Origin of the sequence: Tangfeifania diversioriginum, assembly GCF_900141875.1 — a bacterium.
In the GTDB taxonomy this organism is placed as follows: Bacteria; Bacteroidota; Bacteroidia; order Bacteroidales; family Prolixibacteraceae; genus Tangfeifania; species Tangfeifania diversioriginum.
This window is the reverse complement of sequence record NZ_FQZE01000019.1, coordinates 1-57671: the sequence shown is the minus strand read 5'-3', so window position 1 is coordinate 57671 and position 57671 is coordinate 1. Positions and strand designations below refer to the sequence as shown.

General features: G+C 41.8%; 42 protein-coding genes and 1 pseudogene (1 of these 43 running past the window's edge). 23 read left to right on the top strand and 20 right to left on the bottom strand.

From position 1 onward, the window contains the following. The 12 genes from BUC07_RS12660 to BUC07_RS12605 all read right to left on the bottom strand — a co-directional run. Nucleotides 1-389: the start of a glycoside hydrolase family 28 protein gene (locus BUC07_RS12660; RefSeq protein WP_073170028.1), read on the bottom strand. It extends 1081 nt beyond the left edge of the window; 389 of the gene's 1470 nt are visible here — the first part of the coding sequence; it begins with the start codon at nt 387-389; its stop codon lies beyond the left edge, outside the window. A 20-nt stretch (nt 390-409) separates the two neighbouring features. Beyond that, nucleotides 410-3268 carry a glycosyl hydrolase gene (locus BUC07_RS12655; protein ID WP_073170026.1) on the bottom strand — a complete coding sequence of 953 codons (2859 nt, stop codon included), beginning with the start codon at nt 3266-3268 and terminating at the stop codon, nt 410-412. Between the two features lie 182 nt (nt 3269-3450). Further along, a complete protein-coding gene (locus BUC07_RS12650; RefSeq protein ID WP_073170093.1) occupies nt 3451-5058 on the bottom strand; it encodes a RagB/SusD family nutrient uptake outer membrane protein in 1608 nt (535 codons plus the stop codon). A gap of 21 nt (nt 5059-5079) precedes the next feature. After that, on the bottom strand, nt 5080-8862 hold the full coding sequence (locus BUC07_RS12645) for a TonB-dependent receptor (protein ID WP_073170024.1): 3783 nt from the start codon (nt 8860-8862) through the stop codon (nt 5080-5082). Nucleotides 8863-9011: 149 nt separating this feature from the next. Then, a complete protein-coding gene (locus BUC07_RS12640; RefSeq protein WP_175552530.1) occupies nt 9012-10076 on the bottom strand; it encodes a FecR family protein in 1065 nt (354 codons plus the stop codon). Nucleotides 10077-10239: 163 nt separating this feature from the next. Continuing rightward, the gene (locus BUC07_RS12635; protein WP_073170020.1) at nt 10240-10827 is read right to left on the bottom strand and encodes an RNA polymerase sigma factor; all 588 of its coding nucleotides are present in this window, start codon (nt 10825-10827) and stop codon (nt 10240-10242) included. Nucleotides 10828-11226: 399 nt separating this feature from the next. Continuing rightward, on the bottom strand, nt 11227-12303 hold the full coding sequence (locus BUC07_RS12630; RefSeq protein WP_073170018.1) for a DUF5126 domain-containing protein: 1077 nt from the start codon (nt 12301-12303) through the stop codon (nt 11227-11229). A 30-nt stretch (nt 12304-12333) separates the two neighbouring features. After that, the gene (locus BUC07_RS12625; RefSeq protein ID WP_073170016.1) at nt 12334-14259 is read right to left on the bottom strand and encodes a RagB/SusD family nutrient uptake outer membrane protein; all 1926 of its coding nucleotides are present in this window, start codon (nt 14257-14259) and stop codon (nt 12334-12336) included. Between the two features lie 5 nt (nt 14260-14264). Further along, nucleotides 14265-17723: a TonB-dependent receptor gene (locus BUC07_RS12620; RefSeq protein WP_083578240.1), complete on the bottom strand. Its 3459-nt coding sequence runs from the start codon at nt 17721-17723 to the stop codon at nt 14265-14267. Nucleotides 17724-17859: 136 nt separating this feature from the next. After that, a complete protein-coding gene (locus BUC07_RS12615; RefSeq protein ID WP_073170012.1) occupies nt 17860-19092 on the bottom strand; it encodes a FecR family protein in 1233 nt (410 codons plus the stop codon). A gap of 426 nt (nt 19093-19518) precedes the next feature. Then, nucleotides 19519-20097, bottom strand: coding sequence for an RNA polymerase sigma factor (locus BUC07_RS12610; RefSeq protein WP_073170009.1), 579 nt, complete (start codon nt 20095-20097; stop codon nt 19519-19521). Nucleotides 20098-20302: 205 nt separating this feature from the next. Continuing rightward, a complete protein-coding gene (locus tag BUC07_RS12605) occupies nt 20303-22693 on the bottom strand; it encodes a glycoside hydrolase family 65 protein (protein WP_073170007.1) in 2391 nt (796 codons plus the stop codon). 243 nt (nt 22694-22936) lie between these two features. On the opposite strand from BUC07_RS12605, the gene BUC07_RS12600 reads away from it, so the two are divergent. Beyond that, nucleotides 22937-23296 (top strand): DUF3795 domain-containing protein, encoded by a 360-nt coding sequence (locus BUC07_RS12600; protein WP_073170005.1) that lies wholly within the window; start codon nt 22937-22939, stop codon nt 23294-23296. A gap of 3 nt (nt 23297-23299) precedes the next feature. On the opposite strand, the gene BUC07_RS12595 is transcribed toward BUC07_RS12600, so the two are convergent. The 7 genes and pseudogenes from BUC07_RS12595 to BUC07_RS12565 all read right to left on the bottom strand — a co-directional run bounded on the left by BUC07_RS12595 (nt 23300) and on the right by BUC07_RS12565 (nt 29220). Next, the gene (locus BUC07_RS12595; protein ID WP_073170003.1) at nt 23300-24010 is read right to left on the bottom strand and encodes a phosphoadenylyl-sulfate reductase; all 711 of its coding nucleotides are present in this window, start codon (nt 24008-24010) and stop codon (nt 23300-23302) included. Nucleotides 24011-24063: 53 nt separating this feature from the next. Continuing rightward, nucleotides 24064-24462, bottom strand: a complete 399-nt coding sequence (locus BUC07_RS12590) for a HEPN domain-containing protein (protein ID WP_073170001.1) — start codon at nt 24460-24462, stop codon at nt 24064-24066. Then, nucleotides 24446-24766 carry a nucleotidyltransferase domain-containing protein gene (locus tag BUC07_RS12585; protein ID WP_073169998.1) on the bottom strand — a complete coding sequence of 107 codons (321 nt, stop codon included), beginning with the start codon at nt 24764-24766 and terminating at the stop codon, nt 24446-24448. Before BUC07_RS12585 ends, BUC07_RS12590 begins: the two co-directional genes overlap by 17 nt. 65 nt (nt 24767-24831) lie before the next feature. Continuing rightward, a complete protein-coding gene (locus tag BUC07_RS12580) occupies nt 24832-26022 on the bottom strand; it encodes a class I SAM-dependent rRNA methyltransferase (protein WP_073169996.1) in 1191 nt (396 codons plus the stop codon). 4 nt (nt 26023-26026) lie between these two features. Beyond that, entirely contained in the window at nt 26027-26599 is a 573-nt protein-coding gene (locus tag BUC07_RS12575) for a 3'-5' exonuclease (protein ID WP_073169994.1), read from the bottom strand. Next, nucleotides 26592-27223, bottom strand: a pseudogene (locus BUC07_RS12570) (DUF5063 domain-containing protein). The gene BUC07_RS12575 and the pseudogene BUC07_RS12570 overlap by 8 nt, the downstream one beginning before the upstream one ends. Nucleotides 27224-27315: 92 nt before the next feature. Beyond that, nucleotides 27316-29220 (bottom strand): RecQ family ATP-dependent DNA helicase, encoded by a 1905-nt coding sequence (locus tag BUC07_RS12565; RefSeq protein WP_073169991.1) that lies wholly within the window; start codon nt 29218-29220, stop codon nt 27316-27318. A gap of 183 nt (nt 29221-29403) precedes the next feature. Here BUC07_RS12565 and guaB point away from each other — a divergent pair, with 183 nt between their 5' ends. The 22 genes from guaB (at nt 29404) to BUC07_RS12455 (ending at nt 56038) form a co-directional block, all read left to right on the top strand. Then, on the top strand, nt 29404-30876 hold the full coding sequence (guaB, locus tag BUC07_RS12560; protein ID WP_073169989.1) for an IMP dehydrogenase: 1473 nt from the start codon (nt 29404-29406) through the stop codon (nt 30874-30876). Nucleotides 30877-30966: 90 nt separating this feature from the next. Then, nucleotides 30967-32850: a peptidylprolyl isomerase gene (locus tag BUC07_RS12555; protein WP_073170092.1), complete on the top strand. Its 1884-nt coding sequence runs from the start codon at nt 30967-30969 to the stop codon at nt 32848-32850. A gap of 1 nt (nt 32851) precedes the next feature. Then, nucleotides 32852-33718, top strand: a complete 867-nt coding sequence (locus BUC07_RS12550) for a hypothetical protein (RefSeq protein WP_139279573.1) — start codon at nt 32852-32854, stop codon at nt 33716-33718. Then, on the top strand, nt 33708-35066 hold the full coding sequence (locus tag BUC07_RS12545) for a peptidylprolyl isomerase (protein WP_073169985.1): 1359 nt from the start codon (nt 33708-33710) through the stop codon (nt 35064-35066). Before BUC07_RS12550 ends, BUC07_RS12545 begins: the two co-directional genes overlap by 11 nt. Before the next feature lie 47 nt (nt 35067-35113). Beyond that, nucleotides 35114-36076 carry an AAA family ATPase gene (locus BUC07_RS12540; RefSeq protein ID WP_073169983.1) on the top strand — a complete coding sequence of 321 codons (963 nt, stop codon included), beginning with the start codon at nt 35114-35116 and terminating at the stop codon, nt 36074-36076. Beyond that, nucleotides 36077-37669: an OstA-like protein gene (locus tag BUC07_RS12535; RefSeq protein ID WP_073169981.1), complete on the top strand. Its 1593-nt coding sequence runs from the start codon at nt 36077-36079 to the stop codon at nt 37667-37669. It begins immediately after the preceding gene. Between the two features lie 395 nt (nt 37670-38064). Further along, complete coding sequence (locus BUC07_RS12530) at nt 38065-39570, top strand: 2-isopropylmalate synthase (RefSeq protein WP_073169979.1); 1506 nt, start codon at nt 38065-38067, stop codon at nt 39568-39570. Between the two features lie 22 nt (nt 39571-39592). Beyond that, nucleotides 39593-41035 carry a 3-isopropylmalate dehydratase large subunit gene (leuC, locus tag BUC07_RS12525; RefSeq protein ID WP_073169977.1) on the top strand — a complete coding sequence of 481 codons (1443 nt, stop codon included), beginning with the start codon at nt 39593-39595 and terminating at the stop codon, nt 41033-41035. A 33-nt stretch (nt 41036-41068) separates the two neighbouring features. Beyond that, complete coding sequence (gene leuD, locus BUC07_RS12520; protein ID WP_073169975.1) at nt 41069-41662, top strand: 3-isopropylmalate dehydratase small subunit; 594 nt, start codon at nt 41069-41071, stop codon at nt 41660-41662. 15 nt (nt 41663-41677) lie between these two features. Further along, the gene (locus BUC07_RS12515) at nt 41678-43261 is read left to right on the top strand and encodes an alpha-isopropylmalate synthase regulatory domain-containing protein (protein WP_073169973.1); all 1584 of its coding nucleotides are present in this window, start codon (nt 41678-41680) and stop codon (nt 43259-43261) included. Nucleotides 43262-43336: 75 nt separating this feature from the next. Further along, complete coding sequence (locus BUC07_RS12510) at nt 43337-43564, top strand: DUF433 domain-containing protein (RefSeq protein WP_073169971.1); 228 nt, start codon at nt 43337-43339, stop codon at nt 43562-43564. Continuing rightward, nucleotides 43564-43929, top strand: a complete 366-nt coding sequence (locus BUC07_RS12505; RefSeq protein WP_073169969.1) for a DUF5615 family PIN-like protein — start codon at nt 43564-43566, stop codon at nt 43927-43929. The genes BUC07_RS12510 and BUC07_RS12505 overlap by 1 nt, the downstream gene beginning before the upstream one ends. A gap of 12 nt (nt 43930-43941) precedes the next feature. Further along, nucleotides 43942-45006: a 3-isopropylmalate dehydrogenase gene (leuB, locus tag BUC07_RS12500; protein ID WP_073169967.1), complete on the top strand. Its 1065-nt coding sequence runs from the start codon at nt 43942-43944 to the stop codon at nt 45004-45006. A 190-nt stretch (nt 45007-45196) separates the two neighbouring features. Next, on the top strand, nt 45197-46762 hold the full coding sequence (locus BUC07_RS12495) for a carboxyl transferase domain-containing protein (RefSeq protein ID WP_073169965.1): 1566 nt from the start codon (nt 45197-45199) through the stop codon (nt 46760-46762). Between the two features lie 4 nt (nt 46763-46766). Beyond that, nucleotides 46767-47573 (top strand): enoyl-CoA hydratase-related protein, encoded by an 807-nt coding sequence (locus tag BUC07_RS12490; protein WP_083578235.1) that lies wholly within the window; start codon nt 46767-46769, stop codon nt 47571-47573. Continuing rightward, a complete protein-coding gene (locus BUC07_RS12485; protein WP_073169963.1) occupies nt 47573-49537 on the top strand; it encodes an acetyl/propionyl/methylcrotonyl-CoA carboxylase subunit alpha in 1965 nt (654 codons plus the stop codon). Before BUC07_RS12490 ends, BUC07_RS12485 begins: the two co-directional genes overlap by 1 nt. A 10-nt stretch (nt 49538-49547) precedes the next feature. Then, nucleotides 49548-50705: an acyl-CoA dehydrogenase family protein gene (locus BUC07_RS12480; protein WP_073169961.1), complete on the top strand. Its 1158-nt coding sequence runs from the start codon at nt 49548-49550 to the stop codon at nt 50703-50705. Nucleotides 50706-50716: 11 nt separating this feature from the next. Then, complete coding sequence (locus BUC07_RS12475; RefSeq protein WP_073169959.1) at nt 50717-51730, top strand: beta/alpha barrel domain-containing protein; 1014 nt, start codon at nt 50717-50719, stop codon at nt 51728-51730. Further along, the gene (locus BUC07_RS12470) at nt 51717-53030 is read left to right on the top strand and encodes a hydroxymethylglutaryl-CoA reductase, degradative (protein ID WP_073169957.1); all 1314 of its coding nucleotides are present in this window, start codon (nt 51717-51719) and stop codon (nt 53028-53030) included. Before BUC07_RS12475 ends, BUC07_RS12470 begins: the two co-directional genes overlap by 14 nt. Beyond that, a complete protein-coding gene (locus BUC07_RS12465; protein ID WP_073169951.1) occupies nt 53023-53943 on the top strand; it encodes a GYDIA family GHMP kinase in 921 nt (306 codons plus the stop codon). The genes BUC07_RS12470 and BUC07_RS12465 overlap by 8 nt, the downstream gene beginning before the upstream one ends. Before the next feature lie 146 nt (nt 53944-54089). Beyond that, nucleotides 54090-55133 (top strand): diphosphomevalonate decarboxylase, encoded by a 1044-nt coding sequence (gene mvaD, locus BUC07_RS12460; protein WP_073169949.1) that lies wholly within the window; start codon nt 54090-54092, stop codon nt 55131-55133. Beyond that, nucleotides 55130-56038 (top strand): mevalonate kinase family protein, encoded by a 909-nt coding sequence (locus tag BUC07_RS12455; RefSeq protein ID WP_073169947.1) that lies wholly within the window; start codon nt 55130-55132, stop codon nt 56036-56038. Before mvaD ends, BUC07_RS12455 begins: the two co-directional genes overlap by 4 nt. A gap of 186 nt (nt 56039-56224) precedes the next feature. On the opposite strand, the gene BUC07_RS12450 is transcribed toward BUC07_RS12455, so the two are convergent. Next, a complete protein-coding gene (locus BUC07_RS12450) occupies nt 56225-57169 on the bottom strand; it encodes a CPBP family intramembrane glutamic endopeptidase (protein WP_073169945.1) in 945 nt (314 codons plus the stop codon). Nucleotides 57170-57671 lie beyond the last annotated feature (502 nt).

The window sequence follows — 57671 nt, the reverse complement described above, 5'->3', positions numbered from 1 at the left end:
CTGTATGCTACATCGCGTCCCTGCCCGTCGATAACCCCAAGACCGGTAATGGAGATATTATCAGCATTTTTTGCATACACCAGGGCCGTATTCGGAGTTTCAATATTATAGTCGTAAATATTGGTTGAACCCACCAGGATGGCGCCTTCATGCAGAATAATATGCACATCCGATTTTAGTTCAATGGTTCCGGTCAGGTATCGTCCCACATAAAAATTGAGATGTCCGCCACCTTCTTCGTGAATAAGGTCGATAGCTTTTTGAATAGAAGTTGTATTAAGCGTTGTTCCGTTTGACTTTATTCCAAATATGGAGGCATTGTAGTCTTTGGCAAAAACCCCGGTGAAACAAAGCAGGGCCAGCGATAAAATAATGGATTTTAATTTCATATTGTTCGATTTTTAATAGTTTAATACAATGTTACAGGACCAATTAATCCCATTGATTGGATGGGTTGATCCTTACTTCCTTTTACTGTAAATTTTTGCGCAGTTTCATTGTCGGTAAGGTTTTTCATGTAATTCCCCATTGAAGTGGTTACATGCAGCTCTATTTCATTCACCCCTTCTTTCAAAATATCATTTAAATTATAGATTCGGTTGCCATACCATTTTACACCAAGCGATTGTCCATTCACAAAAAGCTCAGCCACACCCCAAACTTTTCCAAGATTTAAGTAAGTGCTGTTTCTGATATTCACATTCAGGCTTTTTTTATAAATAGCAGTACCCGTAAAATTCACATAATCGGTATCTTTTAAATCGGTAAGTTCGTTCATCCGGAATGTTTTTACCCACTTCTCGCGGCTGTGATGAAGTTCAACATCCCAATGCTTGTTCAATGTTTCAGCATTTTCCCCGGTTACAGGAACTGGGTTCCATTTGGGGCCTCTTTTTTCTTTATTAAAAACAAGAATACGTGTTTCGGCCGGACCAAGATCTATCTCAAAACTGTCTCCCGCTAACTCAATGCGGAAACTTTCTCCGGTTTCAGGATTCCAAATCCAGGGATAACGCCCTTTGGTAATTTCTTTTGAGAATGAAACAGTCGTTTTATAACTGTTGTGTTTATGCACATTCTGGAAAAAGAAAATTTCATTTTTTTCATCGTCCTGAAAACGGGTTTGCATAAAAAACCGGTTGGGCTTTTCGATGGAAAGGTATTTTGGTAAATCGTATTTTGGAATCAGTTCAGCATACCATTCCAGAAAACGGTTGTCTTCCGGCTTTTTAATAAGAATGAACCTGTCGGGATAGCTTTTGAGTTTTTCTACCCATTCGCGAACCTCTCTATCGTTTTGTTTCCAGTTACTTAATCCAAGCGATTTTTCAGGATATTTTTCGATACAAAAAATACGTCCGCCAGTAGAAACAAATTCAAGCAGTTTTTTCAATGTAGAAGGGAACATACTGCTCACTTCAGGCAAGAAAAGCGTTCCGTACTCTTTTTCCCCGTAACAAAGCTTTCCTTTTTTTATTTCTGCGTCGTTAATTATTATTTCAGTAACATAATCGGCAGCGCCACCGGTTTTATTAATCGATTCCCAAATAATGGACGTATAAGGCACATTTAATTTTTCGGGAAAAGGGTCGGTTTGAACGCCCATTTCGCCCCACATGTCGTAATTGGGTGGCAAAATGGCCATGTCGGTGTACATATCCACATTTTGCAACAAGGCTGAAAGACGTGCTTTGTATTCATTCAGATATTTAAAATAGGGCCACCAGTTGTTTTTTTCGCTGTAATACGAACCGTACTGCACCCATCCGGGGAACGGAGCATCGGGTGGTGAATAGTTAAATCCGTGCCAGATGGAGTGAGTGATACCCGACATAATACTCATGTCGGAGCCTATTTTAAGTTGCTCCAGAGTAATGTTGAACACATTATACGTGTTGGTCATTTCCTCGCAGCTTACCATGCGCTTACCGGTTAAGTGGGCAGCGGAAGAAACATATTTGTTAATCATCGTGTATCCGCGGCCGCGGCGGTAATCATCGTCCGACATTTCTTCGCCCGGCCGGTGTTTAAGCCAGTTGGTTGTCCACGATTCTCCTTCGGGGATATCGTAACCTAAGCTTGTTTCTAATGGAAAGAAACCACGACCATAAGCCTGCGCCCTTGATTTTACGTTCTGGTCTTTACACCACTGTAAATAGGTTTGGGTGAAACGTTCGTATAACAACTCGGCTTTCGTAAGTTCAAAATCGAACCGTACCCGCTTTATAATCTCGTTAAACTCCGACGTTTTTTCTGCACCATATTTATCGTCGATAACACCGCCCAAACGCCCAACCTTGAACATGGTAAACGGAAGGTAGGGCATCATATTGTAGCCCCGGCGTTTTTCAAATTCTTCGATGATGTCTTTCGACCAGTTGCAACCTTCCAGCTCCATTGAATCAGTAAAAAATGCCCTAAGGTGATTTGATAAGGGCCCTGTTCTTTTTTCAATGGTATCCGACATGTGGTCGAGGTATTTCCGAACAGCCTTTTTATCCATGTGATCGAGAATAGGACCGGCAGCGCCCGGGGCACCATTGATTACACTGGCAAACGAATCGACTTTTACAAGTGCATAAAAAACATGTTTCCCTTCAGGAATTTTGACCCTGATAATTTCATCGTTTCGCTTTTCAGAAAGGTCAATTACCTGCTCCAGTCCCGACATCGGATCGGGAACCAGTTTCAGCGAAAGAATTTCAAGTGTACGGCTTGGAGACGGCACGCTAACACCGGGATCTACCGTATCAAAAATATTGAATTGTGATGTTTCAAAAACGGTAGGTCCCTCCAGTGTTTCGGCATAAATAATAGCCACCTGTGCCCGTTCATCACGTGGCAGGGTTTCGGCTCCAAAGGGCCAGCCCGAGCCTACGATTAAATCGCAGGTCATGTCGAGTTTTTTGGCTTCGGCAAAGGTAACCTGCAACATATCCAGCCATTCGTCGCTCAGCCACGTCAGCGACTTTTTGCCCAAATCGTCACCTGTAGATGGAAATTCGATGGGATTAATTTCAACACCGCCAATGCCGGCCTCCTTCAATAATCGTAACTCCCGGATTAATTCATCTTTTTCAATTTTATCGCCATTCCACCACCAGCGAACAAACGGGTGATATTTTGAATCGGGCTCTTTAAACGATTGAAACAAATTTATTTTTCCCTTTTTGCTACCTGTTGTCATTCCAAGTGCAGGAACAGAATTAACAGCAAACAAACCTGCTGAAAAAACGGTTGTTTGAATCAGAAAAGTTCTTCGCTTCATAAAAAAAGTTCTTCTATTTTATTGATCGTCTTTATTTAAAATGAGGATGTTTCGCTGCTATTATTTTATAAGAGAAGCTACGTTTCTCTCATTTATCAATAACAAACTTTTCAGCAATTTCAAAAAGCGGGCGGGGCACAAGGCTCCGCCCTTACTTGATCTACGACCTATGAAAAATCAGGCTAATTTTGTTCGCACAAAGGATTATACAGCATTTCCACATCAGGAATATCACAAGTCATCTCAGAAACGTCATATGCAGCTTTAACTGTGTGAATGTCAGAACCACTACGATCAACTGAAACATTCCAACGTTTGTTGTTATAATATTCAAGACCTTTTTCTCCCCACATTTCAATGCGTGTCTGTAATTGAACCATTTCCAATGCTGACATTCCGGTCATACTCGGATAATTATCGCATGTTAATGGAGTTGCACCTGCTCTTGTGCGGGCAGCCAAAAGTACATCTAATGTATTTTTAGCATCGGTAGCATTTCCATTCCGGGCATGTGCTTCAGCTTTCATGAGTAATACCTCCGACGAACGCATATAATTACATTCGGAACTTCCAACTTGTGTCTTATCATCAGAACCAATACCATAGGTTGCAGCAAATTTAAGATTGGTATAGGTAGGGATGTTATCCTGCGTACCATTGGTTGGATAGGTATAATCAACAATCATGGTATCCAAAAAACAATCCTGGCGATAATCAGCAGCAGCAATTTTTTCAAACAACCGGTTGTCGATACGGGCATAGCCTCCGCTTTCTCCACCAGAGCTTTCACCAAACGGGTTGGTCCATGAAGTATGGGTTGTAAGTGCTGTTCCATTCGGGAAACCAAGGATAACTTCAGGATTTACTTCATTATACAAGAAAGCATTCTCTTCCGGGCGTATTTCAAATCCTTTATTGGCTCCACCGTAATATTCCTCAGCGATAAAATCAGAATAATTAGCTAAAATAGCATCACAAAGACCAACGACATCATCCCATTCTCCAATAACTAATTTCACCCTGGCCAAAATAAACTGGGCAACTCCCAGATCGATGTCCGTAATGTCTGCAGTGTATCCAGATTCTCCGGAATTGTTATAATATTCATTTAATAAATTAATGGCATCTTCTAAATCAGAAACTATAAATTCATATGTTTCAGTTGATGAGGAACGTGCTTTATAGTCCTGGGTGGGATCATAAGTATCATAAATCATCAAACCTAATTTATCTTTTCCCCCTTGCAGGTAAGATTCCTGGTAATTTTCCATCAGATAGTTGTATGCGTATGCACGTACTACCAAGCCATATGCTTTGTACTTTTTCAGGGTCAGATTACTTTCGATGGTTTCGTCATCCAGGTAATACAACATTTTGTTTGCATTGGTAACCAGTTGCCACATGTGTATCCAATAATACTCATTTTTGTCAACCGACTGCGAGATAAAATCTGCAAATTTATACTCATCGGCACCAAAAATTGAAATAGATGCGATATCTCCAAAAACAATATCATTTGCTTCCAAACAACGCATATAATCCAATCCCTGGCAGCTACGATAACGTCCGTCCGCTCCACCAGCCCCCGTTAAACCACTGGCATTAAAATAGTTAGGCATTGCATTTGCCATGCTCCCCAATATCAAATCTATCGTCTCATCATCACCGGATGCAAGCAATTCCTGAACCTCTTCATCTGTTGTAGCACTCAAAGGTTCATAGCCTAAATCACAAGACCACATAAATAGCGTCCCTGTCAAGAATAGAATTCCAATTATATATTTTTTCATAATATTATTCATTTTTACGATTTATAAATCAAGGTTAACTCCAAACGAGATCGTACGCATAGATGGATAAGAATAAGCCCCTACTCCAAACCCACCAACTAACGACATGCGTGGATCAATACCTGATTGAGCACTTAGCATCATTAAGTTATCAGCCGAAACATAAATTCTCATATTACTCAACCTGTACTTTCTTAAAAATGATTCGGGCAAATTATATCCTAAGGTTATATTTTTCAGGTTCATATACGAAGCACTAAATAATGCCATGTCAGTATAAGCCCAACTTCCGATTTCTGATCCACTGGTGTATTTACTTGCACCATAGAATACCATTGGGAATTTGGCATCCGGATTATCTTCAGTAAAGGTATTATCAATTACATCTCCAGAAATAGCACTACCCATCACACTATGGTGATATAAGTTATAGGCATATTCGTTGCTAAAAAATTTCCCACCTAACTGATAGGCAATCACACCTGAAAAATCAAAGTTTTTGTATTTGAGAGTAGTACTGAAACCGCCAATCCAGTCAGGAATAGCAGAACCTTTTTCGAACTTATCGGCTTGAGAATAATCAGTTGTTGCCACTCTATCGCCTACGTTATAATTTGAATATAAACCATCCGCATGATCATCGCTGCTAACCCTATGGTTAAACAAAGGAAGTCCTGTGTTTTTATCAACACCCGCATACTCGTAAATGTAAATATTGTAATAGGGTTTATCTACACCTCTCAGAAACTCGCCGCCGGAAGAACCACCAGCTCCTGCCATACTCCATGCATCAGCACTTTGAATAAAGTTTCCATCCAACTCATCTGAAGCCACACCGTCAGGAATATCTTTTAAAATAGTAGTATAATGGGTGCCGTTTAAAGTTACTGACCAGAACCAGTCTCTGTTTTTAATTAAATCCAATGTCAATTCCATCTCAAACCCTTTATTGCTCAATTCAGCATCATTGGTTTGTATTGAAGACTGGCCTAAAGAAGTAGCAATTGGTTTAGCCCAAAGTCCATCGTAGGTATATTTATCAAAATAATCGAATGTACCATGAATAAAATTCAACAATCCATATTCAAGACCAATGTCAATTACTCTTGATTTTTCCCAGGTTATGTTTGGTTTTACACCTCCCTGTGTTAATCTGTAACTGGCAGGAACCCCTGTTCCGCTTGTTGATTCTGTATAAGTAGCGCCATAAGACCATGTCCGGTAATTCGCATAATTGGATACCCCATTTTGGTTACCAATAACACCTGCACTTGCACGAAGTTTTAAATTATCTAACCACGATTGTGTTGATTCCATAAAACCTTCGCGGGAGATTCTCCAACCTACACCCAAAGAACCAAAGGTTCCCCAGCGATCTTCAACATTTTTAAATTTTGAAGAGCCATCGTGACGAAGTGATGCCTGGAGATAATATTTGTTATCATACTCATAGTTTGCACGTGCCAGGAAACTTTGCATCGCATTTGCATATTCCGTTCCACCGGGATTTGAAAAGGTTCCCCCCACGTAACGTCCAACAAAGTTTGCATACGAATCATCATCACCTATTAAACCATAAGCTGTTTTGTACCTCAGCTGTTCATAATTATATTTATTAAATTCATGCCCCAATAAGGCATCAACATGATTTTTTCCCCAATCATGATTGTACTTCACCAACTGCTGAGTATTAATAACAGAGGTATTCGTAAAATATTTGCCTAAAGCGCCATTCGTACCAGTTGCCTGACCTGAAATACCATTCCAGTAACGTGAACGCACGCTGTGATATTTTTCTAATCCTAAATTAGAGGTAAAGGTCAGATCTTTTGTTAATTGAACGTCGAAATACGAACGGGTAATGATGTCGCTTGATTCGGTAATATCTTTATCGTTATCCAACATATAAATAAGATCGGTTGTAGCAAGTGCAGCTGCTGTATTCCCCAGGGGAGAATATGAATCACCTGCATTTACATGCCTGACTTTTTCACCGTCTTCATAAATGTAATTACCGCTTTCATCACGAGCATACAACTGCTTCAACTGGTTCTGCCCGTTTATAAACCGAAAAGGATTGGCTACCGCTGATCCGGGATTACGGCCATAACGGGTTGCTGGTGACTGTGTTTCACGCCATGAATAAGCCACATTGGTTCCGGCCTTTAACCAGTCGAACAATTGGGCATCAACTTTGGCGCGTCCGTTGTAACGGTGGAATTGAGAACCACGGATATAAGACGGGTCTTCCAAATAACCTAACGAAAGGTAATAATCCATTTTGTCAGAACCTCCGCTGGCCGACAAGTTATACTCTTGACGAAGAGCATTTTGCAATAAATATTTGTCATAATTATCGTTGTACAGCAATCTTGCATCAGGATTAAGCTTGCCATCAGGATTTATCAGGTATGCCCCCGACATGGTAGCACTGGAAGAGGAGCCAGTTCCTGAACTTGTATAAATTGCTCCCGGCACGTCGTATAGTAGCCAATTACCTAATTGGTTACGTTCAAATTCAGAGGTTGAACCAATATAGTCAAACAGGTGTTGACTGGCAAAAGTAGCAGCTTCATCATGTGTTGTGCTGGGATTCTGAAAACCTGTTGTATGATTTGATTCATCCACCCCATACCGGACATCATTATAAATACCCATCCATGCATATTCATAAATATCGGCAGGATTATCCATTTTGTCATACTTATATGGGCCAATCTGGTTGACACCCCAACGTCCCTGGAAAGAAATATTTGTTTTTCCTTTTTTACCACTTTTGGTAGTAACCAAAACAACACCGTTAGATCCCCGAGAACCATACAATGCAGTTGAGGCAGCATCTTTTAATACAGTAACACTGGCAATATCCTTCGGGTTAATGGTTGACAAAGGATTATCGCCTTGGGCCGGAACCCCATCAATTACAATCAAAGCATTTGAATTATTCTGTGTGGTTGATCCTAAACCACGAACACGGATGCCCATATCCAAACCGGGTTGTCCGTCAATTGCAGACACCTGGATACCGGGAACAGCTCCCTCCAGGGCTCTTGTTACAGTAGAATTGGCCTGAGTTTCAATAAGGTCGTTGCTAATGGTAGAAATAGATCCTGTCAGGTCTTTCTTTTTCATTGTACCATAGGCAACGGCCACCACCTCTTCAATACCAATTGCTTCGTAACTCATTGTTACATTAATTATACTCCTATCTCCAACTTCAATTTCCTGTGTTCGCATTCCTACAAACGAAAATTGCAAGGTAACATCGTCGGGGATATCGGACAGTGAATAGTTCCCATCGGCATTGGTCACAGTTCCCTGCGTAGTTCCTTTTACAATCACAGTTACCCCTGGTAACGGTTGTCCTGTATCGTCTGTAACGGTTCCGGAAACAGCTTTTTGCTGAAAGGCTGCACGCGTTTCCGGATGGAAGACTTCGGGGGTGGTTAATACAATAATGCGGTCGCGGATGGTATAATCCACATCAGTTCCGGCAAACAATTGCTTCAGCGCAACATCGATTTTCTGGTCTTCGATATCGACGGATACTTCTCTGTCAGCATTAATTACTTTACTGCTGTACATAAAATAAAATTCGCTTTGGTCCTCAATTTTTGCAAGGACATCTTTCACCGTGGCATTATCGGCTCTAAGGTTAAGTAATTTTGTCTGTGAGTAGCTTTTACTGGCAAAAACACTAACCACAGATAGCATAAGTAAAAGGCCAGTGATTTTCATAACTCGAATAATTTTTTTACTTCCGGGTATTTTTAAATACCCATCCAATTCAGTAACTTTTTTCATACTTTTGTATTGATTAGTTTAACATTGTCCTGTACCATAAACTACAGGATGAATAATTCAAATCAGTCAGGGAGATGTTGGCGCATTTCCCTGTTGTTTTAATTCTCGTTTATCTTACATAGGCAAAGTTTTTTTAATTAAATTATCCTTTATTCATCTTTTCTTTTGATAATTATTTTTTGCTTTGAAAAAGTTCCGTCCGGTAGTTTTTTGCGGGGCAGTACTTTGTAATTCACCGGTGTAGCTATGGTCATTAAATCAAGGATTTGCATGAGCGGTTCATCCAAGAATGTTACTGTATAAGTATAGTCTTTAATATCATCCTTTACCTGTATGTCAACGTTGTATTTTCTTTTTAACTGCTGTGCAACTTCGGTAATGGGTGTCTCATCAAATACCATTTTACCCTCTTTCCAGGCAATATATTTTTCAACATTTCCTTTGGTACTTTTAATATTACCGGTTTGTGTATTGTAACTAACATGTTGGCCGGGAACCAGTGTGCCTAAGGTTTTATTCTGCCCCTCCGGTAATTTTTTTTCCAACACTACTTTGCCCTTAACGAGTGTGGTTTGAACAACATCAACATCGGTGTAACCCAGCACATTGAATTCTGTACCCAATACCTTAATATTTAATTTTTTGGTTTTTACAATAAAAGGTTTATCCGGGTTATGGGCTACATCAAAATAACCTTCGCCTACCAATGTAACTTCCCTTGTATCTCCTGTAAAAGTTTGAGGATATTTCAGTTTACTACCATAATTCAAATGCACTTCAGTACCATCTGATAATTGTAAAACAGTTCTGGACCCCACAGGAGAAATTACCTCCATGGAATCGACCGAAAGCTGTGTATATTCAGTTGATAAAAAATCTTTTTGGGACACCGTGTATAAAAAAAATGATAACAACGGGACAAACAGGATGGCTGCTGCCCGCGTCATCCAGGTAAACCAACCTGATTTTCTGTTTTGAAATTTTCTTTCTTTGTCAGATTCTTTGTCAATTTTATTTTGAATTTTATCAAACAGTTCTATGAACTTTTTGTCGTTGCCGGGAATGTTTCCTTCATCGAAAGATTTCCAGTTTTCAAATCCCCATTTTTTGCTTTCTTCACCTAAAGCCTCGGATTTAATCCATTGAATAATAAGTTTCAACTCTTCCGTTGTGCACTCATTATTTAAAAATTTTATATATAAATCTTCTGTCATTTTCAAATTCAATATGCCTCCCGAAAATCCGGGAGGCATAATTACTAATTAACCTAACTAAACCAAAACTATCTAATCTATGAAATTAGATAAGTGTTCTATTCTTTTACATAAGTTATACGCGTAAACTATTTCCAGGGAGTATAAAAAAAACAAATACTTTTTATAAAACGAAAAGATAAATGAATAACACACTGATAAACAAACCGTTATTCAGGTGCAATTTTAAGAAAGAAACTGTATTTGACATGTGCTTTTTTACCGTATTGACTGAAACATTCAACTTTTTTGAAATTTGTTCATGCGTGAGCCCTTCTTCCCTGCTCAGTAAATATATTTCTTTTTGCCGGGGGCTTAATTCATTTAGCAATGATTTCAGTTTATCATTTAATTCATTGAAATAAAGCTCATCAGTAGAATCGGTAGTTTGGGTGGCCTTCTGGATAGATTGAAGATGATCCAGGTATTTATTTTCGGTGACTCTTTTTCGTAAAAGACTAATTGTTGCATTGTAGGCAACAGTAAAGAGGAATGATTTAAAGGATGAAAATACATCAATTGTTTTCCTCTTTTCCCATATTTTAAGGAAGACCTCCTGAACAATTTCCTCTGCATCCGCATCAAGTTTCACATATTGTAAAACAAACCAATACAACCTTTTGCTGTACCGCTCATAAATATTATAAAAAGCAACTCTGTCGTCTTTTTGCAATAGTAGGAGCAGTTCTTTGTCTGATTTCGTTACTTTCAAAGAAATAAATTATTGTTTAGTCCAATTTTATCATGCTCAAAAGTATAAATTTATGAGATATAAAAGAAGACGAACAAAAAGATAACTACAAAATCAATCTTAGATAAGTTATATTATATATAGTTACAGAAATTATTTATTTTTATTCCTCCTTTTAAATCATTCATATTTTGTGCTTTTGTGTTTTAGTGGCAATATTTTTTAGCCACCCACGGAGCGCAATGCCAATGGCAAAAACACGAAAGTTCACAAAAAGAGAAAAAGGCAACTCCGCAAAACGTACTCAACCATGTTAATAAAAAAAGCCGGTTTGCATTTAAAAAAAATGAAACCGGCTTTCAAGATAATAAGTTGTCAATTAACAACTCTATTATTTAACTAACTAAACTAAACTCATAGCTATTCGAGTGAACCGTAAACGGTTATTTCCCCCAGGAATGCAAAGAAATTGGGACCTTCGGTGGCCACGTATTTGAAATACCTGGCTTTTGGATTCGAGGTCAACCGGTAACTTTGCGGATCGTCAGTTGAGCTGTCAACTTCAAGTAATCCAAAGTCTTCCCAGGTTTCGCCATCGAGGCTGGTAAGGAACTGGATTTGCGTTTGTCCCCTGTCGTCACCCTGTCGGCGGACTGTTTCAAAACGACTGATAGTAACTTCCTGCCCCATGTCAATCACGAAATAGTGCGGGTAACCCGGCGAGCCGCCTGCCCACTGGGTATGCCAGAAAGTGGAATAGTCACCATCGAAAGCGGCCCTGACCAGTCCGTTTGGATTTCCGCCTTCGTTGGGCTCTTCGGTACTGAAATCAACAACCGACCATTGGGATTTATCGATCATCTGTTCAGCCAAAGGAGTAATAACAAAACTTTGCGGTTCCGAACTGTTGTCTGCCTCATCGGTTACCACCACTTCAAAAGTACGTTCGTTTGCATTGAGTCCGGAAATGTATCCCTGCGCGTCTTCGTCAGACGAAAATGTGGAAGAAACCTTTTCTCCCTCGTTTCCTTTATAAGTTACGTTTACCGATACAGGTTTTCCGGTTTCGTTTTCCCATGAAACAATGGCACCGCCAAAATCGGGAACCATGTCGATGGTACTGCTTACAATTGAAAACGGAGGCTGGAGCGGATTTACCGAAACACTTACCGGATCAGAAGGCTGACCGGAATAATTGTAAGCAGTTAAGGTAAAATCATAGGTATCAGTATTCGCAAACCCGGGAATGGTATCGCCACTTGCATAATGACTTACCTTTTCGCTGCGTTCCGTCCCTTTTGAGTCGGTGAAATTAATATCCACGTAGTAGAACCCTTCGGTTGAAGGATTGGTCCAAGTTAGCATTACCTCGCCGTAGCCCGCGTTAACTTCCACATCAGAAACCGGATCGGGCGGAATGCCGGTACTGTCATCTTTTTCGCAGGCAGCTAAAAATAATATTAGTACAATTCCTGTAAAATATACTAGTCTATTCATTGTATAAAATCTTTAAATTCAAAAAAATAATTATTCAGCCCCCCATAAAGCATTCTGGGTTAACCTTGGGTTTTTGTCAATTTCAGCTTGCGGAATTGGCATAAAGTACATTTTATCGTCCCACACGCGGGTTTCAAAAACGTAGTCTTCATTCCAGAATCCTTCACCTTCGTTTTTATAAATATCGAAACCGTGCTTGTCGCCGCCTTCCTTTTCAGCAACGAGCCACCTGCGGTTATCGAAATAACGGTGTCCTTCGAAAGCAAGTTCCACATAGCGTTCGCGGTGAATCAATTCCCTGAGTTTTTCAGTAGTGAGCGGAATTCCGGCTTCAGCATAAGCTGAACGTACATCAGGAACCTGAACGCGTTCGCGCAGTTCATCCCAGTAAGTAAACACTTCTTCCTGGTTTAATGGATTCGAGCCTGAATTGGCATAATACTCAAATGCAGCTTCAGTATAATTCAAGAGCAACTCAGCGTACCTGAAAATATTCACCGCATAATCGCCTTTACTGGTTTTATTATCGGTTTTACCAACAAATTTAATAGCCAGCATTCCGGTGGTTGAAAAGTCGCGGCCGGTTTTGCTTGCATACCCATCGGGGCCCTCAAAGAAGGGACGGAACCAGATATAATCGGTCCAGTTTGAAGTAGTATTGAATGCCCAGCGGGTATCAAAACTCTCCACTTCATTACCCAGTACGGCGTAGGAGTATTGTCCCGGGAACAGGATATTGGTATAAAACCGCGGATCACGTTTCATATACTTTTTGTACAGGCGGATGGTGTTACCGCTTTTCTCATACGTTTCAAAACCTTCGGCTTCCTGGTATCCTTCATCATCTTCGGGCATTAACCCATTGGCCATGAAATATTCGTTCACGTGCTCAATTGTAGGACAAACGCCGGTGTATCCGCTCCATGAAATGGGCAGTGAGTGCATTCTGATATCACCAGTTGAAAAGTTTTGTTTGTAAAACACATTTTCAGTACTTGGATGCCCGCCACGTGCATAGTTAAATACATTCCAGTAGGCTTCGTAACCATTTTCCACACTGCTTGTAACGCCGGGTTTGTAAAGTCCCCGATCAGCTGAGTTATTCACCTGAATAGCCTCTGCGGTAATTTCCATCGCTTTTTTCCACTTTTCATTACTGAAAGTGGTACTTATCAGGTTGTTTCCTTCGTCATCCTGAGGCATAAGGTGCTGGTAGCTTTGGCCATCGGGAGCAGTCATTCCGTTATAGAGCGGACTGGCAGCATAAAGCCACAGCCTTGAGCGCAGAAACCATGCCGAAGCCTTGCTTGCGCGTGCGGCACGTTCGGTTGATGAAGTGGTGTAAAAGAGGTCGAGATGCTCAATAGCTTTTACAAGTAAGCTATCAATATATTCCACATTTTCATCGAAACTTGAGCGCGGAACACCTTCATCCATAAGTTCGGTCAGGGCATTACCGTCGTAAACCTGATCTATAATTGGCACCGGGCCATATTCCTGCAGAAGTAAAAAATAGTAATACGCTTCCAGGAAATAAGCCTCTCCTCTCCACCAGCTGCGTTCATCGTCGGTCAGTTTTTCATCCTGGCATTCGTCGAGCCTGGCCAAAAAGTACTGGATGGTACGAATTTGTTTGTAAAAATTTCCCCAGTGGTTATAAATTGGATCAGACTGGCTGTACTGCCCGTTGTCTTTATCGTGAGGGGCATAGTTACTCCAGTTAAAATCGGCTTCGTCGGCAGCCAAACCCGGGTTATCTCTAAATTCAATTGTTGAATAATGATATGAATAGGCCTGCGTGAGTACTTTAATCACATCGTCTTTCGACTCAAACAGGTTGGCCTCGCTCAGTTTTTCTTCCGGTACCTGATCCAAATAGTCGGAACAGCTTCCCCAAACAAATAGCAGGGTAAACAGAGCGGTAATTTTTGTGATATTCTTTCTAAATAACTTCATAGTCCTTAAAATTTAATTTCAACACCTGCATTAATAACTTTTTGGATGGGGTAATACATTCCGGTTGAACTTTTTGATTCGGGATCCCACCATTTAAAAGGTGAATAGGTAAACAGATTTAACCCATTCACATAAATACGTGCATTGTCGATATTGTATTTTCCCAGCGCCAGTTTTGGCAGGGAGTAACCTAATTCGATTTGTTTCAGGCGCAGGTAACTTCCGTTACGCAGCCACCAGCTGGAATTGGTATAGTTTTTTGTTTGCTGACCGATTCCCAAGCGTGGGAATTCAGCATCCAAATCCTGCGTTTCTTCGCTCCAGTAGCTGTCGGCAATAACCGTAAGCACATTACCACGGTCCTCTTCAGGAAATGCTTTCGGGTTGGCAAAAAACGAAACCCTTGCTGCTCCCTGGAACAGTAAAGAGAAGTCGAAATCTTTAAAGAAAATATTTGAACCAAAACCGTAGGTCATTTCCGGGATGGTAGGATGCCCCATGTAAACACGGTCAAACTGGTCAACAATGCCATCGTCGTTCACATCTTTATATTTGATGTCGCCGGGTTTACTTTCGCCACCTATACTCACCTGGCTCGGACTGTTGTTAATTTCAGCCTGGTCCACAAAAAGGCCTTCGGCAATGTAACCCATCTCGCGTCCAAACGGCTGGCCAATTGCCGACTGGTATTCGTATTTTTTCTTTTCTTCGCCGTTGGCCAGAATATTATTCTGCGAGAAGGTAAACGTTCCTTTAAAGTTTATACTTAAATCGTCGTTTATAGGTTTAGAATATTCCAGGAAGGCATCTACCCCCATATTTTCCATTTCACCGGCATTGGCATAAGGTTTTGTGCTAAATCCAAAGATATCGGGGACACGTGAAAGCTGAACCCAAATGTTGTCTCTTTTTTCGTAAAAACCATCTGCCTGAAGCACAAAGTTATCGAGGAAATGAACCTCGAGGCCGAGGTCGGTTTTTGCAGCCCGCTCCCAGGTAGCATCGGGGTTACCATAATAGGTAATATTGATACCCGAACCTGCTCCGTAACCGTAACCGTTGTTGGTACCAAAGCCAACATTGGTGCTGGTTCCTTCAACTCTTGTAAGGTAAACAAAACGCGAATTCAGCCCGTCGTTACCCACATAACCATGCGAGAGCCTGATTTTCATGTAGTCGATTACCGGTTTCATGAAGTCGGTAAATGATTCTTCGGTTGGAACCCATCCCACAGCAGCTGAAGGAAAGAAACCGTAACGTTTCCCTGGGGCGAAGTTTTCGGAACCGTTGTATCCGAAGTTGAATTCACCAAAATATTTTTGGTTAAATGCATAGTTCACCCTTCCGGTTAACCCCTGGTGGCGTTGTGGAACCGATTCGTAGATTCCACCCAGTGAGGGGAAGGTCTTGTCGCTTTGGTTATAAAGCAGCAGCCCTCCAACATCGTGCTGGCCAAACCGGCGGTTATAGTTGAGTGTAGCCTCAATGTACAACGAACGGTCGGTGTATGGTGCTTCAACGTCACGGGTAAGATAATTGTGATAGCTGGTACTGTTTGGCTCCTGATCCTGGTAATTATATTCCCCTTCTTCGTTTTGCAAAATAGGATTCCCTTCCTCGTCAAAGCCATAAGGAATAATCAGATATGGCCTTGGCTGCATCGAGCGGGTAATATTGGCCCTAGTATAGGAGTCAAAAGCAAATAATCCTCTTGCCGACAAGCCTTCGGTAATAAAATCGAGCTCCTGTGAAATATTAAAATTGGACTGAACAGTTGAGTGATTTTCGGTTGAAAATCCTGAACGTGCCAGCAACTGGTATGGGTTGCGTGCCATTCCGTAGGGGTATCCCGGAACTTTTGATTCGTCAGGATAAGTCATCGGAAACCAGGTTGGCGGGGTTTGAAGCACCCAGCTAAAAATTGTACCTGATGATTCCCCGGGATAATTACGGTCTTCGAGAATAGCTGCAAGATTAACTCCCAGGATGGTAGTTGAGGTGATGTTCATATCCACGTTTGCGCGGAAGTTATAACGCTTCACATTCACATTGTTGTTATAGCTGGTTCCTCCAAAACTTTTCCACATACCACTCTGGTTTAAGAACGCCCCTGAAACAAAGTAACGTACTTTTTCGCTACCGCCCGACACGTTAAGTGTAACGCGCTGGGTTGGTGTCCAGTGGTCGATTAACTCGTCGAGCCAGTTTACATCGGGGTAGTAATTGGGGTCGAACCCACTCTCGGTACGTTGAATTGTTTCCTGGGAATAAAGCGGGTTTTTCCCGTTATTTCCAAGGGCTTCATTTTGCATGGTCATGTATGTGGTGCCGTCAACAAAATCGGGTAATTCCAACGGGTCGGAAAAGCTGTTTTCCATACGCAGGTTAATATCCGGTTCGCCAATCGATCCTTTTTTGGTGGTAATAAGTACCACACCGTTTGCACCGCGCACACCGTAAACAGCAGTAGCGGTTGCATCTTTCAAAATGGTAAAGTCGGTAATTTCTTCCGGGTCCACGTTATCGAGGTCACGTTCCACACCGTCAACCAAAATCAGCGGGCTGGTATTTCCGGTAAAAGTGTTCACCCCCCTAATCCAGAAATCGGCACCATCGTAACCCGGCTCGCCTGAGCCCTGTACCGAAACAACACCTGCCAAACGTCCGGCCAGCGAAGTACTGATGGTACGTGTGGGTTGTTTCAACTGCTGGGTTTCAATGCGGTCAACCGAACCAATAACACTTCCTTTACGCTGTGTACCGTAACCAATTACAACAACTTCTTCCAACCCTTCGGTTTCCTGCTGCATTACAATATTGATAACTGTTCGGTCATCTACCGGTACAATCATGGTTTGCATACCAATAAACGAGAACTGCAGTGTATCTGAGCTTGCAGAAATATTCAATGAATATTCACCGTCGGTATTGGTTACTGTTCCGTTGGTAGTTCCTTTTTCAAGCACGGTCACTCCCGGAAGCGGATGCCCCGATTCATCGGTAATTACACCAGCCACAGCTTTTTGCTGCTGCGCTGCTCCTGAATTTAAGTTCCGGCTTTCATTAATTTGGTTTCGAACATCAACCGGTACTTCAGTTTTATCATCTTTTAAAACAACAATCTGCCTGTCATAAATTTTATAGACATTTTGGGTTCCTTTAAAAGTCTGGTCTAAAACTTCCTTAACCGTTTCGTTTTTTACCTGGACATCAACGCGGCGGTTCACATCCACCCACTTTTCGTTATACAACAAAATAAATTCACTGTTTTCCTCAATTTGCTGAAATACCTCCAGCACAGTCGCATTGTGCATTTTCAGGTTGAATTTTGCCGCCTGCGAATAGCTGTCGGCAGCAGATCCAACCAATCCCAGCAACACCAGGAAAGTCATTAGTTTCATTTTCAGTAAGATTTTTGATAAACTTCCCCTCGAGAAGTACCACAATTTTCGCTTTTTCTTCATACTTTTAAAGAGTTTAGATTAAACATTTATTGTTTTTATTTAAATGAAAACCGGCAGGTTGGTCCTGTAAGGCGACGCCAATCAATCTTACAGGGCAATCAGAACCTTCCGGTTTTCTATGTTATTATATTCTATTCTATCGTGTTGGTAATTTTTCAAGTCGTTCATCAATTAATACTTTATTGCCTGTTATGCGATAATTAAATCCCGATGCATCAGACAAAAATCCCATAACTGTTGGCAGCGAATTTTCCAAATCGAGTTTTCCTGAAATTTTATCGTCGCTCGGGTAAGCTGCCGGTAATTCAATCTCCACATTATAGTATCGTTCCACTTTTCGCAAAACCGACTCCAGGCTTTCTCTTTCGTACCTGAGCCAGCCATAGGTCCAGGCAATATACAAATCCACATCGGTTTCATCGGTTAAAGTCATTTCATTGTTTTCTTTGTGGAAACTTGCTTTTTGGTTCGGTTTCAGTATCGTTTCCTTATTGCCCAGCTTAATAACTTTCGAGCGGCTGACTGCCACACTTCCTTCAACAAGCACTGTTTCAACCGTTTTTTCTGTGGGGTAAGCCGACACATTAAAATTTGTACCCAGCACTTTAATATCGAGGCCGCCCGCATTAACTATAAATGGCTTTTCGTTGTTGTGTGCCACCTGAAAACAGGCTTCACCTTCCAAAAATATTTCGCGTTTTTTACCTGTGAATTTTGTTGGGAAAGCCAGGCGACTGCCGGCATTGAGCCATACTTTAGTGCCATCGGCCAGCAGCAATTCCGATTTTTTTCCGTATGGAATAACCACTTCGTTCATTTTGGCCTCAGACTTACCGGCATCCATTTTTTGGGATAAATCGATAATGCTGTCGTTTACAATTACCTGCTCTGCAACCTCGTCCATTGCAATGGTAGAATTGTCTTCTTTAAGGGAAATTTCTTCCCCGTTGGAAAGTACCATGCGTGATTCATCACTTTCGGTAATTTCAGACGAGGCAAAACGGTAATTTTGCCAGGAATCATTAAAATACAGGAAACCAAATGTTCCGAGGGAAACGATTAACAAAACTGAAGCAGCCCAGCTTAGCCTTCGCCTGATGGTAAGTTTTTTAATTTTTTGTTTGTGAATATTGTCGAAACTGTCAATACTTTTCCATAATTGCAGAACAGAAACTTCATCCAGAATTTCATATTTATCCTGAAGTAAATGTATGATTTCGCGTGCGGCTTTTTCATGGGGGCGAATTTCGGGATGATCGTCAAAAAAATTTTCCCATTCACTGTTGTGCATGCCCAGCAACACCCATTCAATAAAGGATTTTTCTTCGAGGAGTTGTTCGGTGCTGTATTCAGCAAATTTTGATTTCATTTAGTTTATCGGTTCTTAACTATTATTTAAAAGACACCCAACTAAAAAATGTGGACAGATAAATTCACATTTTTTAATAGAAAATTAAAAAAGCGCCCCAGTCGCTTTACGGAACGCTTTTTTTCAAACTAAACTAATCCTATGAAAAACCGGTTGATTATCGTCGGTTATTTTTAATAAGTCGAAATAAATGATATTGTGGACAAATATTTTGTGCTTTTTAGCCTGTTAAATTCATGAAAAATATTTTGAATTTGTAAAATACTGCTTATAAATGATTTGTAAAACCGGTGAAAAAAAATATTTTTCACAAGTGCGTTTATTTTAATGCATCTGCTTCGTTGCGAAACCCTTGAAATAGATAATTATGCCTGCGGGTTCCGACGCCTCGCACCTACATCAAACTAAACGCATGAATTAAACAGGTTAGAAAAATAACGCTGACAAGAACAGAAATACCCCGGAATCCAGCAACGCTTTCTTCATTACTTTGAGCGCACGTGAAACCTGTTTCCGGGCCGAGTCGTATTGCAATTCCATAATTTCGCAAATCTGCTCATAGTCAAGCTCGCAGGAAAATTTATAGTATAGGATCTCACGCTGTTTAGGCGTAATCCCGGCCAAAGCTTTTCGTACTTTTTCTTCTCTTTGGGTGAGGCTTTCTTTTTTAATTAACTCCTCTTCGACTGAATATACAATTTCTGTGGTCAACTCATCTTCCTCCACCGGATCGGAATTGAGTTTCACCTTTTTCAAGTTTTTAACCAGTTTGCGGCGGAATGAAACCATCAGGTAAAAAGTAATATTATCGGTTTCGCCAAGGTTGTTTCGTGTGCGAATAAGGTCGATAAACAAATCCTGAATCGTATCTTTTATCAAATCATCGTCCTGGGTAAATTTTTTTCCGTAGCGAAAGAGCATTTGAATATGCTGATGATAAATTTGGGAAAGAGCGGATTTCTCGCCCTTCCTAAAATCATCCCAAATTTTTTTATCAGAAACCATAGTAAAAACCCAAAACCGGCAGGCTTATAAAAACCAAATCAGCCTGCAAAACTGCAACTAAATTTTTTCAATTCCCCGCGCAAAAATAACAATTGTTTTGCCATTCTATTCAATGAGAAAAATTTACATTGTTGCAAACCTTTTAGATTCGGGAATAGTTTAATTTTTTACTGCGGTGATTAGGTGAATTGCATAAATAAATCAGTTACAGCGAAAAAGTTTTCCGATCGCCCTCGCCAAAGGTGTACACTTTTTCCCGGAAGCCGATTTCCACCTTGGGCGACCAGCCGGCTTCGAATGTAACCTCAACTATTTTATGGTTGAAAAGGAAATGAATCCAATGCCCCCGGTAACGAATGCGCATTTTCAGCGACTGAAGCTCACGCGGCAGCCGCGGGTTGATCCAGAGCACCCCGTCGCGAATTTCGAGGCCGGTGTAACACCGCTGTACAATATCTACCGTACCGGCCATGGCACCCAGGTGAATTCCTTCGGATGTGGTGCCGCCCTGAACATCTTCAAAATCGCTTAATAGTGCTTTTTGAAAAGCTTTCCACGAGCGTTCGCGATCAGACCGCGACATTACCCACGAATAAACCAGCCGGCTGAGTGTTGATCCGTGCGAACTTCTTTTCAGATAATAATCCACATTTTCAGGAATTGAAGATGGTTCGAATTCGTAGCCCAGCCGGTTAAAAATTTCTTTCAGCTGCTCCACCGAGAAAAGATAGAACAACATCAGCACATCGGCCTGTTTTCCAACTTTATAACGATTTGGGGTATCGCCTTCCGCTTTCAGAATGCGATCCATGCGTTGTACATCGTCGTATTTTTTGCGGTACTTGTCCCAGTCCATTTCTTGCAAATCGTCGTATCTCTCAAACTGACTGATAATACCTTTTTTAATGAAGGGCACGTACATTTTGCGGGTAATTTTCTCCCAGCGTTCGAGCTCGCTTTCATCAATATCCAACTCTTCAAAAAGTTCCACCTTGCGGGTTTCAGAAAGCTGCTCCACCATATTCAGCGCTTTTTGAAGCACCCATACAGCCATCACATTGGTGTAGGCGTTGTTATTGAGGCCAGGCTTGTCGGAATCGGGATATTGTGTATGGAATTCATCGGGGCCAACCACTCCCCTGATTTCAAAACGCTCGCGGTCGGGGTTCCATTCAGCAATGCTCGACCAAAAACGGGCAATTTCAAGCAGCATCTCGGCCCCATAAAACGACATAAACTCAAGGTCGCGTGTGGCTTCAAAATACTGGTGAATGTTGTAGGCAATGGCGGCCCCCACATGCCGCTGCAAATAGGTGTCGTCACGGTCCCACTCGCCCGATTTCGGATTAAGGTGCAATTCCTGGCTTTCTTCGCGCCCGTTGCTTCCGCTTTGCCACGGGAACATTGCCCCTTTGAAACCGGCATTTCGCGCCGCACGCCGTGCCTCGGGTAACCGGCGGTAGCGATACATCAGCAGCGACCGGGCCAGTTCAGGAAGCTGAAAATTGAGGAAAGGAAAAACAAAAAGTTCATCCCAGAAAATGTGGCCGCGATAAGCTTCGCCGTGCCAACCGCGGGCGGGAATGCCCACATCCAAATCGATGGTATTGGCAGATGCCGTTTGCAAAATGTGAAAAATGTGTAACCGGAGAATCATCTGCGTGTATTCTCCCTCTTCGAGTTCCAGATCGCACCGGTACCAAAGCTGTTTCCATTCACGTGTGTGAGAAGTCAGCAAATCTTCGAAATTACCTGCGCGCTGCACAGCGTTACAGGCTTCAAGTGCCGGTTCGCTAATTGCATTATCACGCGATGTATGCAGTCCGACTATTTTTTCAACCCTGACTGTTTTATTTTGCTCTGCATTAAAAGTTAAATACTGGGCAATGTATCCTTCTTTTTCAGTTATTTCAGAATCTGCAGAAATGGGTTCATCATCAGAGAAGACGGTTGTACGGGCCGATTGTGCCATCCGAATCTTCGATTGCTTTGTTTTCACTACAAGCATGATGCATTTATCGTCCACTTGTTTGGTGAACAGTGGTTTGAGGTGATCACCACGCAAATCGCTGTAACGATCGACTCCCGAATTAGTAACAGTGCCGTCGATGGCTGACTGAACTTCAATTTTACCCGACCAGTTTTGTGGGGTAATTTTCCATTCAATAGCAGCAAGGTGCGAAAATTTCATGTGCACCAATCTCCTGCTAATCAGCAATGATTCACGTCCTTCCTGATCGACAAAACCAACGGTGCGCTTCAAAATACCGCTTTTCAAATCCAGTTCATTCCGGTATTTTATAATCTCAACCTTTTCCAAATCAAACCAGTCGCCATCTTCAATCCTGAATTTCAAACTCAACCAGTTGGCCCAATTTACCAAATCCTCATTTTCAACTTCGCGTCCCGAAACTTTTGATGTCATCCGGTTGTAACCACAAGCCAGGTAAGTACCCGGGTAATGAGGCCCTCCGGCATCGGATTCTTCAGCAGCACCGCGTGCGGCAAAATAGCCGTTGCCTAAAGTCGTTAATGCTTCTCTTGTTGGTTGTTTTTCGGGTATCCAATCGTTATAAATTACTTTCCAGGCTTTCATCTCATGGTTTTTTAATTATTCACAAATGGCAGCACCGTTTTGCAATTCACTTAAAATTGCTTTCCGTTTTTCAATTTCAAAACATGGTGGTACCAAAAACCTGAAAATACAGAATATTGTACAGATTCTCAAATATGATTAATCATAAAATTGAAATACATTACAAAAACACTAATCTGTTTTGTTTAAGCTCTTTTTTGTAATTTGCAGTACTTTTAAAACTGCTAACAAAAAATTACGAATATGAATATACCAATTTCATATTGCGGATTGCTTTGCGAGGGATGTCCCATTTTTTGGGCTACCCACGAAACAGATGAATTGCAAAAGAAAAAAATGAAGGATGAAATTGCCCATTTAAGCAATGAAATTTATGCAACCAACTTAACTGCAAATGACATTACCGGTTGCGAAGGGTGTAAAGCTGAGGATGCCAAAATATTTGAAGGTTGCCTGAATTGTAAAATCAGAAATTGCTGCATCAAAAAACAGTTTTCAAATTGTGCTTATTGCGACAATTATCCTTGTGAATATCTTCAGGTGCTATTTAAGGAGAGCAACGATTCGAAAAGGCGGCTCGATTTTATCCGCTCTGTTTTGTAAAATTCAGCTCTCGTGCAAACCACATTCTTTTCCCGAACTTTGCTCCCACCACCAGCGGCCGGCACGGAAATCCTCGCCGGGTTTAATGGCGCGGGTGCAGGGCTCGCAACCAATGCTTACAAAACCTTTGTCGTGAAGCACATTGTAAGGAACATTATTCTTATTCACGTAATCTTTCACCTCATCGAGGCTCCAGTTAATCAACGGGTTGAACTTTACTTTTTGGTTGCCTTCGTCCCATTCAAATTCATGCAAATTGCTGCGGTTTTCCGATTGTGATGCACGGAGCCCGGTAATCCAGATTTCGTTTCCTTTCAGCGCTCGTTTTAGCGGAATGACTTTGCGAATGTAGCAACATTCCTTTCGGTTTTCAATGGATTCATAAAAACTGAAGGGGCCTTTTTCATTCAACAATTTTTCTACTTTTTCGGCTGGCGGGAAGTAAACTTCTATGGGTTTTTCGTAACGCTCAAGTGTACTCCGAAAAACCTTGTAGGTTTCTTCAAACATGCGACCTGTATCGAGGGTGATGACTTTTACCGGTAAATCATTTTTGAAAATCATGTCGGTAATCACCTGATCTTCATACCCAAAACTGGTGGTAAAAATCACTTTACCCGGGTGATTTACAGTGAGTTGTTTTATTTTTTGAATAATATTCTGGTCAGTAAATTCGGAATTATATTTATCAGCAAGTCTCTGGTCCGTTGTCATTATCACAATTTTTAATACACTTCAAAAATAGTTTTTTGATTGGAAAAAGAGAACTACTGCGTTTTTATTTGTTGTTCAGTGAAAATTCTGAAATACTCAGCTATTTCAATGGCCTCATGTAATTCCTCCTTTGAAAGTTTAATCGTTAAATTTGGATAACGAATTTCAACTGCAAATCCATTCAGGACTATTGCTTTATCAAACTGATTCGAATCAACATCCATTTTTCGGGACAGCAACTCAAGCAAAAAAGGTAAATCGTGGGTTCTTGGAAATTCAATTTCATGAAAAATCAATAAAGCCTTCAGGTATTTTTCAACTGCTTGCTGACAATGAAAAGCAACAGTATCAAAATACTCAGGAATGTATTGAAAAATTACTTTGGCAGATCCCAAATCATGATCTCCCTTTTCAATCCAGGCTGCTACAATTTGGTTATTTGCTCTGGTCATACAAAAGCCGTGAATTTTTTAATGCCGAATTAATAAATGAATACTTTTCATTTTTTTCTGATTCAAACTCATCGGGAGTATAAACTAAAATATCCATTGGAATTCTATTTCCAATTAAAGATTTACGGATATTGAATGCCCTGCGTTGACGAGGTAAATCCGAATCTTTCACAATTAAGAGGTCTAAATCACTGTCATTATTCTGAGTACCGGAGGCATACGAACCAATCAGCAAAATTTGTTTTGGATTGAAATTATTTACAATCTTTTGCTTAATTTCTTCTATTTTATCTTGAGATATCATCAATTATTTTTATACAAATATAGGAAATGTGTACTTGAAGTAAAAGGAAAAAACAATTACAACTCTTACTCCACATACAAAACCAGCCCTTTTAAATACTCGCCTTCAGGATGGTAAATATTCACCGGATGATCGGATGGCTGTGTTAACTGATGAAGAATTCGAACGGTGCGGCCTGAAATGGCTGCGGCTGAAAAAACGGCCTCACGAAAACGGTCTTTCGAGATCACTTGTGAGCATGAAAAAGTAAACAAAATACCCCCGCTGCGAATCTGCTCAAACGCCCTTGTATTTATCCGTTTGTAGCCCTGCAAGGCTTGGTGCATTGAGCTGCGGTGCTTGGCAAATGCAGGTGGATCGAGAATGATTAAATCGTATTTGTCCTGAATATCTTTCAAATATTCAAATGCGTCGGCTGTAAAAGCTTCATGGCGCGGATCATCGGGGAAATTGAGTGCCACATTTCCGTTGGTTAAATCAATGGCTTTTGCCGATGCATCAACCGAATGCACTGTTTTTGCCTCGCCCTGCATCGCATAAATGGAAAACCCGCCGGTGTAACCAAACATATTCAGTACATCGCGGTTTTCGGCATATTTCTGAACCAGCCATCTGTTCTCGCGCTGGTCAATAAAAAATCCGGTTTTCTGTCCGGTTACCCAATCGATATTAAATTTGAGCCCATACTCCAACACTTCGTTTTCAGCTTTTTCACCAACTAAATAACCGTCTTCCGGTTCGATGGCAGCTTTGTTGGGGAGTGTTTTGGCGCTTTTATCGTAAACTGCTTTTAACCGGTCGCCCAAAACTTCTTTCAGGGCTTTTGCCAGTTCTTCGCGAATCAAAAACATTCCCACCGAGTGCATTTGCATTACGGCAGTTCCGTTGTAAAAATCTACAATTAATCCGGGAAGTCCGTCACCTTCAGCATGAATGAGCCGGAAAACATTTGTTTTTTCATTTTGGTCAAACCCAAGTGTTTTCCGGTAATCCCAGGCCTTTTGAATTTTAGTTTTCCAGAAATCGAAGTCGGGTTCAGTTTTTTCAAAGGAAACAATCCGCACAGTGATGGAACCAATCTGGTAGTGGCCCAGTCCAAGAAATTCATCTTTATTGGAAAAAACCTCCACCAAATCGCCTTCGTTGAGCGGACCGTATGTTTTCTTAATAGCCCCCGAAAACACCCATGGGTGGAAACGTTTCAGCGATTGATCCTTGCCGGATTTCAGCACAATTTTGGTAAATCCTTCAGCCATGAAATTAATTATTTGCAAAGTTCTCGTAAATTCTCAGCGAAACCCATGCATCGGTAGCGGCATAAACCTGCTGTGCATCGGTAAGCGAATCTGCTTCCCAGTTAGAAAGTTGCTGCGATTTTGAAATGCGAAAATTGCAGGTTATGGCCGCCAGCTTTTTCAGGCTGAAATTCTGAATTCCCAGCTCTTTAGCAAAGTCTTGCAATTCAATAAAACCACCGGGTTCAAAGGGGTTAATTTCTTTCAATCCCTTAATATCATCGCGGATTGCAACGCCGGGTTTAATGATTTCCGGATTGGCCAGAATTTTTCGTATTTCTTTGGGCAGGCCTATTTTATTTACCCTGAACAAGAATGCCTGATCGGGCGTGGAAAGCTGCAACAGTGCCACTTTATTTGTTTTGCCTTTTTTAAACGACGGCCGGGTTTCGGTGTCGAATCCAATTACCGGATACGAAGCCAGCAAACGGGCAATTCCTTTTACCTGTTCAGGCTTGTCAACCACTACAATTTTTCCTTCGAACCAACGCAGTGGCAAATCGGTCAGCTCTTCTTTTGTTATACTTTCTTTAAACATTGTTATCTTCCTCAGTATTGTTACCCCAAAACTTGTCGAGCCACTCGGGGCTGCCGGTTCCGGGTTGTACCTCATCATCATTGTGTGCTTTTGCAAAATCCACATTGCTGTAAACCAGCATGTGAACAGCACGTAATACATTAACCAGCCGCTGGCCCCAGGAATCTTCGAAATGATAAACACAATCGGCCAGGGCATCGTTCATAATCATTTCATCGCCAAGACTGTATGCCGTTAAAAAATCTTTCAAATCCTGGTAAATATCGAGCAAGCTTTCAGAAATACTGGCTGTTACTGTTTCGTCGCCAAACTGAATATTCGGATCGAACACTTCGTAAAAGCTGTCGTATTCGCCCAGCGCCTGCAACCACTTCTGATGCAACAAATTGTAATCGAGTTCGGTTACATATTTTTCCAGCTCGTCCTCCAGCATTTTTTCGGTCTGGGGGAGCATGGTCCCTTTAAATAAAGTAACGGCAACATCTTTTGCAATTTTTGCAGGCCTTCCTCCACCGGCAGTTCATTTACTTTTTCAACTGTTCCGCAATATTCATTTGCCACAGTAACAAACTCCACCACGTTTTTCGAATAAACTACCGGATTTAATTCTCCTTTATCACTCATAATAAATGCCAATGAAAAAACGCTGCAAAAGTAACAAAGATTTTTAAGAGTAAATGATAATTACATACCAGACATACCTGAAGTATAACTTCCTACTTTTCTTTCCATTCCAATTTTTTGTCCACCCGCAAAACAATTTTCCCGTTGTCGGTAAGCCATTTTACCACTTCCATCATTTTATCACGGTTGCCTTTTAGTTTCAGCAGAAGTGTTTCGTAAGCACAGGGCGTTTCCAGCAATTTCCTCACCTGGTTGCTGATTTCAGAAAATTCGAACGAACTCAGCTCCATGTTTGTCAACGACCGGCAAACATCGCAGGTACCACAGTCGCTGGAGTCGGTTTCGCCAAAATATTCGAGCAATAACCGGCTACGGCAGGTGGTGTTAGAGGTGGCGTAATGAATAACTGCTTCCACGCGGTTCAAAAAATCTTTCTTCCGGTAATCGTAGTTTTCCTTTGTTATTTTTAGCCGGTCAATCGAAATCCGCTCTTTGCTGAAATAGATAAAAGGCGTTTGGCTGCGCGGCACATAATCCAGGATTTTCGATTTGCGCAGATGTTTTAAAAACATATAAACTTTCTCCTGACTTAAGCCTGCCCGCCGGGCCAGCAAATCTTCATCAACAGCAACATATCCGCTAAAAAGCCCGGTATAAGAACGCAGGACTAATTTAATGAAGCCATCGAGCGAGGCGTTTTCAACCTGAAATTTATACAAATCATCGCGTGACACCGTAAAATACAAACGTGAGGGACTGTCGATTTCCTCGGTAAATTCGAGGTAGCCTTCACGCTGCAAAATTTTCAGGCTGTTATAAACCTGTGCCTGCTGAAATTTATAAGCCTGCGCAAATCCCTGCAGGCTGAATTCGTAAACCTGTCCTTTGCCAAACCCAACGGCAATCTGGAAATAATTACACAGCGCATTGTAAATTTTCTTTATGGCGCCGGGCTCAGGGAAAGCAGTTGTTACATGCTTTTTCAGCCTGGTTTTATCCGCATTGTTGAACAACAACACAGCAGCCGCTTTTTTCCCGTCGCGCCCTGCCCTGCCTGCCTCCTGAAAGTAGGCCTCCAGCGAATCGGGCGGCTCGTAATGTACCACAAAACGCACATCGGGTTTGTCGATGCCCATCCCAAAAGCATTGGTAGAAACAATTACCCTGGTTTTTCCCGAAAGCCATTCATCCTGTTTTTCACTGCGAACGGCGTTGCTCAAGCCTGCATGATAGTAATCGGCCGAAATACCATATTTTTTCAGTTCAGCAGCCAACTCGCGGGTTCCCTTCCGGCTGCGTGAATACACAATGCCCGAGCCTTTTACCTTTTTTAAAGTTTCGAGTAAATAGGCCGGTTTGTTTTCGCGTAACCGCACCAGGTAACTCAGGTTTTCGCGGCTGAACGACATCTTCAGCACATTAGGTTTGCTGAAACCAAGCTTTTCCTGAATATCTTTGGTTACTTTTGGTGTGGCAGTGGCTGTGAGGGCCAGAAATTTTACACCGGGCAAAATTTCCCTCAGCCCGATAATGTTCATGTAACTCGGTCTGAAATCGTACCCCCATTGCGAAATACAATGTGCTTCGTCGATTGTGACCAGATTCACCTTCATTTTTTGGAGCCGATCGCGGAACAGCTCTGAACTTAGTCGTTCCGGCGAAACATAAAGAAATTTGTAATCGCCCCAAACTGCATTGTCAAGCGTAACTTTAATTTCAAAAGGCGACATTCCGCTGTGTATTTTCAGTGCCTTAATCTCTTTTTTCTGAAGATTCTGGACCTGGTCCTTCATAAGGGCGATGAGCGGGGTAATAACAATACAAATACCTTCTTCCGACAGCGAATACACCTGGAAAGTAATTGATTTACCACCGCCTGTTGGCATCAACCCAAGTGTATCTTTTCCCGAGGCCACCGATTCAATGATATCAAGCTGCAAAGGCCTGAATTCAGAATAGCCCCAGTATTGTGCCAGTATCTGCCTGAATTTATTCATGAGTTACAAAATAAGAAATCATTTGCGAGCTTTTACATTTCTTCAACAAAAATAAACGCTTTCGCACATATGGCTTTAACAATTTTTATCAATCAAATCGAAATCGATCACAATTTTTACCAATAGTACTAACCTAATTTTTTGTAGTTTTGCGCTTTAATAAAAATATAAAAAGAGTAGCACATGTCGTTTTTTTCTGAAAAAGTAGCATATGAAGGATTAACTTTCGATGACGTTTTGTTATTGCCCTCATACTCAGAAGTTATGCCACGCAACGTGGATCTCACCTCTCACTTCTCCCGAAACATAATTATAAATGCCCCCATTGTAACGGCTGCCATGGATACGGTCACCGAACATAAAATGGCCATTGCCATTGCCCGTGAAGGGGGTATCGGGGTCATTCACAAAAACATGGATATTGAAGATCAAGCGCACCAGGTAACCACAGTAAAACGGGCAGAAAACGGGATGATTTATGATCCCATTACCATTACCCGCGAGAAAAAGGTGGCAGATGCGCTGGATATTATGTCCAAATTTAAAATTGGCGGCATACCGGTTGTTGATTCCAAAGGCCACCTCGTTGGCATTGTCACCAACCGCGACCTCAGGTTTGAAAAGGACATGAACCGTCCGATTGAGGAGGTGATGACTAAGGAAAAGCTTATTTCAACTACCGAATCGACCGACCTGGAAAAAGCAGCGGAAATCCTGCAACGGTATAAAATTGAAAAACTGCCGGTGGTGGATAAAAACAACAAACTGATTGGACTGGTTACTTATAAAGACATTACCAAGGCAAAAGACAAACCGCTGGCCTGCAAAGATGAAAAAGGCCGATTGCGGGTAGCTGCAGGAATTGGAGTGGCCTCGGACACAATGGAGCGTGCTGACGAACTGGTAAAAGCACAGGTAGATGCCCTTGTTATCGACACTGCCCACGGGCATTCGAAAGGGGTGCTTGAGTTTTTGAAAAAGATAAAAGCTAAATATCCTGAAAAAGATATAATAGCCGGAAATATTGGCACGGAAGAAGGCGCAATTGCACTCATGAAAGCAGGTGCCGATGCCGTAAAAGTAGGAATAGGTCCCGGCTCCATTTGTACCACACGTGTAATTGCAGGTGTTGGAATCCCGCAGCTTTCGGCCATTTATAGTGTGGCAAAAGCCATAAAAGGAAGCAACATTCCGGTAATTGCCGATGGCGGAATTCGTTATTCAGGCGATATTGTGAAAGCCATTGCAGCAGGTGCCAACTCGGTAATGGCGGGCGGCCTTTTTGCCGGTGTGGAAGAATCTCCGGGCGAAACCATTCTTTACCAGGGACGAAAATTTAAATCGTACCGCGGAATGGGTTCTATTGAAGCCATGCAAAAAGGTTCCAAAGACCGCTATTTCCAGGATATGGAAGAAGACATTAAAAAACTGGTTCCTGAAGGTATTGCTGCCCGCGTTCCCTACAAAGGCACACTGTACGAAGTGCTGTACCAGCTAATTGGCGGGCTGCGGGCCGGAATGGGCTACTGCGGGGCAGGTAATATTGAACTGCTGCAAAATGCCAGGTTCACAAAAATTACAAATGCCGGCGTTCAGGAAAGTCATCCGCACGATGTTTCTATAACGCGTGAAGCGCCAAATTACAGTAGCCGATAAAATAATGAGTACCGGGTTTTCTCTGTTAAATTCACATCAACCGGATATAAAAATTGAGTTTGAAGCGTTGTTTCTAAAATGAATACAAAAATGAAACACACTGTTTTCCTGATAGCAGGATTAATCTTGTTTTCCGGCCTTGTTTGGGGTCAGAACGAAGAGATTCTGCTTACTATAGACGACATTGAAATCAGCAAAGCAGAATTCGAACGGATTTACAGGAAAAACAACCAGAACCTGTACGATGAAACCGAGGCAAAATCGCCTAAAGAATACCTCGATATGTTCATCGATTATAAACTAAAGGTTATTGAGGCTCAAAACCTGAAAATGGATACCAGCACTGCATTTAAAACAGAACTGGCCGGCTACAGGAAAGAACTTGCAGCGCCTTATTTAACCGACATGAAATATGATGAGAAGCTGATAAAAGAGTTGTATAACCGCATGACCAAAGAGATAAATGCCAGCCATATTTTATTGCAGGTACCGGAAAACGCAACCTACCAAAAGGAGCAGGAAGTGTTGAAAAAAGCAAATGAAATCAGGGCAGAGATCCTTGCAGGAAAACCTTTTAGCGAAGCTGCAGTTGAATATTCAGAAGACCCGAATGCGGCAAACAACGGCGGACAACTGGGCTACTTTACGGCATTCCAAATGGTGGCTCCATTCGAAAATGCAGCATTCAACACCCCTGTTGGCGAAATTTCGGAACCGGTTCGTTCATCATTTGGCTATCACCTCATAAAAGTGCACGATTTACGTCCCAACAAGGGCGAGATAAAAGTGGCACACATCATGAAAATGTTCCCGCAGGGCGTTGAGAACTTCGACAAAAATGAGCTAAAAAAAGAGATCGATTCAATTTATACGGAATTGCAAAACGGTGCCGATTTTGCCGACATGGCCCGCAAGCTCTCCGATGACAAACGATCGGCAATGCAGGGCGGCGAAATGCCCTGGTTTTCTGCAGGACGGATGATACCCGAATTTTCAACTCCGGCATTCGCTCTCGAAAACACCGGAGATATGACACCGCCTGTTGAAACCCCTTTTGGCTTTCATATCATAAAAAAGTTGGATCACCGGCCTGTCCCATCTTTTGAAGAAGCACGCGAGCAAATTGAAGAAAGGGTTAGAAGAGACCCTGAGCGGTCCAATTCCAGCCAGAAAGCTTTTGTTGAAAAACTAAAAAAAGAGTACAATTTTGAGGCAAACAGTGCCAATCTGGAAAAGCTGAAAACAAACGAAAATCCCAGTGAAGAACTCCTGCTTTTTTCAATCGACAATAAAGACTTCCACCTGAACGACTTTAATGCTTTTCTGAAAAAAAACGGCATTGAAAACAGCAACTCTTTAGGCCATTACAACGACTGGGTTGCTCATGAAATTATACAACTGGAAGATTCGAAACTGGAGGAGAAACATCCTGAATTCCGGTACCTGATGAAAGAGTATCACGACGGAATTTTGCTTTTCAATATTATGGAAGAGAAAATCTGGGGCTTTGCATCGAAGGACACTGCCGGGCTTCAAAAATTTTATAAAAAAAATAAAGGAATACATCAATGGGGGGAGCGTTTTAAAGGCCTCATAATAACATGTAAAAGCCAGGAAACAAGGCAGGAGGCCGAAAAATATTTTGCTGCCGGAATGACTGCCGCCGAAGTGGAAGATTTGCTAAATGAATCAGGGAAAAAGGTGGAAATAGAGGAAGGAGCGTGGGAAGAAGGAGCCAATGATGTGGTTGATTATTACGTTTGGAACGGCAAAAAAACCACCAGCTTTAATCCGGAACTTACTTTTATTCGCGGTGACAAAATTCCTCCCGAGCCCAAAACCCTTGAAGAAGCTCGCGGATTGTATATTTCCGATTATCAAAATCACCTGGAAAAAGAGTGGCTAAAAAAGCTGCGAAAAAAATATAAAATAAAAGTGAATAAAAAAGTGTTGAGATCTGTTCCGCATGTTTAAAATGCTGTTGAAATATGGCTTCCCGGTTTTTATCATCCTGCTCTCAGTGGGGTGTAATCCTGGTGACGAGCAACTGAAAAAAGTTGTTGCCGAAGTGGGAGACAATAAATTGTACCTCTCCGAAATTTCATCGGTGGTGCCTCCGGAAATTGAACGCGAAGACAGTATTTTAATGGCTGATGACTATATAAACAAATGGGTTAAGCGTGAACTGCTGCTCCAAAAAGCGGAGGAAAACCTGACAGCTGCTCAAAAAGATGTTTCGGAACAATTGGAAGAGTACCGGAAGTCGCTCATGTTATATAAATACAAAAATGCAATAATGAGCCAGCGGATGGACACCTCAGTTACCAACCAGCAGGTGCAGGAATATTACGATGCAAATACCGAAAAATTTGTCCTCAATAATAATATTGTTAAAGCTGTTTACATCAAAATCCCCAACGATTTGGCCAACCCCGACCAGCTCAAAGAGATGAGCCAAAACAACAGCACTGAAGGGATTATCGAATTGCGTGATTATTGCCTGCAATATGCCAAAGGATTCGACATTTTCATCGATCAATGGGTCGATTTTCAGCTGTTAACCAAAAGCATTCCCGAGCCCGTTGAAAACCCGGAGCAGTTTTTGCAACGAAACCAAACAATTGAACGCAGCGACTCCGATTATTATTACCTTGTTACTATATACGATTACAAACTCAAAAACGACCAGGCACCCGTTGAGTATGTAAAAGAAAACATAAAAAACCTGATAATTAACCGGCGTAAAATCGACTTTTTAAAGCAACTTGAAAACAATGTATATTCCGAAGGAGTTAAAAACAACAAATTTAAAATATTTAAAAGCGAACGCGATGACAACTAAAAAAATAATAAAAGCAGGGAGTATTTTCCTACTTGCGGTTCTGATGACCGGAATTGTTTCGGCACAGGATAAAGTAGTCGATCAAATTGTAGCGATTGTGGGCGGCAACATCATTCTGAAATCGGATATTGAAAAAATGTACATGGACCAGCAGGCGCAGGGAATGACATCTGACGGTGACATGAAATGCGAAATACTGGAAAATTTTCTGGTAGATAAACTGCTGGTTGCCGAAGCCGAACTGGATACTTTGATTACGGTAACCCCGAACCAGGTTAACCAACAGATGGATGCTCAAATCCAGACTTACCTTGCCTATTTTGGTTCTGAACAGGCAGTGGAGAACTACTTTAAAAAACCGCTTGCCTCCATTCGGGCCGAGATGCAGGAAGTAATCCGGAACCAAATCCTGAGCCAGCAGATGCAGCAAAAAATTGTGCAGGATGTTACAGCCACTCCCTCAGAAGTGCGAGCCTACTACCGTAATCTGCCGGAAGAAGAAATACCGGTTATTCCCACGCAGTATGAGTACGCACAAATTACCATGCGGCCTGAAATCTCGCTGGAGGAAGAAAACAGGGTTAAAGCAGAGCTGCGCCAGCTTAAGCAACGCATTGAAGAGGGTTCGAGCTTTGCAGCAATGGCTGTGATGTATTCCGAAGGACCTTCGGCAAACGATGGTGGAGAAATTGGCTACCAGGGCCGTGCAGAACTTGCTCCCAATTATGCAGCAGCGGCATTTAACCTCCGCGACAACCAGGTTTCTAATGTAGTAGAAAGTGAATTCGGCTACCACATTATCCAGCTCATCGACAAGCGCGGTGAAAAAGTGAACACACGGCATATTCTCATGAAACCCAAAATATCGGACGATGCGAAAGAGCAGGCTTTTAGCCGCCTCGACAGCCTCGCCAATATGATTCGCAAAGAAGAAATTCCTTTTAGCGAGGCAGCACGACTGTTTTCTTCTGACAAAAACACCAGAAACAACGGAGGAATTGCAATTAATCCCAATACCATGTCATCAAAATTTACTGTAGAGGAACTGGATGGCGATGTAAGTAAGATACTCACGAATTTAAAAATCAACGAAATTTCTGATCCGTTCGAAACCATTGATCCGGAAAGCAGGCAAACTGTTTTCAAAATTGTAAAACTTGTTGACAAAACAGAAGGGCATAAAGCCAACCTGCAGGATGATTATCAACAACTGGCGAATCAGTTTCTTGCACAGAAAAAAGAAAAAGTTTTAAAAAACTGGATTACTGAAAAACAGGCTGATACTTATATCCGCATCGATGAAACTTATGCCAACTGCAATTTCGAATTCAACAATTGGATGAAGTAGGATAGCGGAATAATAATTTATTATTGGATTAAAAGGACAACAAACGGATGGAATTTAAAAACGATGTAGAAGCTCTCGATGGGTTACGCGATAAATTCAGTGAATTAAAAAAAGAAATTACACGGGTTATTTACGGTCAGGATGAAATTATTACACAGGTGATGGTTTCACTGTTCAGCCGCGGTCATGTGCTGCTTATTGGAGTTCCCGGGCTGGCCAAAACCCTCATGGTAACAACCATTGCAAAAATTCTCGGGCTCAACTACAGCCGTATCCAGTTCACGCCCGATTTAATGCCTTCCGATATCATCGGCACCGAAATTCTGGATAAAGAACGGCAGTTTAAGTTTATCAAGGGACCTTTGTTTGCCAACATTATTTTAGCCGACGAGATTAACAGGACACCCCCCAAAACCCAATCGGCACTGCTCGAAGCCATGCAGGAAAGAGCCATTACAGCAGCCGGCCAGCGTTTTGAACTGGAAAGCCCGTTTTTTGTACTGGCCACCCAAAACCCAATCGAACAGGAAGGAACCTATCCCCTGCCTGAGGCACAACTCGACCGGTTCATGTTTTCAGTGTGGCTCGATTACCCGAAGTACGACGATGAAATTACCATCGTAAAAAATACCACTTCCAATTTAACTTTCGACTTGAAACCGGTAATATCTGCCAAAGAAATCTTGTATTACCAGGATTTAATTCGGAAAATTCCGATAAACGATAATGTGTTGAACTACGCCGTTACCCTGGCTGCCAAAACCCGCCCGGGAAACGGAATGGCAGCTGATGTTTCGGAGCAGTACCTGAAATGGGGTGCCGGCCCAAGGGCTTCGCAATACCTGGTGGTGGGCGCCAAAACCCATGCTGCCCTCCGGGGAAAATATTCACCCGACATTGAAGATGTGCAGGCAGTTGCCCCTTCAATTTTGCGCCACCGGATAATTAAAAACTACAAGGCCGAAGCCGAAAACATTTCGGTGGAACAAATTATTGAGAAGTTAGTGTAAATGCCAAAACGGCTGTTTCATATTATTTCAAAATTATTACTGAATGCAAAAGCTGCAATACTTCTTGCTTTGGTAATTGCATCTTTATTTTCTTCCGCACAGGAAAAAAAGAAAATTGAAATTGAAGAAGCCGATCTTCTTGAAGCTGATGAAACAATTGCCCCTAATGCACAGCGGCTTATTGGAAGCCCGTTGCGCATTAGGCACAAGAACGTCCTTATGTGGGCTGACAGCGCCTACACCTATACTGGCACCAACCGGGTTGATGCTTTTGGAAATGTGCATATCAACCAAAACGATACACTCGATCTTTATGCCAATAAAATTTTTTACAACGGGGATATTAGTTTTGCGCAGGCCATCGGTGATGTTATTCTGAAAAATAAATCGACCACCCTTTACTCCGATACACTCGATTACAACCTCGATACAAACACCGGTTATTACGACGATTACGGGAAAATTGTGGACAGCACAAATGTGTTGACAAGCCTAATTGGCAGATATTTTATTAATGAAGATCTGATACACTTTTACAACGATGTGGAAGCTTACAGCGATGATTATACACTTTCGGGCGACACATTGATTTACAATACAGAAACAGGCCGGATTTTTATTACAGGGCCTACAATAATTCGCGATTCATCCAACACACTTTATGCTGAAGACGGATGGTACGATTCAAAAACAGGAGAAGCAGAGCTACTGAGAAATCCGCGGGTTTTTAACGATTCGCAAGAATTAAGTGCCAATTACATTAAGTACAACGAAACAGATGGAAACGGACGAGCGCTTGGAAATGTAAGGATTCACGACATGGAAAACAGTAGCATTGTTACCGGAAATACAGTGAACTACAACGAACAAAAGGAAATTGCAACCGTAACCGATTCGGCTCTTTTCATGATGTATTCCGATAACGATACGCTGTACCTCCACGCCGATACTCTCCGGACCATCCCCGATACAATTCCGGATGAAAATATTGTGAAAGCATATTACAATGCCCGCTTTTACCGCTCCGATTTACAGGGGGTTTGCGATTCGCTGGTCTATTTCACCAATGATTCTGTGGTTCAGCTGCATACCAATCCTGTGGTTTGGTCCGATATTCATCAGTTGAGCGCCGACTATATCAACATGAAACAAAAAACGGATGCCCCCGACGAAATGCACCTCCAAAATAACAGTTTCATTATCTCAAAACTCGACTCCGGCCGGTTCGACCAAATTAAAGGAAAAGAAATGGTGGGGTATGTGGTCGATAATGAACTGTCGAAAATTGATGTAAACGGAAACGGGCAAACCCTCTACTACGCCCGCGAAGACAGCACAATTATCGGACTGAACCGGGCTGAAAGCAGTAAAATCTCTATTCGCTTTAAAGAAGGCCGCGTTTTCAAAATTAAATTTTTAACTGCCCCCGAAGGTCAGCTTAAACCTCTTTTCGAATTAACCGAAGAGGAAAAAAGACTTAGTGGTTTCGACTGGAAAGTTCATCTCAGGCCCCTCACCAAAAATGATGTTTTTCAACCCAAAGCCACCCCTGCCTTGCCAAACGAAGCAGTATTGCAAGAAAACGAAGATTAAATTCACATTCATTTTTTCTCCTTCGCAATCCTTTCATCCCTGAAATGTTTCAAATTAATTTTGCTGAAATTACATACAAAACAGTCTTTTTATTAATTTTCATCATAAAAAACACCTGTTTTGTTTTCATTTTAAAAAAATATTGTAATATTTGCAGCAAATCGAAAGCAAACGAATGATTTTACTTAATAGCATATCAATTCTCAGCCTAATTATTGGCATTATCCTTCTATTCAGGATGTGAGAATGGTGTGTTGTTTACTATAAAGCAAGAAACGGAATAAGCCATTCTCATAAAAAGAGGATGGCTTTTTTATTAAATGCAAAATAATAATTGTACGGTAAGTTGATTTGAAGCAAAAAGTTGATTAGTAATAACTGAAAAACAAATAAATATGAGTGACAGACTGTTCATTTTTGACACCACCCTGCGCGACGGCGAGCAGGTCCCGGGGTGCCAGTTAAACACGGTTGAAAAAATTGAAGTTGCCAAAGCCTTGCAGGATTTGGGAGTTGACATTATCGAAGCCGGATTTCCGGTGTCGAGCCCCGGCGATTTTGAGTCGGTGGTAGAAATATCAAAAGCGGTTACATGGCCCACCATTTGTGCCCTTACCCGCGCAGTGAAAAAAGATATTGACGTGGCTGCCGAATCGCTAAAATATGCAAAAAAGGGACGAATTCACACGGGCATTGGCACTTCGTATTATCACATCCACCATAAACTCAACTCCACACCTGAAGTTATTATGGAACGGGCTGTTGAAGCAGTAAAATATGCAAAACAATATGTAGAAGATGTGGAATTTTATGCCGAAGATGCCGGCCGTACCGATAATGAATTCCTGGCCAAAGTGGTTGAAGCAGTAATTAAAGCAGGTGCTACAACAGTAAATATCCCTGACACAACAGGTTATTGCCTTCCAACCGAATTTGGCGAAAAAATTAAATTCCTGATGGAAAATGTAAACGGCATTCACAAAGCAGTGATTTCCACCCATTGCCATAACGACCTCGGAATGGCAACTGCCAACACAGTGGCCGGAATTATGAACGGCGCCCGCCAGGCCGAAGTTACCATTAACGGAATTGGTGAACGTGCCGGAAATACATCGCTCGAAGAAGTGGTCATGATAATGAAAAGTCGATATCAGGTTCTCGGGATTGAAACCGGCGTGAACACAAAAAATATCTATCAGACCAGCCGTTTGGTTTCCACCTTAATGAATATGCCGGTTCAGCCCAACAAAGCAATTGTTGGCAGAAATGCTTTTGCGCACTCCTCCGGAATTCATCAGGATGGCGTGCTGAAAAACCGCGAAAACTACGAAATTATGGATCCTACAGAAGTGGGAATCAACGAATCGGCAATCCTGCTTACAGCTCGCAGCGGCCGTGCGGCACTGAAACACAGGCTCGAACTGATGGGTTTTGAACTAAGCAAAGAAAAACTGGATGAAGTTTATGAGAAATTCCTGAAGCTGGCCGACAATAAAAAAGATATTCGCGATGACGATATTGCCCTGCTGGTTGGCGATGCCACACAACAGGAGCGCCGTATAAAACTCGACTTCCTTCAGGTACTCACAGGAAAAAAACTTGAACCTGTTGCCATCGTTCGGCTCGATATTGCAGGAGAGAAATTTGATGCAACTTCTTCCGGAAACGGCCCGGTGGATGCAGCAATTAAAGCGGTTAAACAAATTATTCACCGCCAGGTTACTATTGAAGAATTCCTTGTGCAGGCCATTACACGCGGCAGCGATGATATTGGAAAAGTACACATGCAAATTGAGTACAACGACTCCATTTTCCATGGCTTTGGCGCGCATACCGATATTGTAACGGCATCAGTTGAGGCCTACCTCGATGCAGTGAATAAATTACCGGTTCAGGTTTAATCAAAAAAAATTCAATAAAAAAATGGAAGCAAAAACATTATTCGATAAAATTTGGGACAGCCACGTAGTGAAAAAAGTTGAAGGCGGCCCCAATGTGTTGTACATCGACCGGCATTTAATTCACGAAGTAACCAGTCCAGTTGCATTTTTAGGCCTGAAAAACCGCGGCCTGAAAGTATTTCGACCAGAGCAAACCACTGCCACTCCCGACCACAACGTTCCTACCGAAAATCAGCACCTTTCCATTGTTGACGAATTATCGCGCAATCAGGTAGAAATGTTGAAGAGAAATTGTGCCGAGCATGGCATCAAATATCACGATCTTCAAAGCGAAGGACATGGCATTGTGCACATTATCGGGCCGGAAAAAGGACTCACCCAGCCGGGAATGACAATTGTTTGCGGCGACAGCCACACATCAACCCACGGGGCTTTTGGGGCCATTGCTTTTGGAATTGGCACCAGCGAAGTGGAAATGGTTTTGGCCAGCCAGAGCATCATGCAGCCCAAACCCAAAAAAATGCGGATTACCATAAACGGCGAACTCAAACAAGGGGTTACGGCAAAAGACATTGCGCTGTTTATCATTTCGAAAATTTCAACCAGCGGGGGAACCGGCCATTTTATTGAATACGCCGGGTCAGCAATTAAAAGCCTGAGTATGGAAGGCCGCATGACCCTTTGCAACCTCAGTATTGAAAGTGGTGCCCGCGGTGGAATGATTGCACCCGACGAAACCACATTCAACTACATGAAAGGACGTGAATTTGTTCCAAAAGGAAAGGACTGGGAGCAGGCTGTTGAAAAATGGAAAAATTTAAAATCAGACGAAGATGCCGTGTTCGATACTGAATATTCGTACGATGCCGCTGACATTGAACCTATGATTACATATGGAACAAATCCGGGAATGGGAATCGGCATCACCAAAAATATTCCCATTTACAATGGTATGGGGGAAAGCGATAAAAAAACGCTGGAGAAAGCATTGAAATACATGGAATTTTCGCCTGGTGACAAAATGCTTGGCAAAACAATAGACTACGTATTTTTAGGCAGTTGCACCAACGGAAGGATTGAAGATTTCAGAGCTTTTACCGCTTTTGTTAAAGGGAAGAAAAAAGCACCGAATGTGAATGCCTGGCTGGTACCGGGTTCAAAGCATGTTGAACAACAAATTAAAGAAGAAGGCCTGCTCGAAATTTTGGAAGAAGCAGGATTCAAACTCCGCCAGCCCGGTTGCTCGGCCTGCCTTGCCATGAACGACGATAAAATACCGGAAGGAAAATACGCCGTTTCAACTACTAACAGAAACTTTGAAGGCCGACAGGGGCCCGGGGCAAGAACGTTGTTGGCCAGCCCGCTTACAGCAGCGGCCGCAGCAATAACCGGGAAAGTTACTGATCCGAGAGAATTGATGGACAATGAATTCTTAGAAACAGACAAAACACTGGAACCCGTTTAAAATTTTTTAAGGAAAGCTAAAATCATAAATAAAATGGCATACGATAAATTCTCAGTAATAAAATCACCGGCAGTTCCGCTGCCGGTTGAAAATGTAGATACCGACCAGATTATTCCTGCACGCTTTTTAAAAGCAGTAGAACGCAAAGGTTTTGGCGAAAATCTTTTTCGCGACTGGCGCTACAACAAAGATGGATCACCCAAAAGCGATTTTCCGCTGAATAATGCGAAGTATTCCGGTAAAATTTTGGTTGCCGGTAAAAATTTTGGCAGCGGATCGAGCCGTGAACACGCTGCCTGGGCAATTTACGATTACGGGTTCAGAGTTGTAGTGTCCAGCTTTTTTGCCGACATTTTTAAAAACAATGCAATTAACAATGGCTTGCTGCCAGTTGTTGTAACCCCCGAATTCCTTGAACGAATTTTTGAAACCATCGAAAAAAACCCGGAAGCCGAATTCAAAACTAATCTAAAGGAGCAAACATTAACGAACCTCACAACAGGTGAAACCGAAGAGTTCGAAATTAATGCCTACAAAAAGCATTGCCTCAAAAATGGACTCGACGATATCGATTACCTGGTTCGGATGAAAGATGAAATTACTGCTTTTGAAGAAGCTAACAGCTAAAACTCACATAAAAGAATGACAGGCAAAACAGTTGAAATAGAGGGCAAACAGCTCACCATAATGGATACTACCCTTCGCGATGGAGAACAGACCACAGGCGTCTCTTTCAGCGAAGGGGAAAAACTAAGTGTGGCAAAGGTGTTGTTGGAAGATGTAAGGGTTGACCGAATTGAAATCGCTTCGGCAAGAGTTTCAGATGGTGAATTCAGGGGATCGCAGCGTGTAATGAAATGGGCAGCCGAAAAAGGACATCTCGATAAAATTGAAGTTCTCGGATTTGTTGATAACAACATTTCGCTGAAATGGATTGCCGACGCCGGTGGAAAAGTAATTAATCTGCTTTGCAAAGGTTCGCTGAACCATGTAAAAGGGCAGTTACGAAAAACCCCGGAGGAACATTTAGCCGACATTAAAAAAGTAATTCATAATGCCAGGGAAATGGGAATCCGGGTAAATGTTTATCTCGAAGACTGGTCGAACGGAATGCGAAGTTCAAAAGACTACGTGCATTTCATGGTTTCAAAACTGAAAGAGGAAAAAGTTGACCGGATAATGCTTCCCGATACGCTCGGTATTTTAGACCCCGACGAAACCTACGATTTCTGCCGGGAAATGATTGAAACCTACCCCGATGTCAACTTCGATTACCATGCCCACAACGATTACGATTTGGCCATTGCCAATGTTTTCCATGCCATAAAAGCCGGAATGCGCTGCGTACACACCACTGTTAACGGGTTGGGCGAGCGTGCGGGGAATGCACCACTGTCGAGCGTGATTGCCACCATTAAAGATCACCTGAAAATGAAAACCCGGGTGAATGAAAGCCAGTTGAACAAAGTTTCAAAGCTGGTAGAATCGTTTTCCGGAATTCGGATTCCTACAAATAAGCCGCTAATCGGCGAATTTGTATTCACCCAGTGCAGCGGCATACATGCCGATGGTGACAACAAAAACAATCTCTATTTCAACGACTTGCTACCGGAGCGTTTTGGAAGAATCCGTCAGTATGCGCTGGGAAAAACATCGGGTAAAGCCAACATCAAAAAGAACCTGGAAAACCTGGGCATTGAACTCGATGCAGAATCACTGAAAAAAGTAACGCAGCGGATTATTGAACTGGGCGACCAAAAAGAAACGGTTACCTCCGACGAACTGCCCTACATTGTTGCCGATGCCCTGGAGAACGATCTGATGGAACAAAAAATCAGGGTGATAAACTTTTCGGTTACCCATACTATGGGATTGCGGCCGGTTGCCAATGTTAGCCTTGAAATTGAAGGAGAAATTTTTGAGGAATTCAGCGATGGCGACGGCCAGTATGATGCATTTGTAAAAGCACTCCGGAAAATATACAAGCGTCTCGGCAAATCATTCCCGAAACTCATTGATTACACGGTAACCATCCCGCCTGGCGGAAAAACCAATGCACTGGTAGAAACGGTAATTACCTGGAAAAACAGTCGCGAATTTAAAACCAAAGGGTTAGATCCGGATCAGAATGCAGCCGCAATCAAAGCAACAATTCGCATGCTAAATATCATCGAAAACGAGTTTAAGCCGGGTTTGCTGGATAAAATAATGGACAGTATTCCGTAAGTAAATACCAATTTCTAAAATTTAATTATTTGAAATACACTGTTTTTACAGTAAATTTGCTTAAAACATATTTATATGAACTATTTGGAAAGAATTACCACAAACCCCGAAATCTGCCATGGAAAACCATGCATTCGTGGAATGAGGTGGCCGGTTGAAGTAATTATTGATATGCTTGGTTCGGGAATGACCACCGAGGAAATTCTCGACGATCACCCGGAACTTGAAAAGGAAGATATTCTGGCAAGTTTACATTTTGCAAAACTTAACCTGTCAGGTAAGCCGATAAAAGATGTAGCCTGATGAAATTTCTATGTGATGTTCATATCTCTTATAAATTAGTCAGGCACTTGACTTCACGGGGTTACGAAACAATTCATGTAAATGACATTCTCGACAAATGGCTTACTTCAGATAAACAAATATGTGAGTATGCTGACCAAAAAGATTTCATTGTTATTTCCAAAGATTCAGATTTTCGAAATAGTTTTTACGTAAAAAGAACTCCTTCAAAACTGATCAAAATTAATTTGGGTAATATTTCTAACTCTGAGCTGGTTCAAATAATTACGGACAATTTACCGCAGATTCAAAAGCTAAATAAAAACTCCTCGTTTATTGTGGAAATAAATTTGAATTCGGTATCATTCAATATTCAAAAAGATTAAAGCAAAAAATATATGAAACTAAAAATTGCAATTCTTCCCGGCGACGGAATCGGACCCGAAATTACCGAACAGGCGATGAAAACGGTTAAAGCACTCGCCAAAAAATTTAATCACGAGTTGGAATATGAATACGCGCTGACCGGCGCAATTGCCATCGATAAAGTGGGAAATCCTTATCCCGACGAAACGCATGAATTGTGCATGAATTCAGATGCTGTTTTATTCGGTGCGATTGGCGACCCACGGTTCGACAACAACCCAAAAGCCACCGTGCGCCCCGAGCAGGGATTGCTGGCCATGCGCAAAAAACTGGGCTTGTATGCCAACATCAGGCCGGTGGAGACATTTGAACAGTTACTGCACAAATCTCCGCTCCGCCGCGAATTGGTGGAAGGTGCCGATTTTGTTTGCATCCGCGAACTGACCGGCGGCATTTACTTTGGCGAAAAAGGCCGGAAGGATAACGGAAATACCGCTTTCGATACCAACACTTACACCCGCGAAGAAATTGAACGCATCCTGAAACTGGGCTACGAATTTGCCGCGCAGCGACGTAAAAAATTAACAGTGGTGGACAAAGCCAACGTGTTGGAAAGTTCGCGATTGTGGCGCGAAGTGGCCCAGAAAATGGCGCCCAGATATCCCGATATTCAAACCGAATATATGTTTGTGGACAATGCCGCCATGCAAATTATCCAGTGGCCCAAAAACTTCGATGTAATGGTTACCGAAAATATGTTTGGCGATATTTTAACCGACGAAGCCAGTGTGATTACCGGCTCACTCGGCTTGCTGCCTTCAGCATCAATCGGAATCCACACTTCGGTTTTCGAACCCATTCACGGTTCTTATCCGCAGGCTGCCGGAAAAGATATTGCCAACCCAATTGCCACCATCCTCTCCGCAGCCATGATGTTTGAAACAGCTTTCAACCTCCCGGATGAAGGAAAAGCCATTCGCGATGCAGTGGCCGCCTCAATGGATGAAGGATTTGTAACTGAAGACATTGCCCAGGGACCTGCATATAAAACTTCGCAGGTGGGCGATTGGATTGCACACTACATTGAAAAAATTTAATAAGCTTACTGGCTTTTAATTAGCCGGCAAAATTTTCTACCCCAAAAGAACCGTTAATTTTTTAACGGTTCTTTTTTGTATGTAACGAACAATTTTAATGAAATAAAAATATGAATAGATGAAATGAACTTAAAGTCTATAATTTTGTCATATTAGAAGATTTTTGAATATTAAAATTTTTAACACCTTAATGGGTAAAGTTAAACAAAATACAACACTGGAAAATACGGTCACCAAAGCCAAACAAAGTACTGGCTATGAATTGGTAAAGACTAATTACCATGAACGGTTGCAGCATGTTTGCTCACACGGCCCGGAAAAATCAAAACAAAAACATCGTGAGCGAGGTAAATTACTGGCCCGCGAGCGAATTGATCTTTTGGTTGATCCCAAAACCTATTTTCTGGAGCTTTCATCCTTTGCGGCTTACGATCAATACAACAATGCTTTTCCCTCGGCCGGGATCGTAACCGGAATTGGGATTGTGCATGGCCGCGAGTGCATGATTGTTGCCAACGATGCCACAGTTAAGGGAGGGACGTATGTAAAAGAAACCATAAAAAAACACATCCGCGCACAGGAAATCGCCCTGAATAATAACCTGCCTTGTATCTATCTGGTTGACTCAGGAGGAATCTATCTGCCGGAACAAGCCAATGTTTTCCCCGACCGGTTCGATTTTGGCCGCATTTTTTATAACCAGGCCCGGCTCTCGGCAAAAGGCATTCCGCAAATTGCGGTAGTAATGGGCTCCTGCACTGCCGGCGGCGCCTACGTGCCGGCCATGTGCGACGAAACTGTTATTGTAAAAAACCAGGGAACAATTTTTATTGGCGGGCCACCACTCGTTAAAGCGGCTACCGGTGAAGAAGTTTCGGCCGAAGAGCTGGGCGGCGGAGATGTTCACACCTCCATTTCGGGAGTGGCCGATCACCTGGCCGAGGACGATGTGGATGCCCTTAAAATCTGCCGGAAAATAGTTTCCGGCTTTCCTGTTGGCAGGAAAAAAGAAATTGAAATTGAGAAAGTAAAAAAACCCCATTTTGAACCAGAAAGTATCTACAATTACCTTTCTGTTGATCTGAAAAAACCGATTGACATTCATGCAATAATTGAACGGTTGGTTGACGAAAGTGATTTTCATGAATTCAAGGAAAACTACGGCAATACGCTGATTACAGGCTTTGCCCGAATAAAAGGAATAACAGTTGGCATTTTAGGCAACCAAAGTTTTCTTACTGCTGAAAGCGCCCGAAAAGGAGCGCATTTTATTCAGCTATGCAACCAGCGAAAAACACCGTTGCTGTTCCTGCAAAATATTACGGGATTTATTGTGGGGAAAAAATATGAACACGAAGGAATTGCACGCGACGGTGCAAAATTAATTCAGGCTGTGGCCAATACAACAGTGCCCAAAATAACAGTAGTAATTGGCGGGTCGTTTGGTGCAGGCAATTATGCCATGGCAGGCCGCGCCTACGAACCCGATTTCCTATTCATGTGGCCGCACTCACGCATTTCGGTTATGGGAGGCGAGCAGGCTTCGGGCATCCTGAATACAATTGGACAAAACGGCAGCGGCAACCAGCTTATTGAACAGTTCAAAAAAGAAAGCTCCGCTTATTACAGCTCTTCGCGAGTTTGGGATGATGGAATTATCAACCCCGCAGAAACACGCGACATCTTAGGCCTGGCTTTTCACATCACCCTTAATCAACCCGAACGGACGCCCCGATACGGGGTTTTCAGAATGTAACAAGATGAAAAACCTGAAGTACATAACAGTTAAAATTGACAGGAACAGGGCCGATTTAATTTTAAACCGCCCCGACAAGCATAATGCATTGAATCCTGAACTAATAGGGGAGTTCCGGGACGCATTAAAATCGATTTCCCGAAAAAATGAAATTCATTTCCTGGTCATATCGGGCAAGGGAAAATCCTTTTGTGCCGGAGCCGACATCAGTTGGCTGGCCTCCGCCGCAGAAAAGTCGATACAGAAAAACCGGGAAGAATACCTGCAAATCCCTGGCCTTCTCAAAGAATTACGCGATGCACCCCAAATTACCATTGCTGCGGTTCACGGCAATGTATTGGGGGGCGCCAACGGAATACTTTCGGCATGTGATTTTGTAATTGCTGAAAAATCCACCGTATTTGCTTTCGGAGAAATCAAACTGGGAATTATTCCTGCCACCATAATGCCTTTTGTAGCTCAACGGCTTTCGGTTCAACACATGAAAAAATTAATGTACTCCGGCTCAAAATTTTTGGCACCGGAAGCAAAAATTTCAGGCCTGGTCGATTTTATTTCATCCGATGGAGAACGTTTCAGTGAAACCGATCTCCTCATAAAAAAACTGTCATCATCTTCGCCAAATGCATTGCGGGCTTGCAAAAACTTACTCCATGAAATTGAAACAGGAAAAATCACAACCACCTCAGCCGAAAAAACGACTCAACTACTGGCCCAGCTGACTCATTCAGAGGAAGGAAGGGAGGGACTACAGGCATTTCTCGAAAAAAGAAAACCCAGCTGGAACAATCAAATAACCAATCAGGATTAATGGAAACAATCGGAAAAATTTTAATAGCCAATCGTGGAGAAATTGCAGTCCGCATAATCAGGACAGCCCAAAAGCTGGGGCTCAAAACCGTAGCTATTTTTGCTGATGACGACCGCGAGTCGTTGCATGTTGCCCGGGCGGACGAAGCTATTAACCTGAAAGGTGAAACGTTGCAGGAAACTTATCTGAACCAGCAAAAAATAATTAAAATTGCAAAGCACACAGGTGCCAAATTCATACATCCCGGGTATGGATTCTTATCAGAAAAGGCTGATTTTGCAGAAAAAGTTGAACAGGCCGGGTTGATTTTCATCGGAGCCACACCTCAACAGATCAGGCTAATGGGTGAAAAAATCCAAGCCAATCAATTTGTAAAGAAGCTCCAAATTCCTGTCATTTCGTCTGCTACCGGATCAGAAAATGATATTTTAAATTCTGCCAAAAATTTTGAATACCCGGTTTTGGTTAAAGCCTCTGGCGGCGGTGGTGGAAAAGGAATGGAAATCGTTTACAAAGCCGAAAATCTTCCGTCAGCATTAAAAAGGGCAAAAAATAAAGCCCTTAAATATTTTGCCAACAGTGACCTGCTGATTGAAAAATACCTGCCCCAAACACGCCACATCGAAGTTCAGGTTGTTGGCGACGGAAAAGGAAATGCAATTCACTGTTTTGAACGTGAATGCAGTATCCAGCGTCAATATCAGAAATTAATAGAAGAAGCTCCTGCCAACTCCATCTCCAAAAAGTTAAAGGAAAAACTGTACAATGCTGCCCTCAAAATTGCCCGTTCAATTAATTACCGTGGAGCGGGTACGGTGGAATTCTTAGTGGATGAAAATGAAAATTTTTATTTCCTGGAAATGAATACCCGCCTGCAGGTTGAGCATCCGGTTACCGAGATGATTACAGGTGTTGATTTGGTTGAAATGCAACTGAAAATTGCAGCAGGTGAAAAAATCCCTGTCAGTCAAAAAAATCTCAAAGTACATGGTCATTCAATTGAGATGCGAATTTGCGCAGAAGATCCTGCATCTGGCTTTTTGCCTTCAACCGGAAAAATAGCTAAAATACAAATACCGGAAGAAGTCCGATGGGACAGTTTCCTTCAGCCCGGAACAGAGCTTTCAGCGGCTTACGATTCGCTAACAGGTAAACTCATTGTTCATGAAAAAACCAGAGATGAAGCTATTAAAAAGGCACAAAAGGCACTTTCCAGTTTATTTTTACTGGGAATTGTCACAACACAAGAACTCCTTGCGATTGCCGTCAATCACCCCGATTTTAAATCCAATTCGATTAACACGAGGTGGCTGGAAAAAAACCTGAAAAACAAAAGCTTTCTTCGCAAGGACGAAACTTCTTCCGTTCCGCTGGCAGCTGCTTATTTATTGCATCATTTTCAGCGTCCCGTTCACCCCATTTCAATTTGGAATGAATCAGGCTATCTCCGCATTTTTCAAAGCTTTGAAATTTTCATCGACAATAAACAACACAAAATCAACACATTAAGAGCAAACCCAAACATTGAAATTCAGCTCAATGGAACGATAAAAACAATATCCAACATTAAATTTTCTGGTTCGAAAATTGATTTTTCCTTAAATAAAAAAGATATTACTATCTTTATTTTTCAGAATAATAAAAAATCTATTATCCAATATGATGGCAGATATTACAGTGTAAGAAGTAACCATGTTTTAGAAGAGGTGCAGTTAAATAAATACCGAAATGAAGGGACGGAGATAGTAACCGACAAAGTGATTGCAGGGCTATTCGGAAAAGTAATTGACATATTGGTTAAGCCCGGTCAAATCTTAAAGAAAGGAGAGGATGTAATTATTATTGAATCGATGAAATCAGAAATAACCATAAAAAGCCCGGCATCAGCACGGGTAAAAAACATTCAGGTTTCGAAAGGAGAAACCGTACAAGACAAAAAGACCTTAGTCGAATTTGAATTCTAAATAATTATTTATGAATGCATTTTTAAATGGGACGCATAATGCACTACGTGAAAAAGTAAGAAATTTTGCGGAAAACAAAATAAAACCAGCTATTGGCGACTTTGAAGCCAGGGAGGAATTCCCGGTAGATTTAATCCAATCGATAAATGAGCTGAATCTTTTCGGCATGCAAACCCCTGAAAAATACGGGGGACAAAACAGCGACTACCTCTCATTTATTATTGCCGTTGAAGAACTGGCACGCATTGACAGTTCTGTTGCGGCAACGCTGGCAGCGCATAACTCGCTTGGAGTGGGTCCTGTTCTGGAATTTGGCACAGAAAAACAGAAAGAAAAATACTTGCCGCAACTTTGCAGCGGAGAAAAACTGTGGGCTTTTGGCCTTACCGAAGAAAATGCAGGTTCTGACGCACAAGGAGTAGAAACGATGGCAAAAAAGAAGAAAAACGGCTGGTTGATTAACGGTCATAAAAAATATATAACCAACGCGGCCTCAGAACTGGCAGGTGGCATGAGCCTGGTAGCAAAAACAGGCATAAGAAGCGACGGCAAAAAAGAGTTTACAGCTTTTCTGGTTTCCCGTGACACCCCCGGGTACTCTGCCAGATATATGAAAAACAAACTGCTCTGGCGGGCTGCCGACAACGGAATGGTTTACCTCAACGATTGTTTAATCCCTGAGGAAAACCAACTGGGTGAAAGAGGACAAGGTATTAAAATTATGTTGAAAACTATCGATTCAGGTCGGTTATCGATTGCTGCAATGGGACTGGGGCTGGCGCAGGGAGCTTTTGAAATGGCAGTTGATTTCACAAAAAAACGCAAACAGTTTGGGAAACCTATTTCCAATTTCCAGGTCATTTCGTTTAAACTTGCCGACATGGCCATGAAAATTGAAAACGCCAGAAACACCCTCTATAATGCCTGCTGGTTAAAAGATAACGGACACTCATTCGGAAAACAATCAGCAATGGCCAAACTTTATGCATCACAGGTAGCCAGCGATGTGGCCAGCGAGGCACTCCAGATTTTTGGAGGGGCAGGTTTTTTCAGAAACGACGAATATCCCATTGAGCGCTTTTTCCGCGATCAGCGTTTATTATCAATTGGCGAAGGAACCTCCGAAGTGTTGCGAATGGTAATTTCGCGTTCGGTTTTAAATGATTAACAGAAAACAAAATGAACAGAGACAGAAAGCATGATCATATACAACTGGCATTCGACTCGCAAACAAGCAAGTTTGAGCAGGACCGCCGATTTATTTATGAACCCATGCTGGCAGGCCACCCCAACGGAGAAGACCGATCTTTTGCATTTTTGGGAAAAACCATGAAAGCACCAATGTGGGTATCGAGCATGACCGGCGGCACTGAAAAAGCCAACCACATCAACAAAAACATTGCCCGGGCCTGTCGCGAATTTGGACTGGGAATGGGCCTGGGGTCCTGCCGAAAAATCCTGTTTAGCAAAACCTACTGGGACGATTTCAACATGAGAGATATTATTGGTCCTGACCAGCCTTTTTGGGCGAACCTGGGAATAGCACAAATTGAACAACTGCTGAAAGATAAAAACGAAAATGCCATAACCAATATGGTTGGAGAACTCCGTGCTGACGGACTGATTATCCATGTTAATCCCATGCAGGAGTGGTTTCAGCCAGAGGGCGAACACATTGAAAACCCTCCAGTTGAAACCATTGAAGAATTGCTCAGCCGGATTAATGTACCTTTAATTGTAAAAGAAGTTGGGCTGGGAATGGGCAGAGAAAGCCTGAACCGACTTATCCATTTAAACCTCGAAGCCATTGAGTTTGCAGCTTATGGGGGCACTAATTTTTCGAAACTTGAGCTGATGCGCGATGAACCCGAAAAAATGGAAATGTACCAACCGTTTACTTTTGTGGGGCAAACTGCCAACCAAATGGTAAATACAGTTAACCAGTTGCTGCAAACCACCGGAACTTCAACATGCAAACAGTTGATTATTTCGGGCGGAATTAAAAATTACTTAGACGGCTATTATTTAGTTTCAAAAAGCGAGTTACCCGCAATCTTCGGTATGGCTTCTCAGGTGTTAAAACATGCCACCGGCGACTACCAAGATCTGAAAACGTTCATCGAAAACCAGATTACGGCCTACCGTTTTGCACAAAATTTTCTAAAAATCGATCCTGAATATGACGGAGAATAAAATCATTTCCGGATTTTCAAAACTGACGCGTGAAGAAAAAATCAGATGGTTAATACAGGATTTGAACCTGGATGAATCCACTGCCTCATTTCTGAATTCTTTTGAACTCACAAACAGTGAAAAGCAATCAGTTATTGCTGATTTAAGCGAGAATCAACTCTCCAATTATCATTTACCCTTTTCTGTGGCACCTAATTTTTTGGTAGATGGAAAAATACTCACCTTTCCGCTCGTAACCGAAGAGAGTTCGGTAGTTGCCGCACTGGCCAAAGCTGCCGGGTACTGGGCCAAAAGAGGCGGATTTCATACTCAAATTATTGGCACCAAAAAAAAAGGCCAGGTTCATTTTCAATGGAATGGAAATCCAGAAAAGCTCAAAAAAATATTTCCTGAAATAAAAAGCCAACTCTTAAAAGAAACGGCTCCGATAACTGAAAACATGGAGAAAAGAGGTGGTGGAATTCGCGAAATTAAATTAATATATTTACCAGAAATAAAACCTGACTATTATCAAATCGACGTTTCGTTTGAAACCCGCGATGCAATGGGTGCCAACTTCATTAATTCGTGTTTGGAACAGATAGGGAAAAGCCTCACAAAATTTATCGAAAACAGCAACCAGTTTTCAGCAAATAAAAAAGAAGTGGAAATAGTAATGGCCATTTTGTCGAACTATGTACCGGATAGCCGCGTAAAAGTTTGGGTGAAATGCCCGGTGGAAGAGCTGATTGAAAATTCGCAACAGGCACACAGTTATGCTGAAAAATTTGCATTGGCAGTTCACATTGCCCGGAACGATGTTTCGCGCGCTGTGACACACAACAAAGGTATTTTCAACGGAATGGACGCACTGGCAGTAGCTACCGGAAACGATTACCGAGCCATTGAAGCCGGCGCACATGCTTATGCTTCAAAAGACGGACAGTACCACGGACTGAGCAACGCAACCGTAAATAATGGAATATTTCGTTTTGAATTGGAAATTCCACTGGCAGTTGGTGTTGTAGGCGGAGTGACCGCGTTGCATCCGCTGGCAAAACTGGCGATGAAAATCCTGAAAAATCCTTCAGCCTCGGAATTAATGGGTTACATTGCCACTGCCGGACTGGCTTCCAACTGGGCCGCTGTAAACGCACTGATAACCAGCGGAATCCAAAAAGGACACATGAAAATGCAATTGCCAAATATTTTAAGCCAGTTCAATCTTTCGGAAGAACAAAAAGCTGCAGCCAAAGCCTGGTTCAGCGACAAAGATGTTTCGTATTCCCAAGTTCAGAAGTATTTGGAAAATCATGACTGAAACTGCCTTGAAATATTATGCACACGGAAAATTGCTGCTCACAGGAGAATACCTCGTTTTAAAAGGCGCGAAAGCGCTGGCATTGCCGCTGAAATTGGGCCAGTCGATGAACGTCACTTCAGGAAAGCAACAAAACAGAATAAAGTGGGAAGCCTTTACACCCAACAGTCAGTGGTTTTCCTGTGAAATCCAATTTCCCGGATTCAAAATCATCGAAAGTAATGATTCGAAAAAAGCAGAATTGCTGAAAAAAATCTTTGAAACCATCGGAAAGTTAAATCCTGAGTTTCCTTTTGAAAGAGATTTCCACATTCAAACAAAACTGGATTTCAATCCGCAATGGGGACTGGGCAGCAGCAGCACATTAATTGCCAACATCGCAAGCTGGACGAATGTTGATGCCTACCAATTAAACAAGTTGATATTTAAAGGCTCAGGTTACGACATCGCCTGTGCAAACGCTGACGGCCCAATATTTTACCGTTCTCGAGAAAAACCGGTACCGGTGAATCTTAGTTTTCCATTCGAAGATCACCTCTTTTTTATCTATTCCGGCACCAAAAAAAATACCCGTCATGGCATTGAGCATTTTCTGAAAACGAAAGGTGATATTTCCGAAGGAATCCGTCAAATCATTGAGATTTCTGAAAATATATCCCGGATAAAAAAACTTGATGAGTTTCAACTGGTAATTAACGAGCACGAAAAAATCATTTCCGGTATTATTGATGAGCAAAGTATTCAGGATAAATATTTCAGTGATTTTAACGGGGTTGTAAAATCACTCGGAGCATGGGGAGGTGATTTTTTCCTCGCAGCTTCTTCGATGAACGAAGCAGCAACTAAAAACTATTTCAAAAGGAAAGGATTGCAAACAATATTTACGTGGAACGAGTTAATTTTAAATGACTAATCATATAAAAATTCTAACTAATGAATGATTTATTGATTTCCCGCAGATTTTTTTAACATTTCTGCGAAAATCAGCGTCATCTGCGGGAAATTAACTTTTCTCGTATTTATAAAAGTGTTTATTTTTAAATGATTGGAAGAAAGTAAGTGAAGCAAAAGAATAAATATCGAAGCGAATGGGAATGCCCGTCGAACATTGCGCTGGTAAAATACTGGGGAAAGAAAGCGCCACAACTGCCATTAAATCCCTCAGTGAGTTTTAGTTTGAAAAATGCAAAAACCAAAACAACTGTTGAAATCACAGGCAGCAGCAAATGGCAAACAGAGTTTCTTTTTGAAGGGAAATTGTCACAATTTGGAGAACGGATTCAGAAATACATTGACGAACTGGCGAACGATGAAAAATGGATGAACGATTTTTCGTTTCGCATTGAAAGCAGCAACACGTTCCCCCACTCTGCCGGTATTGCTTCGTCGGCTTCGGCTTTTGGCGCACTGGCGCTTTGTTTGGCAGACCTGAAAAAACAGGTAACCGGAAAGAAAGCAGAAACACAAAACTTCTTCAGGCAAGCCTCGGCGTGGGCGCGACTTGGCAGCGGCAGCGCGTGCCGGTCGGTTTATCCGCAATTTGCCGTTTGGGGCAAATTTGATGAAATGCCAGATTCATCAAACGAATTCGCCATTCCGGTTTCCGAAAACATCCACCCTGATTATTTTACATTGCACGATGCCATTTTGCTGGTCGATTCCACGAAAAAAAAAGTCTCCAGTTCGGCCGGCCACCAACTGATGAACGACCATCCGTTTAGGGAAGCACGGATAAAACAGGCCAATAATCACACGCGTGAAATTCTGAAAGTGATGAAAACCGGCCACCATGAACATTTCTTCAAAATAGTAGAAAAAGAAGCGCTCAGTTTACATTCGATGATGATGACCTCGGAACCACCTTATTTACTACTTCATCCCAACAGCTTGGCGATTATCCGAAAAATTCAGGATATCCGCCGGCAAACCAACCTGCAAGTTGGCTTTACTATCGATGCCGGGCCAAACATCCATTTTCTCTATTTTGAAAAAGACAAAAATGAAGTACACCGATTCATTAAAAATGAGTTGTTGAAATTTACCGAAAACGGAAGCTGGCTGGATGATCAAATTGGAAACGGTCCAAAAAAACTGAAAGCATGAAAAAATTTTCTTCAAAATTACTATTGTTCGGTGAATACGGATTGCTTTACGGAGCCGATGCGCTGGCAGTTCCGTTTCCAAAATTCGGCGGTGCGCTGAAATTTACAGTGGACTCAAACGACAAAACCATTCAGGAAAGCCAGTCAGAGACTCAACAATTCTTTTCAACGTTTGATGCAGCCAATCTCAACAAGGAAATGCATTTTCCGCTTCAACTAAAAGAACTGAAAAGTGATTTGCAAAAAGGATTATTTTTCTATTCGAATATTCCGGTTCAATATGGATTAGGAAGTTCAGGAGCGCTCTGCGCTGCCATTTTTGAGCGATACAGTATTTTTCACAAAAATGAAGATGAATTAAACGACAGCGAACTCCTTCAACAATTAAAGCAAGATTTTTCGTTGCTCGAAAGCAGTTTTCACGGCCGCAGTTCCGGAATCGACCCACTGGTTTCCTTTTTAAACCGGCCGGTTTTGTTTACGCCCGAAAAAATTGAGCTTCCGGAAATAAAAATTCGTGAAAATGATTTTTCAGTTTTTCTTATCGATACTAAAATAAAAAGTTCTACTGCCCCACTTGTCTCACTTTTCAACCAAAAAATGGAGAATCCACAATTCAAAAAACGTTTTGAAAACGATTTCCTGCCAGCCAATAACGCAGCCATTCAGGCATTTTTGAAAGGGAGTAAACAGGAACTTTTTCTTCAACTAAAACAAATTTCCGCTTTTCAATCGGAACAATTTTCGGAAATGATTCCGGAATCATTCAAAGATTTTTTCAAAAACAGTGCGCATAATAACACGCCCGTTAAGTTACTTGGCTCAGGTGGCGGTGGATTTTTACTGGCCTTTGCAAAAAATGAAAACGATTTACCGGAAAGTCTCTCAAAAATCAAGGTAATATAACGTTTATCATTTTTCACTAAAAAAGAAAACAATTATTTGATTATCAGAAACCTGAAACATAGGGACATTAAGGATCTCGTAAATTTTTAGTGCTTTCGTGTCTTCGTGGCGTATTTTTCTTTTGGCCACTAAAACTCAAAGACACAAAATTTCACTAAAGGTTAGCTACTACAAAAAAAACATACACTATTGTTTTTGAGAGATTTCCGGTTTTTGCAACGGCTCAAATAATTTCCGAAATTTCCAGTTGCTTCTAATAGTCAGAATCACAATAAATAATACGGCAAGAACCAAAAGAACCCAATTTTCTTTTTGGGGATGCACCTCCTTCTGAAACAACAGCGCCGGTGTTTGCAAAACTGATGATTTGCTTGTCAGAAAGATGGAAGACAAAACATTATTTATTGAATGTGCGCCAATTGCAATTTCAATTCCATCGTCCAACACACTTGTAATACCAAAAACCACCCCAAATGTTAAATAGCCGGGCATCGATGTCCAGAAGCCATATTCTTCTACTTCGGGATTGAAACTGTGAATGAGTGCAAAAATAACGGCAGGAATTAAAACTGACAGCCACCGGCTCCTTGTTCGTGCGGCAACTCCCTGCATCAGGTAGCCACGAAAGAAAAACTCTTCGGTCCCGGATTGTAACGGAATTAATAACACCGAAATAAATACCAGCGGGATAAATGAGGAGGCATTAAACTGCACTATGAAATTGTCAGGACTTATCAAATAATCGACCAGCATGTAACCACCGATAAGTACTCCCCAAACAATTACACCAAGCCAAACCCGGTTCCAGCGAATGGAACGGCCTCCGTTAATCACCTCTTTATAATTCCTTCGGTGGAAGCCTTTAACCAGTAATATTCCAATAATCAAACTTGTAATAAAAGGAATCACCATTAAAACCAACCCTACATTCGGATCGATTCCGTACGCTGAAAAATCGGCAAAATTTTCAGGCATCTGGAAATCACCTTCAAACCGGATCATTTTAACTATTAATACCGCAATCAGCGGAATACTTCCAACCATTTGCCCTAAAAAGAATCCAATAAAAAGCACCAGAATGTATTTCCAAATCTGGTTTTCGTTGTCGAAAGCGCGTTCTAAAAATTTCATAAGCTGAATTCAGGTTTTGTTAACTATTTCTAAAATTAATTTTAACCCGGATTATTCACAAATAATCCCTATCTCTCCCGATGACTATCGGGACGACTAAGATTCAGTAAAACTTTTTTAAAAGTTCAACTTCATCTAAGTCGGGATTAACCTGAACTTTATTCATATTTTTAAAATTTATGAATAGTTCAGTCTCTCCAAAAGTGGCTTTTTCCTCTTATATAAATACATTAAGTTTGAGATGCCGTGCAGTTGAGGCCGTTTTTAACACTGTTATATTATAACCTCGTTCAGTCTGGCTCTGGTTGACGGTGATCCGATAATTGATTATTTAGAAATCGTAAGGTAGACCACCTAATATGTAATTAGTCAACCGGGCACGGCAATTTCAAATTTAAAATTAAAACTATGAGTAAAAGTACAAAAAAGAAAAAGAGCGAAGGAAAAAACTTAAATGAGTTCTCTATTATTAATCCCAATGCAGCGGGCATTGATATTTCCA

What these genes read in the sequence shown, in the direction of transcription:
- BUC07_RS12655 (WP_073170026.1), bottom strand. Translation starts at nt 3,268, where the DNA reads ATGAAGCGAAGAACTTTTCTGATTCAAACAACCGTTTTTTCAGCAGGT.
- BUC07_RS12650 (WP_073170093.1), bottom strand. Translation starts at nt 5,058, where the DNA reads ATGAAAAAATATATAATTGGAATTCTATTCTTGACAGGGACGCTATTT.
- BUC07_RS12645 (WP_073170024.1), bottom strand. Translation starts at nt 8,862, where the DNA reads ATGAAAAAAGTTACTGAATTGGATGGGTATTTAAAAATACCCGGAAGT.
- BUC07_RS12640 (WP_175552530.1), bottom strand. Translation starts at nt 10,076, where the DNA reads ATGACAGAAGATTTATATATAAAATTTTTAAATAATGAGTGCACAACG.
- BUC07_RS12630 (WP_073170018.1), bottom strand. Translation starts at nt 12,303, where the DNA reads ATGAATAGACTAGTATATTTTACAGGAATTGTACTAATATTATTTTTA.
- BUC07_RS12625 (WP_073170016.1), bottom strand. Translation starts at nt 14,259, where the DNA reads ATGAAGTTATTTAGAAAGAATATCACAAAAATTACCGCTCTGTTTACC.
- BUC07_RS12620 (WP_083578240.1), bottom strand. Translation starts at nt 17,723, where the DNA reads ATGAAGAAAAAGCGAAAATTGTGGTACTTCTCGAGGGGAAGTTTATCA.
- BUC07_RS12615 (WP_073170012.1), bottom strand. Translation starts at nt 19,092, where the DNA reads ATGAAATCAAAATTTGCTGAATACAGCACCGAACAACTCCTCGAAGAA.
- BUC07_RS12610 (WP_073170009.1), bottom strand. Translation starts at nt 20,097, where the DNA reads ATGGTTTCTGATAAAAAAATTTGGGATGATTTTAGGAAGGGCGAGAAA.
- BUC07_RS12605 (WP_073170007.1), bottom strand. Translation starts at nt 22,693, where the DNA reads ATGAAAGCCTGGAAAGTAATTTATAACGATTGGATACCCGAAAAACAA.
- BUC07_RS12600 (WP_073170005.1), top strand. Translation starts at nt 22,937, where the DNA reads ATGAATATACCAATTTCATATTGCGGATTGCTTTGCGAGGGATGTCCC.
- BUC07_RS12595 (WP_073170003.1), bottom strand. Translation starts at nt 24,010, where the DNA reads ATGACAACGGACCAGAGACTTGCTGATAAATATAATTCCGAATTTACT.
- BUC07_RS12590 (WP_073170001.1), bottom strand. Translation starts at nt 24,462, where the DNA reads ATGACCAGAGCAAATAACCAAATTGTAGCAGCCTGGATTGAAAAGGGA.
- BUC07_RS12585 (WP_073169998.1), bottom strand. Translation starts at nt 24,766, where the DNA reads ATGATATCTCAAGATAAAATAGAAGAAATTAAGCAAAAGATTGTAAAT.
- BUC07_RS12580 (WP_073169996.1), bottom strand. Translation starts at nt 26,022, where the DNA reads ATGGCTGAAGGATTTACCAAAATTGTGCTGAAATCCGGCAAGGATCAA.
- BUC07_RS12575 (WP_073169994.1), bottom strand. Translation starts at nt 26,599, where the DNA reads ATGTTTAAAGAAAGTATAACAAAAGAAGAGCTGACCGATTTGCCACTG.
- BUC07_RS12565 (WP_073169991.1), bottom strand. Translation starts at nt 29,220, where the DNA reads ATGAATAAATTCAGGCAGATACTGGCACAATACTGGGGCTATTCTGAA.
- guaB (WP_073169989.1), top strand. Translation starts at nt 29,404, where the DNA reads ATGTCGTTTTTTTCTGAAAAAGTAGCATATGAAGGATTAACTTTCGAT.
- BUC07_RS12555 (WP_073170092.1), top strand. Translation starts at nt 30,967, where the DNA reads ATGAAACACACTGTTTTCCTGATAGCAGGATTAATCTTGTTTTCCGGC.
- BUC07_RS12550 (WP_139279573.1), top strand. Translation starts at nt 32,852, where the DNA reads ATGCTGTTGAAATATGGCTTCCCGGTTTTTATCATCCTGCTCTCAGTG.
- BUC07_RS12545 (WP_073169985.1), top strand. Translation starts at nt 33,708, where the DNA reads ATGACAACTAAAAAAATAATAAAAGCAGGGAGTATTTTCCTACTTGCG.
- BUC07_RS12540 (WP_073169983.1), top strand. Translation starts at nt 35,114, where the DNA reads ATGGAATTTAAAAACGATGTAGAAGCTCTCGATGGGTTACGCGATAAA.
- BUC07_RS12535 (WP_073169981.1), top strand. Translation starts at nt 36,077, where the DNA reads ATGCCAAAACGGCTGTTTCATATTATTTCAAAATTATTACTGAATGCA.
- BUC07_RS12530 (WP_073169979.1), top strand. Translation starts at nt 38,065, where the DNA reads ATGAGTGACAGACTGTTCATTTTTGACACCACCCTGCGCGACGGCGAG.
- leuC (WP_073169977.1), top strand. Translation starts at nt 39,593, where the DNA reads ATGGAAGCAAAAACATTATTCGATAAAATTTGGGACAGCCACGTAGTG.
- leuD (WP_073169975.1), top strand. Translation starts at nt 41,069, where the DNA reads ATGGCATACGATAAATTCTCAGTAATAAAATCACCGGCAGTTCCGCTG.
- BUC07_RS12515 (WP_073169973.1), top strand. Translation starts at nt 41,678, where the DNA reads ATGACAGGCAAAACAGTTGAAATAGAGGGCAAACAGCTCACCATAATG.
- BUC07_RS12510 (WP_073169971.1), top strand. Translation starts at nt 43,337, where the DNA reads ATGAACTATTTGGAAAGAATTACCACAAACCCCGAAATCTGCCATGGA.
- BUC07_RS12505 (WP_073169969.1), top strand. Translation starts at nt 43,564, where the DNA reads ATGAAATTTCTATGTGATGTTCATATCTCTTATAAATTAGTCAGGCAC.
- leuB (WP_073169967.1), top strand. Translation starts at nt 43,942, where the DNA reads ATGAAACTAAAAATTGCAATTCTTCCCGGCGACGGAATCGGACCCGAA.
- BUC07_RS12495 (WP_073169965.1), top strand. Translation starts at nt 45,197, where the DNA reads ATGGGTAAAGTTAAACAAAATACAACACTGGAAAATACGGTCACCAAA.
- BUC07_RS12490 (WP_083578235.1), top strand. Translation starts at nt 46,767, where the DNA reads ATGAAAAACCTGAAGTACATAACAGTTAAAATTGACAGGAACAGGGCC.
- BUC07_RS12485 (WP_073169963.1), top strand. Translation starts at nt 47,573, where the DNA reads ATGGAAACAATCGGAAAAATTTTAATAGCCAATCGTGGAGAAATTGCA.
- BUC07_RS12480 (WP_073169961.1), top strand. Translation starts at nt 49,548, where the DNA reads ATGAATGCATTTTTAAATGGGACGCATAATGCACTACGTGAAAAAGTA.
- BUC07_RS12475 (WP_073169959.1), top strand. Translation starts at nt 50,717, where the DNA reads ATGAACAGAGACAGAAAGCATGATCATATACAACTGGCATTCGACTCG.
- BUC07_RS12470 (WP_073169957.1), top strand. Translation starts at nt 51,717, where the DNA reads ATGACGGAGAATAAAATCATTTCCGGATTTTCAAAACTGACGCGTGAA.
- BUC07_RS12465 (WP_073169951.1), top strand. Translation starts at nt 53,023, where the DNA reads ATGACTGAAACTGCCTTGAAATATTATGCACACGGAAAATTGCTGCTC.
- BUC07_RS12455 (WP_073169947.1), top strand. Translation starts at nt 55,130, where the DNA reads ATGAAAAAATTTTCTTCAAAATTACTATTGTTCGGTGAATACGGATTG.
- BUC07_RS12450 (WP_073169945.1), bottom strand. Translation starts at nt 57,169, where the DNA reads ATGAAATTTTTAGAACGCGCTTTCGACAACGAAAACCAGATTTGGAAA.